Source organism: Salinibacterium sp. SWN139 (assembly GCF_015864625.1).
Lineage (GTDB): Bacteria > Actinomycetota > Actinomycetes > Actinomycetales > Microbacteriaceae > Rhodoglobus.
In genome coordinates this window covers 114,415-171,103 of sequence record NZ_JADYWV010000001.1, presented here as the reverse complement: position 1 = coordinate 171,103, position 56,689 = coordinate 114,415, and the positions used below count along the sequence as shown (strand labels likewise).

Here is a 56,689-nt window from a genome sequence, read left to right as displayed (position 1 = left end):
GATCGGCACCCCGAGGTGCCGCGCGGCATAGAGCGCAGCGACCGTGGGGGTGCGGCTTTGCGCCTGCACGCAGTGGAGCAGCACCGTGTGGCCTTCGGCGCGCAGGGCGGCCACGGCATCCGCTGCATCGGCGAGCACGAAGAGCAGGTTCGGGTTTTCGGAGGGCGTCGACTTGTCGATCAGGCGCACCTCGACGCGGTGGCGGATGCGGGCAGGCACCTGCTTCGAGCCGATGCGGCAGAGCGAGACCACGGCATCCACTTCGGGGGGAAGCGCGTCGAGCGCGCCGACAGCGCCGAGCCAGACGCCGGCGTCGTGCGGATGCCGCACGAGCGTCGACACGTCGCCTAACTCGCTGTAGTCGATGCGTTCGGGCACCGGCTCACCCCGCACGACCTCGGTGGAGAGACGGACCAGGTCGAGGCTCGTGAGGTTCGGCCAGCCGTGCACGATGCGCTGCCAGGCGGCGGGAATCGCGGAGAGTCCCCAGCGGGCACCCACGAGACTACCCGCGATGGCCGCAACGGTGTCGGCGTCGCGGCCGCCGCGCACGGCACGCTCGAGGGTGTCGACGAGGCTCTCGCCGTTCGCGATCGCCGACCACGCGGCCTGCAGTGCTTCGACAACCCAGCCGTTCTTGGTGAAGTCGCGGGGCTGTCGGGTCTCGGCGTCCGCGATGAATGCGGCCCAGCGGGCGGCGCGGTCGGGGGCGAGGGCTGAAAGCCCGACCCGAACATCCGCCTCGCCGGTGAGGATTGCGTGACGGATGGCGAGGCTCCAGAGCACGCAGGCGTCGCCGGCATCCTCGTCGAAGTGGGTGAGGTCGCTGATCGCGCGGGCCGCCTCGGCGAGAGCGTGCGCGTCGCCGAGGTAGGCGAGCGCGACCGGGGCGGTGCGCATGAGCGAGCCGTTTCCGCCGCTGCGACCGCGAGCATCGTGCACGCGGCGGGCGGATGCTCGGGCGGCGCTCGCGGTAGGTTCGATGCCGCGCAGCACGCCGCTGGTCTGCACCCCGACATCCGGAGCCGTCTTGGTCCAGTTGACCCAGGCCGCGACGATCTCGTCGAGCACAGCCTCGTCGCGCAAGTCACGCCCGGAGGCCGCGGCGCGCAGGATGGGCACGGCCATGGAGGTGTCGTCGGTCCATTCGCCGGGCGCCCAGCCGAAGCCACCGCCGCCCTTCATGACGACCTCGCCCTCGAAGGGAGGCCCGAATTCGTAGCCGGCGCCGAGAGCATCGCCGCAGGCCATCGTGAGCATCACGCCGGTGGCGCGATCAGTTTGTGCACTAGAAAGTTTCATGGGGTCTCCGTGGGGTCGGATGCTGCATCTTTACGGGCTGAATAGCTCGGCTGGGGCTCAGCGTGAGCGCTTCACTCGGGCGTCGCCTGCAGCAGCTGCCGGGCATGAAAATACTTGTTCGACAGCCGCACCTGAAGGTCGTAGTCGAGCTTGCGAAAACGCCACTCGGCGAGGTTGTCATCAATGTCTGCAAGCTTCACCGCGAGAGCGATCGGATGGTGACGGATGCCTTCGTAATAGTCGGCGTCGGCGACATCCTCTCGCCTGGTCAGCAGCACGACGGCCTCCACGATCTCGGGCAGCATGCCGGCCTTCAGCAGGTCAGTGGCGGTGATGTCGGTGTCTTCGATCACATCGTGCAGCCACGCGGCGCAGTGCTCGACCGGCTGGTTCAGCCAATGGAAGCTCTCGGCCACGCGGGCAGGGTGATCGATGTAGTCGTACCCGAGCTTGTCGGTCTGCCCACGGTGGGCGATCGACGCAATGCCGACGGCGATGCCGTGCTGCACCATGGCATCCACTTCGGTCATGAGCATGTCGTCTTCTTCATCCATGGGGTCTTCCTCTTCGTCGTTGGTGTCTGGTTCGTCGTCAGAGTCGCTGGCGGCATCGAGGGCGTCGGCAGCAGCGGCGTCAGCATCAGCAGCGTCGTCGTCGGCGGTATCGGCGACCGCGACATCCTGAATCTCGCGTTTCGGTCTGATGTCGGTGGCGCCCGGCGCTACCCGCTCGATATCGCTTTCGCGAACGTTGCAGAAGTGGGTATCGTCGTCGTCTCGGTAGTAGAGGAACATGCTCTGCCCAATCTCCTGCCAGTGATCGACGATCCATTGAAAGTAGCGACGCCGGTCGTTCATGGTGATCGCCGTGAAGATGCCGACGGTGTGGAACCCTGTGTCGGTGGCTTGGGTGTAATAGCGCTGCTCATCACCGGACCGTCCCGTGAAGAGCGGGGGTGCTTCCTCCTCATTAGCGTCGGAGATGAACACGTCGAGGTTGAAGTGTGGCGGGATGGCTACAGCGACCCCGTCGTGGTGATCGATGAGGCGGATCTCGGCAATCGCGCGCTTTTGCTCCGAGTTCAAGCCGGGCCATTCCAGTGCGGCGTCCGCTTCGTTTCCGGTTGCGAGCGCTCGCCGCAGAATGGGGTGCTCGCTCATTTCGTGCAGCGGCACGTAGGTGGGCAGCAGTGGTCTGGGCTGCATCAGCCAATCATTGAAGTCGTCATCGTCGTCGTAGTAGGGGTTCGTGCTCATGCGTTCTCCAAGAGGGGGTGCGCGTCGTCAAACGCGGTGAGGTGGATGATGCTGGCTGTTGGCGCACTGGTGTTGGTGTGCGCGTTTGTGTTCACGATTCCGGATGCCCGCAGTCGGCCCTGTTGTGACCGTACTGCGCGGGCGAGCCCCGCGTCTCCGCCGTCTTCGAGGGTCACGCCCTGCAGGTGACGGGTGAAGACGCGGGCGTCGTGGGCGGTGGTGCGTCGCTGCGGGGCGAGCTGGGCGTCCAAGGCGGCGGCCGCGAGGATGCCCTGCCACCGGCTGCGCAGCCCGGCAGTGTTGCCGAAGAGTTCCGCTCCCATCACGCGACCGCCGATGCCGATGATGACTCCGCGCTGCCCGTCGAGTGGGCGGGCTTCGAGAGGCGCGGAACGGTCGAGATGATCGAGCATCGACGAACTGGCAGTAGCGCCGAGGGTGTTCTCGAAGCGGCTGATGCGCTGCCACACCGCTGACTGCTGGCTGCCGCCGCGCTCGCCGTCGCCGTCGCCGCCCCCTGCATTTCCGCGCCGCACGCTGAGCGCGCTGCGGCGGCCGCTGGCCTCGTGGGCGCCTTGGGTCTCCACTGAGCGTGCGCCCCAACGCCCGGCTTCGACGCAGAACACTTCGGCGACGCGCGCCTCGAAGGGTTCGAGCAGAAGGCTGCGGGCGAGCATCCGATCCTGCCAACCGCCCTTGAGGAGGTCGCCTTCGAGGGCGACGGCGGGGCGGGCGGTGCTGTTGTGCAACACGAGTTCGCTGACGACGGGGGAGCCTTCGCGTTCGGCGGTGCGGATACTGCTGGCCTTCCAGTCGAGGCCGGTGACGCGGGGCGAGTCGACCCAGAGGGGGAAGATGCTGAGGGCGCCGTGGTGGCTGCCGTGGCCGACGTGGAGCTGGGGGAGTGGTCTGTTCTGGTGGCGGTGAATCTCTCTGTTCATGATGACTCCGATAGTTAGCGCACTGTTGCGCAAATTCAGAGTATGACACCCCACTGACATTTAGCGCGAATCTGCGATAATCGTCTGTATGGAGATCTACCGCGACTCACACGACCGGGCCCTGACCGACTATCCGCGCCCCTCCGTCGCCGTCGACACCGCGGTGCTCACGGTTCCGCCGGGCGGCGCGCTCAGCGTGCTGCTGGTGCGCGCTGGCACGGGCGCTGGCGTCGGCACCGGCGCTGGTAACGGAGCTGGTACTGGCACCACCTGGCGCCTGCCGGGCACCTTCTTGCACGAGGGCGAGTTGCTGGCGGATGCCGTGCTGCGCTCCCTCCGCACGAAGGCCGGAGTCTCGGGCTTGTCGCCCCACCAGCTCCATGTCTTCGATGACCCCGCCCGCGACAATCGCGGCTGGGTGCTTTCGGTCGCCCACCTCGATGTGGTGCCGTGGACGAGCCTCACGATCGACGAGTCCCTCGCAAAGGTAGTGCCGGTGGCGGATGCTGGCGCCCTCCCGTATGGCCACAACGACATCCTCGACCAGGCGGTCGCCACGCTCCGCGCACGCTACGCGTCAGCCCCCGACCCGGCCGGCCTGCTGGAGCACCCCTTCACCCTGCGCCAACTGCAGCACCTGCACGAAACCGTCGAGGGCGAACCCCTCATGCGAGACAGCTTCCGCCGCGCCATGGAACCGCAGCTCGCGGCGACAGGCGAGCTCGCCGCCGGCACGGTGGGGAAGCCGGCGCGGTTATTTCTGCTGCAGCCAGGGATGACAGGGAAATCTAGCGAAATTATTGAGGAGACCAAACAATGACTTACCCACTAACCCCGAAGGATCTGGCAGCTGAGCTCGGGGTCACCGCGCAACGAATCCGCGTGTACCTGCGAAGCAAATACGGCACTTTGCCGCCGTTCGAAACGCGGTGGCAGCTTTCCGCCGCGCAAGTCTCAGAAGTTCGGGGACACTTCGGCGGGAATGGTCGCAGCTTATAGTTAGGATTTCTCAGGGGGCGATCGGGGGATCAAGCGTGGCATCGAAGTGGACAGCATCTAACTGGCGTGCGCGGGTGGCGCGAACATCGATGTGGAGCGCTGAACTCGTCGGGGATGAGCTTCTCGTCAGCAGCACAGGCGACGTAGATCGCCACTCGCTCGCGCAAATCGACAGCATCACAGCGCGCCACGGTCTGCTGTCATCGAGGATCGAGCTGAGCGGGGTGAGCCCACTGCATCTAAAAAGGCTCTCCCGCCGCGACGCCCGCGACCTGCACGAAACTGTTGAGCGCGAACGCGAACGGGTGCTCGCCGTCATCCGGCTCGCTGAACTGGCGCGCGAATTTGAGGCTCTCTGCCCGCTCGTTGCTGACTGGGCGCGTGGCTTCTTCGCTGCAGCGAAGGCGCATCATCGCGACAACGGGTGGCTGACCGCTGAATTCACGGCAACGTGGGAACAGCACAAACCCGTTGGGCGCTTTGCCGAGCTGCTCGCCGCGCCTGAACTCGAAGCCCACCGCCGGGAACTCGGCGGGGAAGCGCTGCAAGCGATCGAGTTGTGGTCGTCCGACCTTGCCCAGTACGTGGCCCGCTGGAATGACCGCTTTCTCGATAACGAACTCGTTGCGTACAAGTCCTTCTTCGACAACGTCGAGCGGTCGCCACTAACTGACGAACAATCGCGGGCAGTTGTGTGCTTCGACAACCGTGTGCAGCTGGTGGCCGCGGCTGGTTCCGGCAAGACCTCAACGATGATCGCAAAAGCCGGCTACGCGGTGCACCGTGGGCTCGTTGCGCCCGAACAAATTCTGATGCTCGCCTTCAACAGTAAGGCGGCCGCCGAACTTCAGGAACGCGTCACCGAACGTCTCGCCCCACTCGGGTTGGCCGCCGACCGAATCGTCGCGCGCACGTTCCACTCCTTCGGCCTTGCCCTGATCGGCCAAGCCACCGGGCGCAAGCCGCGTCTCGCCCCCTGGATCGAGCAAGGCGGTGATATCGAAAAGCTCGCTCGCATCGTCGACGAACTGCGGGATGCGGATGTGGTCTTCCGCACCAACTGGGATCTGTTCCGGATGGTGTTCGGCCGCGACCTGCCGGAGTTCGGCCAGGAACAAGCAGAGCCGGACGGCTGGGATCCTGTCGCCCGTAGAGAAGGGCATCGCACGCTCGCGGGCGAAGTCGTGAAATCACAAGCGGAACGTCTCATCGCTGACTGGCTGTACTACAACGGCGTCAGCTATCGATACGAGCAGCGCTACGAAGTCGACACGGCGGATGCCGAGCACAGCCAATATCATCCGGACTTTTACTACCCCGATATCAACCTCTATCACGAGCATTTTGCTCTCGATGAGCAGGGCATTCCTCCAGAGGAGTTCGTCGGCTATCTCGACGGAGTGCACTGGAAGCGAGCACTGCACGCCGAGCACGGCACGGCTCTGATTGAGACCACGATGGCTGAACTGTGGAACGGTAAAGCCTTCGCTGCCCTTACCGAGCAGTTGTCTTACCGAGGCTTAGTGCTCGACCCGAATCCTGATCGCCCAGCATTAGGTCAACCGCCGATCGACAACAAGCGGTTGATCGCAACTTTCCGTTCGTTCATGGTGCATGCCAAGAGCAATCGCCTGAGTGTAGAACTGCTGCGCGAGCGCGCGCGCGAAGGAAGCACAGGCAAGTTCCTTTTTCGGCACGAGAAGTTCCTTGAGCTGTATCGCACCATCGAACAGCGGTGGCAAGAAGAACTCACAGCACACGACAGCATCGACTTCGAAGACATGCTGAACCTTGCCGCCGACCATGCCGAAGCCGGTTGGAAGAGTCCCTTCCGGCTAGTGATGGTCGATGAATTGCAAGACGTGAGCGCGGCGCGTGCTCGTCTGGCACGGGCGCTCGTGACGGCACCAGGCCACTACCTGTTTGCAGTGGGCGATGACTGGCAGAGTATCAACCGCTTCACTGGCGCCGACCTCTCGGTGATGACCAAATTCGAAGAGTGGTTCGGTAAAGGCGAGACCCTGCGGCTTGAGCGCACCTTCCGCTGCCCGCAACCGATCTGCGATGTCTCAAGCGGTTTCGTTCTGAAGAACCCGCAACAGATATCGAAGCAAGTGCTGTCGTCGACGCCGGAGCATCCACCTGCCTTCCTCGCTATCGCCGCCAACAATGACGACCACGTGCAGTCGGTAATCCGCAAACACTTGGCAGAGCTGAACGATCGCATCGCCACCGGACTCGCGCCGGGCGGCCGCGGCGGAAAGGCATCCGTGTTCATCCTCGGGCGCTATAGGCATCAGGAGAGCCTTGTTCCGCATGGGGCCACGAAGCAGTGGGCCCACCTTGATGTGCGGTTCTCGACTATTCACGCTTCGAAAGGCCTTGAAGCGGACTATGTAGTCATTCCGGGCCTGACCAAAGACAAATCTTCGTTCCCGAGCAAGATCGCGGATGACCCGGTGCTGCGTTTGGCGATGCCAGCGCGTGAGCCTTTTCCCTATGCCGAAGAGCGACGGTTGTTCTACGTGGCGATCACCCGCGCCCGGCGTTCCGTGACGTTGGTCACCGTACGCAATCGGGTGTCACCGTTTCTTGCAGAGCTGGTGAAGGATCACGGGCTAAAGCTGAGGGATGCAGAGGGTGGGTACGCCGTAGTGATTCCGTGCCCGGCTTGCGGCGAGGGCACCATGGTGCCCCGTGCAGGAAAGTTTGGGCAGTTCTACGGCTGCACCAATTACCCGAAGTGCCGGAACACTATGAAAGAAGCAGAGGCCGCTGGCCACAATGCTGCCCCTATTTAGGACTCCCATCATCTGGGCCCAGCGGTGCCCTACTTTCGTGGCTAGTCTCGCTACTCGTGCTGCGCGAGCAAGCGCTTCTTTCATCAGAAACTTGGTTCATGATCGCCACCTAGGGATTAGTTCTAGTTGCACCCGTTCGCGGATCGAAGCAAACTCCGCAGCTTGAGCATTTAGATGCGTTGTTGTGAGAGGGATGAGTTCTTCTTTTGCTCTTCCTGCTGGGGGGAAAGTAAAGCAGAGAATGTTGGGGCGGATCGCTGGGGTGGATGAGGTGAATGCTGTGGAGGAGTTGGTTGCGCTTTTTAGTGCGTCTTCCGCATCGAGGAGGCACGCAATCTTTCTATTCGAAGAGTCATTCAGAGGGGCTGACTGAAGCTTTAGCGCAGCTTTCTGGATGTAGTCGCCCGCCGGATGATGTCCCACAGGAAGCCCAACCGGTTTGAAACTTTGGACTTGTTCCGCGAGATGCAAGGCCGTTGACTCAAGCTTGATCAGGTTCCAAATAACACGGCCTAGCGCGAGCATCGTTAATTCGTCGATATCTTCTTCGTCCGATTTAGTCATGGCTAACCGTAGCTGCACACAAATGAGTTTTGGATTATCCGAAACCACGATTCCGGACGCAGCTTTTCAATTCGCGGCTCTAAAACGGGCGTTTGTGTAGATGCGAGCCAGAAACATGAAATTGATCGAGCGGTTGGGTTTTCAACAGGCCGATGTATGCGTTCATAAGGACATCAGCGTAGTGGCGGCATAGCCCGGAATTGGTGGCTCAAACCGCCGTGTTTACGCGGGTTCTCGGAGTGTCAGAGGTTATCCATAGGCTGTGGAAAACCCCGCGAAGTTATGCACACCTGTGGAGGACACGCCCACTACATCTAGGGTTGGCGGCGGGTGTTGGCCACGATATATAGTGGTGAAACGCCAGTATCCGCTGGCCGACACGAAGCACTATCGTACTGAGGAGTACACGTATGAATGCACGACGAACGGTGCGCATCAAGCGCACCATCACCATCCGCCCGGTTCCGGTGAAAATCCGCGTCACGCGGCGGCCGTTGTAATGGCGGGCAAGAAGGGTTCTGGTGGCACTGCGAAGAGCGCCATTACCGGACGATATGTCACGCCGGGATACGCCAAGGCGCATCCCAGCACGACGTACGTCAGCAAGAAGAGCAAGTAATCAGATAAACGCTCTCTAGGGAGCAACGGACCCGGGGTCGTGTTAGCGCACGGCTCCGGGTCTTTTTCTTTAGTTGCGTGTAGCTAACCTACGTTCGATTACGGTTTAGTTGCAAACTTCGCTGGCATGTCGGGCGTGTTGAACTTCTTGAGATGGATCGTCTCTTTGTGCGGCTGAGGCAACAGAAGAAGCTTGAACTGTGTCAATTGAGGACAAATCGGCAAGAGCATCGACCCTTAGCCGGGTTACTCCATAACCTTCCAGGTGCCGTCTACCCCGGCTGAGGCCGAGACGGGAACCCAAACACCGTTACGGCCGTAGTAGACCTCGCAGTCTTTCCACTCACCGTCTACGCCGTACTTGGCACCAGACAGCACAAGCGTGTTCACGACACCGCTAGGGGCACCCCACGTTGAAGCGGCAGCGGTAACCGCATTCTTGGCAGCTACACGGAATTAATAGCGCGCACCTGGTGTTAGGCCGGTGATCGTGTGCGGAGAGTCGCCGGTGCCTACAGGCACCGCTTGGGCACCTGTCATCGAGGATGACGTTGAATGTTGGATGACGTACCCGGTGATTGAAGAGTCACCAGTGTTCGAGGGTGCGTTCCAGGTCACTACTGCGGACCCGGCAGCGCCGGATGTCACACTCACACTGGTTGGCGCGGTCGGTCCCTAGGCGTAGCGGATCGCACCTCCCAAGCGTCCAGACCAGCCGTAGCCGGATGGATCGAAAACGCCGTCAGCGCCTGAGGTTGACGACCGCCCAAAGCTCACACTCTGCTTGTTAGGGTCTGCTGTCGGTTTGGTTGACTTCAACGCTGTGAGGTTTTTGGTTCTCGGGCGGTACAGCAGGGCGTAATTCTTGCTGAGGTGGGCAATGGTGGTTCAACGCCAACGGTCTATATTCCGCTTCCGGCTTTCACTGCGAACATGACTCCGGCGGCTAAGTTCGTCCCGGGTGACATGGACCATTAGACATTCCAAAGCGGCGGGTGTGTCGGCAACCGCCGCTAACGTTTGCTCATGGAAGTCCTAACGAAGCTTACGGAAGTGTTCATTCAGCTGCTGCCACTGGTGGGTGTGTTGGTGGGCGCACTCGCGGTTGCGATCTTCACCAAATCGCGGGAGCACAGCGCGTGGCTGCGAAATCATAGGCTAGATGCTCTTGCAAAATTTTTGGGCGTGTCATTCGAGTTCGCATCATTCGTCTCAACGGCAGTAGATCGCGAGCAGGTCGACAGATTTAGCGAGATGTCGAAGCAGAGCGAGCTACTCATGGTGATTGGCCCGAAGCCGCTATCCGATGCGGTGCATGAGTATATGTCGACAATCATAGAGAACTATTCCAGTGATGGTTCAGCGGGCAAGGGGTGGGATGAAAAGAAAAAGGCGGCGCTGAACAAAAAGAGGCTAATCATTCGAGAGATAGGTGCGGCAGAACTTGTTAAGAAGCGTTCGCAAAAGTTGTAGTGCACGTACGGGTGCACCGCCCGCTATGCACGCTAAGGTTTTCTCATGAATATTCTTGACGTGATTGCTCGAGTCGCTGTCGGTCTGCTGCCAGCGTTGGCCGTGCTCCTAGGTGTCGTCGTCGGTGCGAAACTGAGTAAGTCGCAAGAGCGTGAGGCTTGGCTGCGAGAACGGAGGATGATGCTGATCATCAGCTTTGTTCGATTTGGGACGGAGGGCTGTGAGAGCTATGCCGTGACGAATTCGAATGCTGTCAGCCTCATGCGGCAATTTTTTGAGGCGAGAGAGACCGCGCGTACGCTCGGGCCTCCCAAATTCGCGAGCCAAGCCGAGTCGTTGTACAGCCTGTTCGAAGTAGCGTTTCAGGAGCCGAACCACAAAGAGCCGGTTCCGAGCGTTGACACCCAGCATCAGCGCGAAAAGCTGGAAAAGGCTTTCGAATCGGGAATCGAAAAGCTGCGCTCAACGGCCAAAATATAGGGGAAGTCTGGCTGGCTGCATTATGTTCGCGCCTTAGGTGCGCGCCTGCACTGTACTTCTAGACTCTCGTCACCAGGACGCGTCCGAAACCGCGCCCCTCGTGGACTACGACGCGCAAGGAACGGACAAGCTCTCTTCGCGTATCCAGAGGTAACGCTGCCCACTTCGCCTTCCACCACAACGTCAAATCATTTACGTCCTGTATTCCTTTAACACTCCGTACTGCTTCAATCTCAATTTTGAGGTCTGCGATGAGGGCGACTGTTATATCTGCTGTTTTTAGAGCCACAACCTCCTCGTCCAAAAGTTCCATCTCTTTCGCGAGAGCGGCAAGGCTCTTCCGGATCACATTGAGGTCCGCGTAAGGGGTGAGGAGCAGTTCCGTCAATTCCTTGCGGCGCGCGAACTTCGCAGACCTATCCGTCAGCAGCTTTGAAAGTTCGCCCTGACCGGCGTTCTCGTTCGGCAGCAAGATCAGGTCCCAGACCTCCCACATCAACGCATCATCGAGTAGGTCCTTCTTTATACAGGGATGCGAGAGGTCAGCGGTACAGAGATAATTCTGGGACCTGGAGTGCATTGGCCCTTCGCAAACACCGCATCGAGCGAGTCCGGACGCTAGGTAGGCAACTTGTCCACCGGGGGAGAGCTTCCGCGAGTCATCGTTGAGGATGATCTGGACTTCATCAAACAGTTCCTGCGTGACTAAACGGTCAACAGAGGAATCCACTGGATACCATTCACCATCGTGACGAACCCAACCGCAGTAGGCGCGGTTGGTCAGCATTCCTCTGACGGTGACTGTGCTTTTCCCTAGTTCCTTTGCAAGTTTGAAGATGGGTTGGCTGTCCTTGATCCGTTGGAAAAGGTCCGCCACGATTGGACCCTCCACAGGGTGTGCCCTCCGGTTGCCGATTTCATACCCAAACCGGGTTTTTCCGATTGTGGGCAAGCCCTTTGCGACGCGGTCCTTGTTGGCTCGGATTTGGCGTTCGCCTTTCCTTCTTACTTCGAACCGCGCGATGCTGGCCAGTATCGTGGCACGGAACTCTCCGTCAGCAGCGGAAAGGTCAATCTCTCCATCAACGGTTACGACTCTGATTCCAGAGTCGATGAGCGTGATGAGGTCCCGCTGACTTCGTAGGAGTCGGTCAAGGTCCACTGCAACAACTACTTCTGCTTTCGAAGCGAGGAGTTCTAGCCAAGCACCTTTTCGAACCTTGTTGGCGGAGACCGCGTTGTCCTTGAATTCCGCAATGACATCCCAGCCTCGGTCTTGAGCTAACTTGCGGCAGCGGGTTATCTGGCGTTCGATTCCTTCATCGTTCTCCATCGATTGCCGGGCGTAGATTGCTGCTTTGACTAACATGAAAGAAAGTTGACACACCAGAATCATCAGATCGTCGCGGCCCTCGGTGAGTGCCAGCGACTCTTCGCCGAGCACGTCGTAGGGCAGACTAACTATCTACTCAGAACTCGCGAGCAACGGCGCCGAGAGCATCGCCGCAGGCCATCGCGAGCATCACGCCGGTGGCGCGGTCAGTTTGGGCACTAGAAAGTTTCATGGAGTCTCCGTGGCTGTGCCGATGGGGAGGAACGCAACCTTGCGGCGGCTGGCCTCACTCCGTTTCTACAGCGCTGGCCGGGATGAACTTCTGCAGGTAGTCGCGGAGGTCGGGATCGCAGACATAGACGTACGTGCCGCGAATTCCACGGGTGAGGAGCACCGCATAAACATTGCTGATTAGCTGCAGCAGATCGGCATCGGTGTAGACCTTATCGAGCGTTGGATTGTTCTCCTTGCCCTTCTTGTCGAAGTAGGAGTCACGGTCGATGAATAGCGAGTCAGTTTCGGGGTCGTATCTCAGGTCATTCCCGATGATAACGCCGGCATAGTTGAGGTCGTATCCCTGAACGGTGTGAATCGAGCCGACTTCGTCAACTGAATTTGGGGAAGCGATCCAATCCACCGCCTTGCTGTTCCAGCGAAGCTGACAGCCGTCGATTTCAATGTCGTAGGCGGCGGGTTGCTTCTTTGACTTCCACTCCCACGCGTAGCCAGCGGTAAGCCTAGACAAGCCGAACTCGGCGTCCTTCTCGCGAATTTCGTCGTGCATCTGCACGACACTGTCGAACAGGCGGAAGTCGTAGCCCGCAAATTCTTCAGGTATCAGTGGAGCAGTTTTCGCTTCGATCGATGCGGCACCGATTAGGCGGCGGACGTAGCCAACGTAATCCGACTCGGCCCGCACTCGCATCTGCGATGCGAGTCTGTAGTGATTGCTGGCAGTCTTCGCGTCTTGAACCAAAGCGCGTGTCACAGACAGCGGGAGGTCGGCGGGGCGAACGCTCTGAGCTTCATCGATGAGCAAGATCTGATGGCGGCTCTTGGCGCGCAGCCAATCTAACTGTGTCTTAGTCTTATCGTCAGTTCCAAAGAGAGCTTCAGTAATTTCTTTGAACTTGGTGTTCTGGGGCCCAGAGGCTTGGTTAGCTCGCTGGTTCAGGCGGTGCGCTTCGTCGACGATCAAAATGTCGAAGTCTTCGGTGGACTCTCCGACTTCGAACGGAGTCATCACCATGCCCCTAGTCAATCCGGGTGTCTTCGCGAAGACGTTCTGAATGGACTTTCGCAGCGACTGTTGCGGTACAACGATTCCGAGCCGTAATCCGTCGAGGATTTGAGGGTAACCGGATGCGAAAAACTCGGAGAACATCGAATCCTGGTCGATGTCATTGCCCGGTTCGGATTGCGCGATGTCGACGAGTAGCTTCATGAGGTAGATAGCAATTACCGTCTTCCCCGTGCCCGGGTCGCCCTGAATCACAATTGTGCTGAGTTTGCTCTTCTCGAGGTTCTCGAACAAACCCTCGACGATGTCTTCAACGGCGATTGCTTGATCAGGGCTGAGCGACTTGAACGGGGACAGCTTGAAGAGGTCGCTGTTCTCGATCTCCGGGATTGTGCGCGTGAAAACGCCGTCGGACCGTAGTTCCTCGAAGACTTCCCGGAACGATGCCTGATAACGCTCACGATCGTAATAATCGGAATCGGTGATCCCGTCGTTCCGGTTCAACACACGATAAGTTCCGTCCCCGGCAAGCAGACGAATGAGGTAGGACTCTAGATCTAGACAGGCTGACTTATTGAATGTGCTGTCGATCACCACACGTACCGTCTTAAGGTGACTCTTGCTGCTCGAGTCGATGTGCTGCAACATCCTGCCGGCTGCATTGCGCGACTCGCCCACATAGACGTCGCTGAGACGCGACCTCTTGCCTGCCACGGTTTTCTCTGCGTCGTCCAGAACATAGACCACCGGCCAATTGGTATTCCGCGCGCTTAGTTGAGCCCAGACTCCGATGTCTTGCTTCTTGAACGCGACCCGCTCAATCTCAAAGTCGGTCATATTTAGTGCTCGTACCTTGGGCTTTCTCGACGGGGTATTTTTCCCGTGAAACGGCAAGTTTGTCTCTAACGATCTGATCGGGAGTTACTCCTATTCGATCAGCAAGCATGAAGCAGTAGGTCAAGACGTCGGCGAGTTCTTCTTGAACTCGCACTGGATCGGCCTGTGCGTTCCACTGAAAACACTCGAGAAGCTCGCCCGCTTCGATTGAGATGCTCTTCGCCAGGTTTTCGGGTGCGTGAAATTGTGCCCAAGCACGCTCCGCCACGAAGGCCCTGATCTCGTCTCGGAGCGAAGGTTCATCCATATCGCCAACCTAGCAGCGTTCCCCGCTCAGACGGCCGGAGCGTCGACTTCGGAGAGCATGGACCCCTCAACCAACGAGATAAAACGACTCAACGTCGCCACACCCTCCGCGGTCTGCGGCAGCGAGTCGAGCAGCGCGGGCGAGTAGACGAGGTACGCCGCCCACTGGGCGCGCGAGATGGAGACGTTGAGGCGGTTGCGGGAGAGCAGGAAGTCGAGGCCGCGGGGCACATCGTCGGCGCTCGAGGCGGCGAGGCTCACGATTGAGATGACTGCTTCTCGGCCCTGGAACTTGTCGACCGTGCCGACGACGACGCGCGAATAGCCCGCAACATCGAGACGGCCACGGATGAGTTCGACCTGCGCGTTGTAGGGCGTCACCACGATGATGCCGTCCTCATCGAGCGGCTTCGGGGTGCCGCCGGCCTGCGATGTCCAGAGGGCTCCGAGGTGCTCGCGCACCAGCTCCACCACGCGGTCGGCTTCTTCGCTCGCGAACGTCGAGTTGTCGACATGCGCGGTCGGTACCGAGTGCAGGCCAGGGACGACGCCGGCGAGCATCCGCCCCTCTGTTGACGCGTGCGAACGCAGTAGGCCGTCATACGAAAGTTGCGAGACGGGGCGCGTGACGGCCTCATCCATGCGGCGGCTCTCCTCCAGGAAGTAACCGAAGTCATCCGGAAGCACCGCCAGCTCGCCGATCACATGACCCAGCGCCGAACCATCGACCGGGGCCGGATGGATGCCCTGGCTCACCTGCGGAAGCTGCTGCGGATCGCCGAGCAGCAAGATTCGTTTCGCGCTCGCCGCCACCCCGATCGTGTTCGCCAGCGAAAACTGTCCCGCCTCATCGATCACGAGAAGGTCGAGCTGGTCGGCCTGCACGCGCTTGCGGTTCGTCAGATCCCACGCCGTGCCGCCGATGACATAGCCCGAATTCTCGTGCTCAAGGGCGAAACCCGCGTGACCGTTGTAGGGCAGTTCGCTGAACGGACCGTCGGCGTAATAGCCCGGCCCGAACTCGCCCGGCACCGCCTTCGCCACCAGCTCCGGGTTGAGGCTCGCGTCGAGCACCACCGCATCGAGAACGTTCTCGACCACCTTGTGCGACTGCGCAGTGATGCCCACCTTCCAGTGATGTCTCTCGACAAGTTCGTGGATGACATGGGCGGCGAGATACGTCTTGCCCGTGCCGGGAGGGCCCTGCACGGCGAGATAGCCGCTCGGCCGCGAGACCAGCGAGGCGATGACGGCGCGCACACCGTCATCCGCACTTTTCATCGGTTCGAGGGCGCTCACCGTGGCGGGCGCTTTGTGCAGCAGAAGATCAGACATCGCGTCGTCGGGCCACTCGGGAGCAGCCGCAACGACCGTCTCACCCCAGGCCTCGATCGCTGCGACGATGCTGTCGGCGCGCGGGGGCGGGCCGGGCGTGATGTGAGTGGGCATTTCGTCCCAGGCCGGAATCTCGTCGGGGCGGGTCTCGATCACGAAGATGCCGTCGGCATCCTCGGCGGGGTCAGAGAAACGCACGGCGCGGGCAATACGTTGCCCGGCCCGATGGCCCGGCGGAACGTACGGAAGCGGGTTGCCGTAGACGAGAAACACGTCGCCGCCCGGCCGCGGCGCACTACTGCCCGGCGCCCACTGGCCGCGCAAATACAGGTGCCGACGCTCGGTGCGTTGGCGTCCTTCCTTATGCCAATCCTGAGTGAGCATCGCGCTGTCGACCACGAAGATTCCGCGAGTGTCTTCCCACAGTTCGGAGGGCTGCTCGAGGCGGTCGTAGTGCTCCCACCAAAAACTCTTGACCTCGCGCCGGTGATAATCGATGGCGGCAGCGGCCATTCGATAGGCGCTCGCGGCAGTGTCATCGCCACGTTCCTCGGCGTCGTCGCCGAGGGCCTGCAGCTGCAGGTCGAGCGCGCTGGGCTCAAAAGCCTTCACGTCGAGCTCGGTCTCATCGACGTCGACGGTCACGCCCTGCACCTCGGGCAGCGCCCGCAGCCAATCGCGCAGCTTGAGCGTCGACACGCAGTCGTACTCGTTGTAGCGGGCGATCGCATCCCGAATTTCGGTCGCTCGTTCCATGTTGCCGTTGGCTGCCGCCACGCTCGACTCGACGTACTCGCCAATCGAATCGGCCGCGTTCGTCACCCCGGCGCGCTCCTCGTCGCCCATATAGAGCGGCTCGAGTTTCTTGATCGAATACGACGGCGTTCCGATGCGCAGCGCGCCCCGCACGATCGGATACAGGTCAACGAGCACACCCTCGCGCAGCAGCTGGTCGACAACATCCTCACCCTCCCCATGCCGCGCGGCAATGCTCAGCAGATGCGTCTTCTCATAGGCGGCGTAGTGATAAATGTGGAGGCCCGGATGCTGCTGCCGCCGCTCCGTCACGAACTTCAGGAATGACCGCAGCGCGGTTCGTTCCTCATCAAGGGAGTGCGCCCAGAGGCAGTCGAAGTCGCCCGCGGCATCCACCCAGCCGAAGAGGTAGTCGAGGCCCCAGCGCGGCGTTCCGCCGATACCGGGCTCCGAATACATCGGGTCGCCCTCGAAGTCGAAGAAGAGGTCGCCGGGGTTGGGCGCGGGCAGGCTCGCAATCGGCAGGGGATCGACAACCACGACGGGCGGTTTCGCGTGGTTGTCAGCCGGGTCGACCGTGTGCTGCAGCTTGGCCTGAAGATGAAGCTTCGCGAAGCTCGCCTTCGGGATCGCGAGGTCGTCGGGACGTTCCGCGGTTTCCGCTAAGTCAGTGAGGGTGTGGATGCCCGCCGCCAAGAACTTCGTGCGCTGCCCGGCCCGCAATCCCGCGACGGTAAACAGGTCATCGGCAGCCTGCGATGGTTCCTTGCAGAACTTGCAGCGGCCATCCCGCGCATAGCGTTCGTCATGCCAGTCGACGGGCGTACCTTCGGCGCGATGTTCGGCAATGATCGCGTGCATACGGGCGCGACGGCGCCGGAACACGGGGGCGATGTCGGCCACGGCGGCGAGCTCGGAGGTGTCGTTGCCGAGAATCAACTCGACGGTGCCGTCGGCGGGAACACCAAGCTTCAGAAGTTGCTCGTGATACGCCGCCAGTTGAAGCAGCGCGGTGACGCGCACGTGGCGCGAGAGCTTCGAGTCGACTACCCGATAGCTCCCGTCGGGCTGCTTGACGAGAAAGTCGGCGTACCCAATGAACGGCGACTCCGGGTCGGATTCGTCAAAGAAGACGCCTTGGAAAATGACGGGGGCACCGGCCACAAGCGCGTCGCGCGTACGTGCGGCGTAGTCGCGCAGCACTGCGGCATCCCGCCCCGGAGGCTTATCGAACTCGACCATCGCATCACCGAACTCGTCGCGATAGCGATCCCGCAGGCGGGCCTCGTGAGCGTTGCCGAGCTCGGCCGCCCGCATGAGCATCGCATCGTCGTCGGGCAGCGGATCAGTCGAGAACCCCAACCGCTTGTCGAGCACGCGCAGAAAGCCGAACTCGCAGTTCGAGGCTTGGGTCAGATCGCTGGCGCTCGTGACGAGAGCGGTATCGGTGAGAAGGTACATGTCTCAATCAGAATATGGTCGGGGAGCGACATCGTCGTTGGCCCGTGCCGCAACCGCGCAGATCGACAAGTCGTTGCGGCGAGGCATTTCACGCGCCCGACCCCACCGAAACACCACACCACGCCTTAGGCTGGAACTATGACGGGAATCACCACCCCACGGTCGAAGCACTTTTCTGCGCTCGCCCCGGAGCGTGAGCCCCAATTGGCGTTCCCGCCCCGCGGTAGCTCGATGATTGGCCCCGTCGACGCCCCCGGTTTGCATGTGATGACCTACAACATCCGTCGTCGCGGCCCAGAACTTTTGCCACGCAGCCCTGACCTGTGGAGACGCCGCAAGCCGTTGATGGCACGTCTCCTCGCTGCCGAACAACCAGCGCTGGTCGGCGTGCAAGAGGCACTATTCACTCAGGCGCGGTTTGTTGGCCAATCGTTGGGGGAGCACTATCGTTCGCTCGGCCACGGTCGCGAAAGGAACACGGGTGGCGAAGGCTGCCCCATCTTTTACGATTCCACTCGTCTGCAGGTGGTCGAGTGGCGGCAGTCCGCGCTCTCCGATACTCCGAATGTTCCGGGATCGGTCTCGTGGGGCAATCGCACCCCGCGCGTCGTGGTGGAAGCGATCTTCCGTGACCTCGCCACCGGCATCCACTTTCAGGCCGTGAATACGCATCTCGATCACCGTTCCCGCACGTCGCGCCTTCACTCTGCTGACGCGTTGAGAAACATCGTGCAGGCGACTCCGTATCCGACCATCATGACCGGCGATTTCAATACGGATGCTGACACTCACCCTTATGACCAGCTGACCGGTAACGGGCTGCTGGTCGACACGTGGAACACCGCCGAGGAGCGTCTCACCCAGGTGTGGGGAACGTTCCCCAATTACGGCCCGCCGAAGCACAATCGCAAACGAATTGACTGGGTGCTTGCAACGCCCGACGTGACCGTCCTGCAGACAGGCATCAACGTCACGCGGTATTCGGGCGGCTGGCCGTCGGATCATGCGCCAGTGCAGGCCGTTGTGCGTTTTGTTGGGGCGAAATAGCTCCACGCGCTAGAGCATCCCCACAAACGATTTACGGACTCGATCACGATTCACCTAATCTGGGCGAGTGAACCTGATCTTCCGCACCATCCTTCATCGCTTCCTCAGCACACGTCGTTCGCCGCTCGGCATCACTGATGTCGGCAGCATGACGATGCGGGTGCTGCCCACGGATGTCGACTTGCTGCGCCACATGAACAATGGCCGCTACTTCTCGATCATGGACATCGGCCGCATGGATCTCCTTATCCGCGCCGGCGGCTGGCAGAAGCTGCGGGCTAAAGGCTTTTACCCCGTCATGGCCAACGAGACCATCAGCTTTCGCAAGTCGCTCGATCTGTGGAAAGAATTTCAGCTTGAGAGCCGCGTCGTGGGCTACGACGAGAAAGCCGTCTTCGTGGAACAACGCTTCGTTGTCGATGGTCAGATTTATGCCCAGGCCATGACCCGCGCGCGTTTTCTCAAGAGCTCCGGCGGCACCGTACCCGTAGCCGAACTGCTCGAAACCATCGGATGGGATGCCCCTGCCCCGGCCATGCCTGAGTGGGTTCAAGAGTGGGCTGATCACGTCGCGCTACCCGTCAGTCGCGTCGAAGCCCCCAGCGTCTGGGAGTAAGCGCCTCCAGTTTTCTTCGCCAACCCCTGCACCTCGCCGCATAACGGGCCGGGGCGCGGGGGTTGTGCTGGTTTCCGGGCCGTCCCGCACCGCAAGCGTTTGCAGTCATTTGTGTGACTTTCGCGGATGTGAGAGCGCTCTCTTGACATTCGAGAGAGCGCTCTCATAAGATCAGTCTGCAATCGTGAGAGCGCTCTCATTCCTGATGGGGGTCTCTTTCGGACACCAATAACCCTCATTCACAAGGAAGTGACCGTGAAATCTCAACGACGCACCAAGATGGTTGCAGCCGTCGCCGGCGCAGCATCTCTCGCTCTTCTCGCCACCGGTTGTTCAGCAACTGACGGTGGAGACAGCGATGGCCCCATCACCCTCACCGTGACCACCTTCGGCACGATGGGACTCGACGGATTGTACGCAGCGTACGAAGCCGAGAACCCCAACATCACCATCAAGGCAACCAACATCGACACCGGTGGAAACGCGTTGACCGACTGGAAGACCAAGCAGGCAGCAGGCGCCGGTCTCGCCGACGTTCAGGCCGTTGAAGAAGGATGGCTCGGCCAGGTCATGCAGGTCTCCGACACGTTCGTTGACCTCAGCGAATATGGCGCAGACGACATCAAGGACCGCTGGGTCGACTGGAAGCTCGCTCAGGGCACCGACGCCGACGGCCGCATCATCGGTTACGGAACCGACATCGGCCCTGAGGGCCTCTGCTACAACGGAGACCTCCTCGAAGCCGCCGGAATGCCCGGCGACCGCGACGCCGTAGCCGAACTCTTCGGTGGCGACAGCGCGACGTGGGAAGACTTCTTCCAGGTTGGCAAGGACTACAACGCAGCAACCGGCGCAGCCTTCTACGACCACTCCGGCTTCGTCTGGAACGCCATGGTCAACCAGCTTGACGAGGGCTACTACACCGCAGACGGTGAGATCGACATCGAAGGCAACGCCGACCTCAAGTCGCAGTGGGACCTCCTCGCCGACGGTGCAGCATCCGGTCTCTCGGCTGAGCAGAGCGCGTGGGACTGGGGCGGGGGAAAGGCCTTCGTTGATGGCTCATTCGCCACGTTCATGTGCCCCGGCTGGATGCTCGGTGTCGTCAAGGGACAGGTCGAAGCAGCAGGCGGAGACGCCACAAGCGGCTGGGACTTCGCAGACGTCTTCCCCGGTGGAGCAGCAAACTGGGGCGGCGCCTTCCTGACCGTTCCGACCCAGTCGGAGCACCCTGCTGAGGCAGCAAAGCTCGCCGCTTACCTGACCTCGGCTGAGTCCGAAGTTGCCGCCTTCCAAGCTGCAGGAACCTTCCCCAGCGTGATCGAAGCTCAGACGGATGACGGAGTAACCGGCACCAGCGAGCTCAGCACCTTCTTCAACGATGCTCCCATCGGCACGATCCTCGGATCGCGTGCAGAAGGCGTGACCTCGCAGTACAAGGGCCCGAACGATTCAGTTATTCAGGAGCAGGTCTTTGGCCCCGCTACCAAGGAACTCGACTCGGGTGTTGACGGTGACACCGCGTGGAACAACGCGCTTGAGGTTCTAAAGAACCTCGACCTCAACTAGTCCACAGCAGCAATTGAGGCCCCCGGTCATCCCCTGGCCGGGGGCCTCACTTCTTGAAAGCGATATCTCATGACGACGATGACGAGCCCGCCGCGACCTGATTCAGGTGAGGCGAAGAAGCGCTCCGAGCGCAATGCGACACGGCTCACCCGGCGGCAGCGTCTGAGTCGCCTCGACGTGAAAGCGTCCCCCTACCTCTATATCGCCCCCTTCTTTGTGCTCTTCGCACTCATCGGGCTCTTCCCCCTCGTCTACACGTTTGTTGTCTCGCTCAACGACTGGGACATCCTGAGCGGTGCCGGTGAATGGATCGGCTTCGACAACTATGTCGCCGAGCTCAACGACCCCTACTTCTGGAACTCGCTCTTCAACACGATGAGCATCTTCCTGCTCAGCGCGATTCCGCAGCTGGTCGCCGCCGTCTTTATCGCAGCCCTGCTCGACCAAAACCTTCGCGCCAAAACCTTCTGGCGCATGAGCATTCTGATCCCGTACATCGTGACCCCGGTCGCGGTCGCCATCATCTTCTCGAGTGCGTTCGGCGAAAAGTACGGGCTCATCAACAACATCCTGACCTCCTTCAACATTGACCCTGTGTTGTGGAAGAGCGAAGTCTTCCCCAGCCACTTCGCCATCGCCACGATGGTCAACTGGCGCTGGACCGGCTACAACGCGCTCATTCTTCTCGCCGCGATGCAGGCTGTTCCCCGCGACATTTACGAATCGGCAGCCCTGGATGGAGCGGGAGCCGTGCGTCGGTTCTTCTCGATGACGCTGCCGAGCATCCGCCCGACCATGATCTTCGTCATCATCACCGCCACGATCGGTGGCCTGCAGATCTTCACCGAACCGAAGCTCTTTAACCCCACCAGCGCGAACCTCGGCGGTGCTCATCGCGAGTACCAAACCACCGTGCTGTACCTGTGGGACATGGCGTTCAACCGCGGTGACTTCGGCAAGGCCTCCGCCATCGCGTGGCTGCTGTTCATCATCATCGTCGGCATCGGAATGCTGAATTTCTGGATTTCGCGCAAGATCGCCTCGACCGAAGTGAAGGTCATTTCGAAGCGCCGAGCCAAGAAACTTGCGCGCTACCGCGCCACCACCGCGGCCAACCCCACCGGCGTGCCAGCGGCATCCGTCGTAGACGAGGAGAAGAGCTCATGAGCACCACGAGCCCCACACGAACCCCCGATCGCGCCGCCGACAAGCAGGCCCTAGCCGACGAGAAGCGCCGTGGTCGCGGCCGCGCCCGTGGACTCGCCGAACGCCCCGGCTTCTTGATCTACGGTCTGCTGATGGCCCTGTTCCTCGGCGGTTCGTACCCGCTGTGGTGGTCGTACGTTGTTGGCTCGAGCGACAACACGGCCATCACCGCCACCTGGCCACCGTTGCTGCCCGGCGGTCGCTTCTGGATCAACGTTGGCGAAGTGCTCTCCACCGTTCCGTTCTGGCAGTCGCTGCTGAACAGCATCATCGTCTCGACGATCATCACGACCTCGGTGATCTTCTTCTCGACTCTGGCCGGCTATGCGTTCGCGAAGCTGCGCTTCAAAGGCCGCGAAGGACTCATGATCTTCGTGATCGCCACGCTTGCGGTGCCAACCCAACTCGGCATCATCCCGCAGTTCATGCTCATGAAAGAGCTCGGCTGGACGGGCACCCTCGGCGCTGTTGTCGTGCCAACGCTCGTGACAGCATTCGGGGTGTTCTTCATGCGCCAATATTTGGTGGATGTCATTCCCGACGAACTCATCGAAGCGGCCCGTGTCGACGGGGCCAATATGTTCCGCACCTTCTGGAACGTCGGAATCCCCGCGGCCCGCCCCGCGATGGCGATTCTCGGACTCTTCACCTTCATGACCGCGTGGACCGATTACTTGTGGCCGCTGTTGGTTGCACCACAAAATCCGACCCTGCAGGTTGCGCTGAGCCAGCTGCAGAGCGCAAAATACGTGGACTACTCGGTCGTGCTTTCGGGAGCGGTGCTCGCCACCTTGCCGCTGCTCATCATCTTCATTCTCGCCGGACGGCAACTCGTCTCGGGCATCATGGCAGGAGCAGTAAAAGGCTAATGAACACTCTCACCACCACCTGGCCGAAAGGCTTCCTCTGGGGATCCGCCACCGCCGCTGCCCAGATCGAGGGAGCAGCTCACGAAGGCGGCAAAGAGGATTCCATTTGGGATCACTATGCCCGCCAGCCGCTCGCCGTCGCTAACGGAGACACCCCCGAAATTGCGGTCGACCACTACTACCGCATGAACGATGACGTGCAGTTGATGAAGAAGCTGGGGCTCGATTCCTACCGCTTCTCCACCAGCTGGGCCCGTGTTGTTCCCGGCGACCGCGAGCCCAACGCCGAGGGCCTCGACTTCTACAGTCGACTTGTTGACTCGCTGCTGGAGGCCGGCATCCTGCCGTGGCTCACTCTCTATCACTGGGACCTGCCGCAGGCGCTTCAGGAGAAGGGCGGATGGGCGAACCGCGAAACCGCGTACCGGTTCGCCGATTATGCCGAGGCTGTGTACAACGCTCTCGGCGATCGCGTCAGCCACTGGACTACCTTCAACGAGCCGCTCTGCTCGTCGCTGATTGGCTACATTGCCGGCGAGCACGCTCCCGGTCTCACCGACCCGAACCAGGGTCTGGCTGCGCTGCATCACCAGCACCTCGCGCACGGTCTCGCCGCCGAACGACTGCGCAAGCTCGCTGCAGCCCAGGGCCGCGAGATTGAGCTCGGCATCACGCTCAACCTCACCAACGCCGTGCCGAACGACCCGAACGATCCCGTCGACCTCGACGCCGCACGCCGCATCGACGGCATTTGGAACCGCATGTTTCTCGAGCCCCTCGTGCTGGGCGCCTACCCGGCCGACGTCATTGAAGACATGCGCGAGTACGACTTCGAGCAGTATGTGCAGGAGGGCGACCTTGCGATCATCTCCGCCCCCATCGACTTCTTGGGAGTGAACCACTACCACGACGACAACGTGAGTGGGCATCCCGCTCCCGCCGATGCAGCACCCGGACTTCGCCCCACCACTAAGCCCGGTCGCTCCATGTTTGTTGGCAGCGAGTTTGTGACGATGCCCCCTCGCGATCTTCCGCGCACGGCCATGGACTGGGAGGTCAACCCGAGCGGGCTGCGCACTCTTCTCGTGCGGCTCGGCAAGGAATATCCCACTCTGCCGCCGCTGTATGTCACCGAAAATGGCGCATCGTACGACGACACCCGCGTCGGCGACACCATCGATGACCCGAAGCGTGCCAGCTACATCGCCCAGCACATTCAGGCGGTCGCGGATGCCATTGCCGACGGCGCTGACGTGCGCGGCTACTTCGTGTGGTCGCTCCTCGACAACTTCGAATGGGCGTGGGGCTATAACAAGCGTTTCGGGATTGTTTACGTCGATTACGACACCCAGGAGCGCATCCCGAAGCGCAGCGCCACGGAATATGCAGCCCACATCGCTGCCACGAAGAAGGCCTCCTGATCGTTAGGGTTAGGCAGGACCTTCTAGGAGAGAGCGAGCTCGTGGCGGAGAAACTGCGCAGCGGGGCCATGCCAACACTCGAAATGGTGGCGGCACAGGCAGGCGTTTCGCGCGCCACCGTGTCTCGCGTTGTGAACGGTTCTCCTAAGGTGAGCGCGGATGTTGCCACTGTCGTTCAGGCCGCCATCGACGAGCTCAATTACGTGCCCAATCGCGCTGCCCGTTCGCTCGTGAGCCGCAAGACGCAAGCCATCGCGATGGTGGTTCCGGAATCGGCAGCCAAGGTCTTCGATGACCCCTTCTTCGCAGCGGTCGTGCAGGGCGTTGCGCTTTACCTCGAAGACACCGATTACACGCTCAACATGATCATCGAGTCAGGGGCCGCATCACACAAGACGCGGCGCTATCTCCTCGGCGGCAACGTCGATGGCGCTCTCGTGGTCTCGCACCACACGGGCGACCACTCCTACTCTGAGCTCAGCCGCACCCTGCCTGTCGTGTTCGGTGGGCGCCCGCTCAGCGACGTGGGCGGCGATAACTACTACGTGGATGTCGACAACTTTGCTGGTGCCTGCACTGCCGTTGAGCATTTGATCGCTTCCGGTCGCACCAAGCTGGCCACGATCGCTGGCCCGCAAGATATGCCCCCGGGCGTAGACCGCCTTTCTGCCTTTCACGCCACTCTTGAAAAGCACGGCCTCACGAGCGACCTCGTGGAAGTCGGCGACTTCTCCCCACCCTCGGGCGCAGACGCAATGCGTCGGCTGCTGGCCCGCGGTGAGCCCATCGACGGCATCTTCGCCGCCAACGACCAGATGGCTATCGGCGCCTATTCGGCCATCCGCGAAGCCGGGCTCTCCGTGCCCGACGATATCGCCGTGGTCGGTTTCGACGACGACAACTACGGGAGCACCGCGACTCCACCACTGACGACAGTGCGCCAACCCTCCGTCGAGATGGGCCGCCGCATGGCCGAAATGATTGTCGGCCTGATTGAAAACCGACCAGTCGACACCGTGACGACCCTCGATACTGAGCTCGTCATCCGCGATTCTGCGTAGTCAGGTTTCGCCACTGAAGCCGTCGCGGCTACTCCGGCGCGAGCGCGAGCACGACCCGCTCAAGCACTTCTCGGCACGCCACAATCGATGGCCGGCTGACGCTCGAGTCGCGCACTGAGGTGAAGACGGTGCGGCGGGGGAGGCCCGGCATGGGCCTCAGGGCGACGGTCGGCGTGCGGCTGCCCCAGACGAGCCCCGGCAAGATTGCGGTTGCGTGGCCTGATTCAACGAGACGGATGTGGGCCTGAAGGTCGGCGGTTTCGTAGCGAACGTCGGGCTCTATCCCTGCGCGGCGGCACTGCTGTTCTGCCCAGTGGCGGGATGCGGTGCCTCGGGGTTCCATCACCCAGGCACTCTGGGTGGTGTCGGCGAGACTCATGATTCCACTCTCGTGAGGAACAGCGAGCGAGAGCTCGTCGGCATAGAGGGGGAGCATGTCGAGATCGGGATGCCGGGGTGCGGCATGGCCGGGATACTGTTCGGCGATCACGAGGTCGAATTCGCGCGTCCAGGTTTCGAAGAGTGCACTTTCGGGTTCGCGCTGGGTCATCTCGATGCGCAGTTGGGGGTGTTCTTCGGCAATGATGCTGAGCGCTTGGGGGATGATGCCGAGCGCTGCCGATTGGAATACGGCGAGACGTACTTTTCCGCGCACTTCAGTGAGCGAGGAGTGGATCTCCGCTTCCATGAGTTCGAGGCGTTCGAGGAGGGCGACAGTGTGCTCGACGAGGAGCTCGGCTTCGGGGGTGAGCTGCACGCGGCGACCCGCTTTAACGAGCAGTGGAACCCGCGCTTCTTCTTCGAGAAGAGCGAGCTGTTGGGAGACTGCAGACGGCGTGTAACTGAGGGCGTTCGCCACCGCGGCAATGGTTCCGCGAAGCTTGAGTTCTCGCAAAAGTCGTAGCCGTCTAACATCGAGCATTTCTCCGCCAATCGTTAACTAATTCTAACTGAAACCATGCGATTTCCGTCGCTTTTGCTAAAGGCACTCCCGGGCGCACACTGAGAGTTCCAGCCACAATCCCGTTCGGAGGCCTATTCTCGTGAGCATGTCAACTTCTACCGACAACCTCGATGCTTCACACCAGCAGATTGCCGACCAAACGGTAGCCACCGTTCGCCGGTGGCTGGCCGAAAGTGAAGAGTTTCCCACCGACGCGAGTGCCACGCGCCTTGCCGGTGTGCTGAAAGACCCGAACGGACTCGAGTTCACTCTTGGCTTCATTGACACCGTTGTGCGTCCCGAAGATTTGCGTGTCGCCGGCCGCAACCTCGAGCGCCTCACGCACATCATCCCGGCCTTCCTGCCGTGGTACCTCCGCTTCGCGATCATGGTCGGTGGCGGCTTCGCACCTCTGCTCCCGTGGATCATCGTCCCGATCGCTCGTCGCGTTCTCCGCGGCATGGTCGGCCACCTCATCATCGATGCCACTCCCGCCAAGCTCGACAAGGCCCTCGTGCACTTGCGTCGTGAAGGCGTCAACCTCAACCTCAACCTGCTCGGCGAAGCCGTTCTTGGTGACGACGAGGCAGACAAGCGCCTCGCCGGAACGCGCGCGCTTCTGAACCGGGATGACGTTGACTACGTCTCCATCAAGGTGTCGTCGGTCGTGTCCCAACTTTCCATGTGGGCCTTCGACGAGACCGTCGACCGTGTTGTCGACCGCCTCACCCCGCTCTACCTGCTTGCGCTGCGCTCGCCGCAGAAGAAGTTCATCAACCTCGACATGGAAGAGTTCAAAGACCTCGACCTCACGATCGCGGTCTTCGAGAAGCTTCTCGACCAGCCAGAACTACTCGAACTTGAAGCGGGTATCGTGCTTCAGGCGTACCTGCCGGATGCCCTCACCGCGCTGCAGGAACTCACCCGCTGGTCGATGGAACGTCGCGCTCGCGGCGGTGCCGGCATCAAGGTGCGCGTTGTTAAGGGCGCCAACCTCGCGATGGAACACGTTGACGCGGTAACTCACCACTGGCCCATGGCTACCTGGGGCACCAAGCAAGACACCGACACTCACTACAAGCGCGTGCTCGACTGGGCATTCACCCCTGAGCACGTGGATGCCGTGCGCATCGGTGTTGCTGGCCACAACCTCTTCGACATTGCATTCGCCTGGCACCTCGCTCAAGAGCGAGGCGTAACGCACGGCATTGAGTTCGAAATGCTCCTCGGAATGGCTACTGGCCAGGCCGAAGCGGTCCGAAAGGATGTCGGCAGCCTGCTGCTGTACACGCCCGTTGTTCAGCCGACCGAGTTCGACTCGGCCATTAGCTACCTCGTGCGTCGCCTCGAAGAGAACGCCAGCACCGAGAACTTCATGTCGGGGTTGTTCGAACTCTCCAGCAACGAACACATCTTCGTGCGCGAGCAAGACCGTTTCTTGGCTTCGCTCGCGAACCTCGACGTGCCGGCTCAGACCACCAACCGCATTCAGGACCGCTCCACACCTGCTGCGATCATCGGCGACCGTCCCTTCGATAACGTTGCCGACACTGATCCCGCCATTGGCGATAACCGCACGTGGGGTCGCGCGATCTTGGCACGCAGTGGAGAGTCGCAGCTCGGTGTCGACACCGTCACGGCTGGGGCAGTCAGCACCGCCGAACAGATGAAGAGCATCCTCGAGTCGACAACGGCTGCAGGACGCCGCTGGGGTGCGATGCCCGCCGCTGAGCGCGCCGCAATCTTGCACCGTGCCGGTGACGCCATCGAGAACTCCCGTGCCCGCCTCATCGAGGTCATGGCCAACGAAGCAGGCAAGACCATTGCTGAAGGCGACGTTGAAGTAAGTGAAGCGATCGACTTCGCGCACTACTACGCAGAGCGCTCGCTCGACCTTGAAAAGATCGAAGACGCCACCTTTGTTCCGTCGGGGCTTATCGTCGTTACCCCGCCGTGGAACTTCCCGGTCGCCATTCCGGCAGGGAGCGTCCTTTCGGCTCTCGCCTCCGGCAGCGGCGTCATCATCAAGCCCGCGAAGCTCTCGCAGCGCAGCGCCGCAGTGATGGTCGAAGCTCTCTGGGAAGCCGGAGTGCCGCGCGACGTGCTCACGTTTGTTGATTTGAAGGATCGTGAACTCGGTCGCGTCATGATTGCCGACCCTGCCGTTGACCGCGTCATCCTGACCGGTGCGTGGGAGACCGCAGCAATGTTCCGTTCCTGGCGCAATGACCTGCCGATTCTCGCGGAGACCAGTGGAAAGAACGCGATCATCGTGACGCCGAGCGCAGATCTCGACCTCGCCGTCGCCGACGTCACCAAGAGCGCCTTCGGACACGCCGGGCAAAAGTGCTCAGCGGCCTCTCTCGTGATCTTGGTCGGTTCGGTCGGGAGGAGCGAACGGTTCGAGCGCCAGCTTGTTGACTCGGTACGCACCCTGCGCGTTGGCCTCCCTCAGGACCCTCTCACCATGATGGGCCCGATCGTTGAGCCTGCTCAGGGCAAGTTGCTCAACGCCCTCACCACCCTCGCTCCCGGCGAGAGCTGGCTCGTGAAGCCACGTCAGCTTGATGACGAAGGCAAGCAGTGGACTCCCGGAGTTCGCACCGGGGTCGCGTCGGGCAGCGAATTCCACATGACCGAATACTTCGGTCCCGTTCTCGGCGTGATGCGTGCCAAGAACCTCACCGAAGCGATCGAGATGCAGAACGCCGTGGACTACGGACTGACTGCGGGCATCCACTCGCTCGATCCCACCGAGGTTGCTCGCTGGCTCGATGAGGTTCAGGCCGGAAACGCCTACGTCAACCGTGGAATCACCGGCGCCATTGTTCGCCGCCAGCCCTTTGGCGGTTGGAAGCGTTCAGCCGTCGGCTGTCACGCCAAGGCTGGCGGACCCAACTACCTGATGACACTCGGGCAGTGGAAGGCTGTAGAGCAGCCCGCCGCTCGCGACATTCAGGTGCGCGGTCTCAGCGACCAGGTCTCTTCGGTTATCAAGAAGGCACAGTCGGGCATGGAGTTCGACGAGTTCGACCGTGTTCGTCGTGCCGCCGAAAGCGACCAGCGCGCGTGGGAGACAGAGTTCGGTGTTAGCCGCGACGTGTCAGGACTCGGCGTCGAACGCAACGTCTTCCGTTATCGCCCGGTGCCCGTCACCATTCGCCTGTCGGACGGTCAACCGCTTGGCAGCCTGGTGCGCATGATCGCCGGTGCTGCTCGTATTGGCGCGACCATTCACATCAGCTCGGCTATTCCATTGCCGTCGCTGCTCACCGAATCATTCGAGTCGGGAAATGCCGGAGTCTCGGTCGCTCAGGTTCGGGTCGAGTCGGATGCTCGCTGGAACGAGCGTGCGGCTAAGGGCGAGTTGAAGACGAGCCGGGTGCGCCTCATCGGTGGTTCCTCTGTCGATCTCGCAGAAGCCGTTGGCGGAAACCCTGACGTCGCTGTGTGGTCGGGAGAGGTCACGACATCCGGTCGCGTTGAACTGCTGATCTTCGTGCAAGAGCAGTCACTGTCGATTACAGCACACCGCTTCGGAAACCCTGATCTGGCCATGGCCGCACTCGAGGTCTAAAGAACTCACAGGGTGTGCGGGGATTCGCTACAGCGAGTCCTCGCACACTGTCCTGAGCGTCGTTTAGCCTAAGAGGATGATCCCCTCGATTCCTCTCAACGACGGCCACAGCATCCCCCAGCTTGGTCTTGGCACGTGGCCGCTCAGCGATGCCGAAGTCGCTGTTGTTGTTCCAACCGCCATCGAACTCGGGTATCGCCACATCGATACGGCGGTGCGCTACGGCAACGAAGCGGGCGTCGGCGAGGGCATCCGGCGCAGCGGCATTGATCGCGACGAACTCTTCGTCACGACCAAACTCGATGGTGACTTTCAAGGCGACGACCTCGCGATTGAGGGGCTGCGCGACAGCCTCGAACGCCTCGACCTCGAGTATGTTGACCTACTGCTGATCCACTGGCCTCGACCAGAACTCGACAAGTTCCTCTCCACGTGGCGTACCTTCGAGAAGCTCAAAGCAGATGGCTTTGTGCGCTCGATCGGGGTCTCAAATTTCAAGCCGGCCCACCTTGAAGTGCTGGCGGATGCGGGCGCTACCGTTCCGGCCGTGAACCAGGTTGACCTCTCGCCGACCAACGCTCGCCTCGCCGACCGGGCGTATCACGACTCCCGCGGAATCGTCACGGAATCGTGGAGCCCCATCAAGGGCGTGCTCGACCAGCCGGTGTTGCTCGAGATCGCGGCCAAGCACGAGCGCTCAGCGGCTCAGATCGCGCTGCGCTGGCACCTGCAGAATGGCCTCGTCGCAATCCCGAAGTCGGCCAACCCCGACAGGCTGGCCGACAACATTGCGGTCTTCGACTTCGAACTCGACTCGCGCGACCTCGATGCCATTGCGGCGATCGACGTGCCGGGGTCCGGTGCTGACTCCGACCAGATCGGTCACTAGGCGCCACGGCGCAACCGCGGGCGGTTCTCGCTAGCTCGCGAGGGGCTCGTTCGTTACGACGACCTTGCCGAGCGTGCGACCGGTCTCGACGCTGGCGTGCGCGAGGCGCAGCTGCTCGGCGTTCAGCGGGCTGAAGGCCGAGGTCATGGTGCTGCGGATGGTGCCGGCGTCGATCATTTCGCCGACCGTGGTGAGAAGCTCGTGCTGCACCACCATGTCGGCCGTGGTGAAGACCGACCGCGTGAACATGAGTTCGGAGTGCCACGAGAGGCTCTTGCCGCCGAACAGGCCGAGGTCGACCAGGCCGGGGTTGTCGGTGGCGACGATCTCACCGAAGGGGTTCAAGATCTCGACGAAGGCCTCGATCTGGCCCACGGTGTTGGTGCTGTAGATGTAGTCGATTCCCTCGGGGGCGACGCGCTTCACGTCTTCGGTGAGGTGTTCGCCGTGACGGACTACCTCATCCGCTCCGAGCGAGCGAACCCACTCTTGGCTGGCTTCGCGACCGGCGGAGGCGATGATGCGGATGCCGGGGGTGCGTGCCTTGAGAAGCTGGATGATCATCGAGCCCACGCCGCCAGCGCCGCCGACGACGAGCAGGGTTCCCGTGCTCTCGGCGGTGAGCTTGAGCTTGTCGAACAGGCCCTCCCACGCGGTGAGAGTGGTGAGGGGGAGTGCAGCGGCTTCGGCGAAGGTGGCCGACTTCGGCTTGGTGCCGACGATGCGCTCGTCAACGGCCTGAAGTTCAGCGTTGGAGCCGGAACGGCCCATCGCTCCCGCGTAGTACACCTCGTCGCCGACGGCATACAGGGTGACGTCGCTGCCCACGGCCGCGACGGTTCCAGCGGCGTCGAAACCGAGGACGGTCGGGACCCCACCCGGATCCATGTCGGAGCGAACCTTCACGTCGGCGGGGTTCACAGAAACGGCGACGACCTTCACGAGGAGGTCGTGCGGCCCCACGGCAGGAACCGGAAGAGTCACATCTTCCAGGCTCGTGGGGTCGTCGATGGGCAAAGCATGCGAGTACGCTACGGCGTTCATGGTGTCGGTCATGGCCATAATGCTCCTGCATGACCCCTAGTTACCCGCAAGGGAGTGAGGTTACCCGACGGTAACCGGCACCTCGCTGCGCACCGACTCGAGCGCGCCATCCACCATGTTCATGACCGCGTGCATACGGGGGAGATGAACAAGATCGTGGGTGACGAGCAGCGTTGAGGTGTTGCGTTCGTCGGTGAGACGCAGGATGAGTTCGATGATGCTCGCGCCGCGCTCCTGGTCGAGGGCACTGGTCGGTTCATCGACGAGGAGCACTTTCGGGTCGTTCATGAGCGCCCGCGCGATGTTGACGCGCTGACGCTGACCGCCCGAAAGCTGATGCGGACGCTTGTGAGCCTGATCGGCCAGGCCAACGGCATCCAGCAGCTCGCGAGCGTGGGCGGTAACCGCGGCACGCTTGCCACGGCTGTGCGGGGCTCCGAGCTCGTTCATGACGGCGAGTTGTTCCAGTGCCGTCAGCGAGGGCAGCAGGTTCGACTGCTGAAAGACGATACCGATGCTGTCGCGGCGCAGCACGGTGGCTTCGGCGGCCGACAGCTGGGCGGCATCCACGTCATCGATCATGACGCGACCGGAGTCGGGGCGGATGAGCGTGGCGGCGACAGCCAGCAGGCTCGACTTGCCCGAACCGCTCGGGCCGGTGATGCCCGTGACAGTGCCGGGGCGCGCACTGAGCGTGACATGGTCGACGGCCGTGACGCGGCCTTCGCCGTCGGGGAAGGTGAGAGTGACGTTATTGAGGTGGATCATCGGGTGCTCCCCAGGGCAGTGAGTGGATCGGCGGTAGTAACGGAACGCAGGGCGAAAGCAGCACCGGCAAGGCCGAGCACAATCATGATGACGCCCGGCAGCAGGGTGGTGAAGGGGCTCAGGATGAACGGCAGCGCGCTGCCCATCAGTACCCCAAGGAGAGCCGTGATGCCGATACCGATGCCGACACCGATCAGCAGCACGATGAGGGCCTGACCGAGGGCGTCGCGGATGAGTGACGAGGTGGATGCTCCGAGCGCTTTCAACATGGCGATGTCGGCCTTGCGCTGCATCGTCCACACCGTGAAGAACGCGCCGATCACGAGGGCGGAGATGCCGAACAGCATCGCGACCATCAGTAGCAGAGAACCGATCTCTGAGCGGAACGAACTCACGGCGGTCAGCGACAGGAGAACCGAGTTGCTGAGGGTGTCAGCGTCGGCATTGATGGCATCCCAGTCGGCGTCGCCGTTGACTGCAATGGCGGTGGCGTAGGCATCCGGGTTTCCGGTCGTGGCGGAGTAACCCTGCCAGTCTTCGAGCGTCATCTGAACGACGGGCGTGTGGTTGTACCACCAGTTGCCGCTGACCTTCTCGACCGTGTAGTCGGTGCCGGCAACCGTGATGGTGTCGCCGGTGGAGACGTCGAGGGCGGTGGCGGCATCCTCCGAGAGGCCGACCTTGCCGTCGCCGCTGGGGGCCGTCTCGTCGAAGCCGGCAACGACTCCGAAGATGGCGATGGAAGTGCTCGATTCGGGGGACTCAGCCTTGGTCTGTGAGACGCCGATGGGGTTGGCCGACTCGACACCGTCAGCGTCAGCCCAGATGTTTGCCTGCTTCTCAGTGACGTTCGAGTCGGAGAAGCTGGCTTCATCCGCTCCCTTGCTGCTCGGGGTGGCGAACACGAGCTGGTCAGCCGGCAACGACAGAACACCAGAAATGTTCTGGGCAGCGAGCCCACCGGTGAGGCCACTCAGAAAGCCGACGAGCAACGTGATGAGGGCGACGACGGTGCCAATGAGCACGAATCGTCCGCGGGCGAAGCGCAGATCGCGCCAGGCAACAAACATGGGGAGTCCTTTCGGCGTCGACGAATGGCGACAGTAACCAGCATCCTCGTGTGGGCGCGGTAGGGCATCGGCCGGGAGGGTACCTTTCGTGGCGCATAGTGCGGAGGGCACAATCATCCTTTCGATGGATAGAAGCACTCGTGCGCGGCAGTAGGGTCGAATTATGAGCCACACTGCGTTGACCCCCGTTTTTGTGGGGTTGCGCACCAGTTTGCACATCCTCTTTGTCGCTTTGACTGTGCTCGTGGTGGTGCGTGCGCTTGTCGATGGCAACCCGAACATGGTGGCGGTGATTGCGCTCGCCGCACTGTTGCTCATCACTTACGGTTTCGGCGGTTATTTGGCGAGACATGCGATGAGTTCGGGGGCGAGCGCGCAGTCGGTGACGGCCTACCTGTGGGCGCTGGTCTTGTCGGCAGAATGGCTCGTGCTGGTGTGGTTGAGCCCGGATGCCGCCTACCTGGTGTTCCCCCTGTTCTTTCTTTATCTGCACCTGTTGCCGCGCGGCTGGCGCACCCTCGCCGTGCTGGGATCGACGTTGCTCGCCATCGCCGCTCTCGGTCTTCACAGCGAATGGACTGTGGGTGGCGTGGTGGGGCCACTCGTCGGAGCGGGCGTTGCGATCGTGATTGGTCTTGGCTACAAATCACTCGCGGCTGAGGCTGCAGACCGCGAACTGTTGGTGAAGCAACTCCTCGAGACGCGGGATCAGCTGGCTCAGACCGAACGCGAATCCGGGGTGCTGGCAGAGCGAGCGAGACTCGCCCGCGAGATTCATGACACCGTCGCGCAGGGGTTGTCGAGCATCCAGATGCTGCTGCATGCTGCTGAACGTGCTGACCCGGATGCTGCGGGCCTCGAACACGTGCGCCTTGCCCGTGAGACAGCGGCCGCCAATCTCGCCGACACTCGTAACTTCATTCGCGAGCTTGCCCCGGCGGCACTCGTGGCGCAGGGGATGGGCGCGGCTTTGCGTCGTCTCGCTGAAACCCAGTGGCAGACCCCCGAGCGTGAGATCCGGGTGCGGGTGGCGGATGCTCTTGACCTGCCGATGCCCGTACAGACCGCGCTATTGCGCATCGCTCAGGGGGCGATGGCGAACGTCGTGCAGCACTCGGAGGCAACGCAGGCCACGATCTCCATCGAGCGCAATGATTCGGATGTGCGGCTCATGATTGCTGACAACGGTCGAGGGTTCGATCCCGAACGTGCGGAGGCAGCATCGGCTCGAGGGTTCACTGATTCCTTCGGACTAACGGCAACCCGCGAACGTGTCGAACAGCTGGGTGGAACGTTGACGGTGGAGTCGAGCCCCGGCGCTGGCACCACGGTGACGGTTGATCTGATGCTGAGCCCATCGGCGGGGGAGACGGCATGATCCGGGTGGCGATTGCCGACGATCATCCGGTCGTCCGCGCTGGTTTGCGTGCCTTGCTCGAACACGAAACTGACCTCACCGTCGTGGGGGAAGCGGCCACGCCGGATGAAGCTTTTGCGCTCGTGCAGTCGGCGAACCCGAGCGTGATTTTGATGGACCTGCAGTTCGGGGAGCTGGAGTCGGGGGCGGAGGTCACGCGCCGGATCCGCGCGCTCGATGCGGCCCCGTACGTGTTGGTTCTCACCAACTACGACACCGATGGCGACATCCTGGGTGCCGTAGAAGCCGGTGCCAGTGGCTATCTGTTGAAGGACGCCCCACCGCATGAGTTGATTGCGGCCGTTCGTGCTGCGGCTGCGGGCGAGAGCGCTTTGGCTCCCGTGATCGCTGGCCGGTTGCTGGACCGGATGCGGGCTCCGCAAGTGAGTCTGAGCAAGCGCGAAATCGAGGTGCTGGAGCGGGTCGCGGCCGGGATGTCGAACGCGGCGATCGCGGGAGAAATCTTTGTCTCGCAAACGACGGTGAAGTCTCACCTAGTGCACATTTTTTCGAAGCTGAATGTGTCGTCGCGTACCGCTGCAGTGTCGAAGGCGCGCGAACTGGGAGTGCTGCGGTAGTTCAGGCTGCAGCGCTCGTTCGGCCCGCTGCTGTTGTTCTGGTCGGCTAACCCTTGAGGGCGATCGCGACGAAACGCTGTGCTTCGTCCGTGCTGATGCCGAGCTCTGCTGCGCGGTTGGCGTAGGCCCGGGCCTCAAGTTGGAGAAGCGCTGCGGCATCGCCAGGCTGAGCCTTGACGACAGTGCCATTGCGGCCGCGCGAGTGCAGAAAACCGTCAGCCTCGAGTTCGCGGTAGGCCCGCGCCACGGTATTGGGGGCGATGCCGAGGTCGGTGGCCAGCTGTCGCACGGTGGCTAGCTTGGTGCCGGCGAGAAGCTCACCGCTCGTGATCTGAGCGATGGCTTGAGCTTTGATCTGCTCAAACGGCGGAGTGGATGCTGCCGTATCGATCTCGAAAGTGACAGGACTTTCGGTCGGTGTGCGACGCCACGATTCAGCCATGGTTGATTCTCTCACACAGGATTTGGCGGCATCGGAAGCTCTTCACAGCATTGGCTGAGTCTCTTGTGGGCGCCCCTAGAGAGGATGCGGCAATAGTCGTAGAGTTCACACCATAGGCAGTGGTAACTCCGTGAAAAACGTGGGAGGCACGATATGGGCAAGCAGCATGTGATGTGGTTCGAAGACCTTGGCATCGGAGATGTTCCGATTGTGGGGGGAAAGAATGCGTCGCTGGGCGAAATGGTTCGCACTCTTGAGAGCGAGGGCGTGCGGGTGCCGCCAGGGTTCGCGACTACCGCTGATGCCTATCGATCGTTCGTTGATGTGAACGGGATTGCAACAGCCGCACGGGCGCAGCTTGATCGCTTTCATGCCGGGAGTGCGAGCTTGCGCGAAACGGGGGAAGCACTGCGCGAGTTGTTCCTCAGCAGCGAGTTTCCTGAGGGCATTGCGGAAGAGATCCGCGCTTCCTATCGCCAGCTTGCCGCCCGTTCGGGCGAGACAAACCCCGCGGTTGCAGTACGCAGCAGCGCCACGGCCGAAGACCTTCCCGATGCCAGTTTCGCCGGTCAGCAAGAGACCTTCCTGAATGTGCGGGGTGAGCGAGAGCTTCTGGATGCCTGCCGCCGTTGCTACGCCTCGTTGTTCACCGACCGCGCGATCAGCTATCGCGAGGTCAAAGAATTTGATCATCTGGATGCGGCGCTGTCGATTGGCGTGCAGCGCATGGTGCGGTCGGATGTTGGCGGCTCCGGGGTGATGTTCTCTATCGACACGGAGAGCGGTTTTCCCCGTGTCGCGGTAATTAGCGCCGCGTGGGGACTCGGCGAAACTGTTGTTCAGGGAACGGTAAACCCCGACAAGTACCTCGTGTTCAAACCCCTGTTGGAGACGCCGGGGTGTTCGCCGATTGTCGAAAAAACCCTGGGCGCCAAGTCGCGCAAGATGATTTACAGCAAGGGCGGCAGCGCGCGCACGCGCATGGTCGATACCTCGGAGCGGCAACAGCAGTCGTTCGTGCTTGTTGATGCCGAAATTCTGCAGTTAGCGCGGTGGGCAGTGGTCGTCGAGGCGCACTATGGCCGCCCGATGGATATGGAATGGGCCAAGGATGGCGTGACGGGCGAGTTATTCATCGTGCAAGCGCGCCCCGAGACCGTGCAGGCCCGCAAGACGGGTACGCGATTCACCACCCACCATCTCACTCAGGATGGCCCGCTTCTCATCTCTGGCGCCGCCATCGGCGATGCAATTGCCACCGGTTCGGCGTGTGTGATCCGGGACCCCGCCGACATCGAGAACTTTCGTGACGGGGCCATTCTGGTCACTGAAATGACCGACCCGGACTGGGTCCCGATCATGACCCGGGCTTCGGGAATCGTCACTGATCATGGTGGTCCGACAAGCCATGCGGCGATCGTCAGCCGTGAACTCGGTATCCCCGCTGTCGTAGGAACCGGCACCGCTACCGAGGTGCTGAAAGAGGGCCAAGAAATCACCCTGTCCTGTGCGGAAGGCGACCAAGGCCACATCTACGACGGCACCCTCACCTTTGAGACCGAGGAGCTTGACCCCGCGACGCTGTCGGCAACACGCACAGCAGTGATGGTGAATATTGCGAGCCCAGCGGCAGCCTTCCAGTGGTGGCGGTTGCCCGCAGCTGGGGTTGGTCTAGCCCGGATGGAATTCATCATCAATAATCTGATCACGATTCATCCGATGGCCCTGGTGCATCCCGAACTGGTCACTGATCAGAGTGAGCGTCAACAGATCGAGGAGCTCACGCGCGGCTTTGACGACCCCACGGAGTTCTTTGTGGAGACCCTGGCGTTAGGGATTGCCAAACTTGCTACGCCGTATCATCCGCTGCCAGTGATCGTGAGGCTCAGCGACTTCAAAACGAATGAGTACGCGCACCTCATTGGTGGCAGTGTTTTCGAACACTCTGAAGAGAACCCGATGCTCGGCTTCCGGGGAGCGTCGCGCTATTACAGCCCGCGCTATCGCGAAGGCTTTGACCTTGAATGTCGCGCGCTCAAGCGCGTGCGCGAGCAGATTGGATTCGCCAACATCATCATCATGGTGCCGTTCTGTCGCACCGTGGCCGAGGCAGACCGCGTTCTGGCCGTGATGGCAGAGAACGGCTTGGTGCGCGGCGAAAATGGGCTTCAGATTTACATGATGTGCGAGATTCCCGCCAACGTGATTTTGGCCGAAAAGTTCGCGACCCGGTTCGATGGTTTCTCGATCGGCTCTAACGACTTGACGCAATTGGTGCTCGGTGTTGATCGAGACTCAGAAGAGTTGGCAGCGCTTTTTGACGAGCGGGATGAGGCGGTCACGTCCATGATCAGCCAAGCCATCCAGAAAGCGCACGCCGCCGGAATCAAAATCGGGATTTGCGGGCAGGGCCCCAGCAACTACCCCGACTTTGCGGCGTTCCTCGTCAACGAGGGAATCGACTCCATTTCGCTCAACCCCGACAGCTTCATGAAGACTGTTCCCCATATTGCTGACGCTGAGGCTGCCGTCGAGGCGCGCGACCGCTAGGTGGCGGATGCCCCGAAGATGCTCTTGATCGACTCCTCCAGAGTTGCGGCGAACTCGTCGTCGCTCTGCTGAATAGTGAGCCCCTCCGTGAGTGCCCGCGAAAAGCTCGCCACTACGCCGTGCTGACGGGAGAGGCGAGCGTTGGCCTCTGCGCGGCTGTAGCCGCCCGAGAGCGCGAGCACTCGCAGCACGTTCGGGTGGGCCACGAGGTTTGCGTAAAAGTCATCGACTTCGGGAAGCGTCAGCTTGAGCATGACGTACTGGTCTGCGCCGAGGGAGTCGAGCTGTTCGAGGAGCGAGGCCTTGAGCATCCGCTCGGCTTCATGCTTGCTTGGCGAATGGATGTCGATCTCAGGCTCAATGATGGGCACAAGACCGGCCGCCAGAATCTGACGGCTGATCTCGAATTGTTGGTCAACGATTGCCTGCACGCCTGCCGCGTTACCAAGCAGGATCAGCGATCGCATTTTGGTGCCGAAGATGCCGTTATCGAGAGCGCGGGCCAGCACCGCGTCGAGTCCGGGCAGCGGGTTCATCAACTGAGCTCCGTCGACCTCGCGCTGGAGGCCCTTATCTACTTTGAGAAAGGGAACGATGTTCTTGACGTTCCACAAGTAATCGGCGCTGAGGTGGCCCTCGATCTGACGGTCCATTGTCTGCTCGAACAAAATCGCGCCCAGGATGCGGTCACCGTTGAAGCTGGCGTTGGTGACGATGCGTGTGCGCATCGCATGGACGAGATCGAACATCTCCTCGTCGTCAGAGTACGAGTCATCCTGAATGCCATAGAGCTTCAGAGCTTTGGGCGTGCTGCCACCGCTCTGATCGAGAGCCGCAATGAAGCCGTCCGCGTCCTTGATCTTGGTGAACTGCAATTCATTCATGGTTATGCTCCTCTTCGTTTCGCCTAGTAGCGTGTGGCCTCCGGAAGCACTAGTTCGAGAGCTTCTACTTCCTTAAGGGCACACATCTCGGTCGCCGGAGTCGCTGCCGTTGCGCTGCCCGCAGCGACAGCAGAACGGAATGCACGTTCAGGATCTTGCCCCTGTGACAGTCGCCACACAAACGCTCCCAGAAATGCATCACCAGCACCGACAGCACTCTGCACCTGCACCTTGGGCACTGGCAGCCGGATGACGCCGGAGGCGGAGGCGAGCACGGCGCCGGCCTCGCCAAGAGTCAAAGCAACGAGTTGGGCGGAGCCGCGAGCGACAAGCTCGGCGGCGGCATCCACTTGACTCTGTTCGGTGGTGAGCTCTCGGCCCACGAGTTCGCTGAGTTCGCGGAGGCTCGGCTTCACCAGGTAGACACCTTCGGCGAGGGCATCGGTGAGCGCTTCGCCAGAGGTGTCGATGATCGAGCGTGCACCCTTCTGGTGCGCCAATCGTGCCACTTGCGCATAGAAATCTGTCGGTACTCCGGGCGGCAGACTGCCGCTGGCCACAACATAGCCACCGGGAATGATCGCTGCTTCTAGCGTTGCAAGGCAGCGTTGCCACTCGGCTTCGCAAAACTTTGGGCCCTGCAGCACGAACCGAAACTGTTGGCCCGAATCGTTTTCGTCAACGGTGAAGCTCTCCCGAGTTGTGCCGGCAATGGGCACGGCGAGGCTGGGAACGCCTTCTGTCTCGAGCAATTGTTGGTAGGTGGCTCCCGTGAGGCCACCGGCCGCGTAGATGGCAAGGGCGTCCCCGCCGAGTTTGTGGATGGTGCGCGCCACATTCACGCCGCCTCCGCCAGGGTCGATGCGGCTCGGGCCGCAGCGCACCTTGTGATCCTTGACCACCCGCGGGGTCGACGTGCTGATGTCGAGCGCAGGGTTGATCGTCAGAGTCACGATGGGACGCGCGCGGGGTGACAGCGGGGGAGTAACGGATGACATGGTCTCCACTTTAGGTCGTCGTCACTGTCGGTGGGGAGGCGGATAACAGGCAGTGAGGAAACATCCGCGAGTAGACTTGATGGTGGTGAAGGCTCCGGCCGAGATCATCCCGGAGCTGCACTGTTTCGCTCATTCGAACAGAGGCGGGGATTGTGCGCGTGGCCACGGTAGCTTCCAGCATTGCGGTGGTGACCTGCCTTGCTCTCGCGGGATGCACCACTGCCGCTTCCGACGGCGGCGACCCTGTCGTCGTCGCGACCACCACTATCTTGGGCAGCGTGGTGGGAGATATCACCGAGTGTGCCGGCGGAACAACAGAAACTCTGATGCCGGTCGGCGTTGACCCCCATGACTTCTCCGCGTCGTCTGAGCAAGTTGCACACATGGCGACGGCTCAACTGGTGGTGGTGAATGGCCTCGACCTCGAAGGCGGACTAACGGATGCCATCGCCAGCGCCGCGGGCGAAGGGGCTGAAGTGATGGAAGTCGCGCCCCTCATCGACCCGCTGCCCTTCGGGGAGCAGAGCAGCTCAGACTCGGATACCGCCGGTTCGCTGGACCCACACTTCTGGAATGACGTTTCCCGAATGGCGACGGTGGCGACTCTGGTGGGCGACAAGCTTGCCGAAGTGACCGGCGACGACACCTACGCTGATTGCGGCAGTGATGTGCATGACGCTCTTGAGGCGACCGATCAGCAGGTGCGCGACATCCTTTCGGTGATTCCTTCGGAGCAGCGAGTGCTCGTGACCGACCATGAAGCGTTCGGCTATTTCGCGGACGCTTATGACTTTGAGATCGCTGGCGTTATCGTTCCCGGCGGTTCGACGCTAGCGGAAGCGTCCTCGCAAGAACTGGCTGACTTGGTCGAAGTGATCCAAGAGAAAAACGTGCCAGCGATCTTCTCCAACGTTGCCCTTTCCAGCGTTCTCGTCGACACTATCGCGGCGGAAGCCGGCACCTCGATCGACGTGGTGGCACTCTACGTCGGCAGTGTTGGCTCAGCAGGTTCTGGTGCCGAAACGTATCCCGACATGATGACTACCAATGCTCAGCTGATCGCGGATGCACTGGGCTGAGTGATGACCCTCGACTGGTTTATCGATCCCTTTGCGCTAGGTTTCCAGCAGCGTGCCCTGCTGGGCGGGATCATCGCGGGCCTCATGTCGTCCGTTGTCGGAACGTGGCTTGTGCTTCGCGGAATGAGCTTCTTTGGTGACGCTTTCGTTCACGGCATTGTTCCCGGAATCGCAGCGGCCGTGGTGTTCGACTTCAGCCCCGTTCTTGGAGCCGTCATTGCCGCCGTCGTGATGGTCGCGGGAATCGAACTCGTGCACCGCCAGACCGCGCTGCAAGAAGACACCGGAATCGGGTTGCTCTTCGTCGGGATGCTCGGGCTCGGTGTTGTCATCATTTCTAAGAGCGATGCCTACTCGGGCACTCTCACGAGCATCCTGTTCGGCGATGCCTTGGGCGTGGCGTGGAGCGACCTGATCGCTCAAGCGATTCTCGCCGTCGTGGTTGTCGCGTTGTCGGTCGTGCTTTACCGGCCTTTGCTCGCCCTCTCGTTCGATCGCAACAAGGCCGAAAGCCTGGGGATGAACCCCGGGCGCACCCACTCCCTCCTCTTGGCGCTCATCGCAGCTGCGGTGATCGGAAGCTACCAATCCGTGGGCACACTGCTGGTCTTGGGGCTGCTCGTCGGACCACCGGCCACAGCAGCGCTCATCGCCCGCACCGTTCCAATGATGATGGGGTTCGCGGCAGTAATTTCTGTCGTCTCCGTGTGGCTCGGACTGCTCCTGAGCTACCACCTCGGAACCGCCGGATCCGCCACCATGGCGATCGTGCCCGTCGTGTTCTTCTTCCTCACCCTCACCATCACAGTGCTGCGCCGCCGATTCCACCGCAGTGTCCGTGCGGCCACAACTGCAGAGGAGGTAGCACGATGAGCGAAACCTGCGCTGCGCGCGCGAGCGATCTTGTGCTCGCTTACGGTTCCTACACCGCTCTGGCGGCATCCTCGTTCGAGATTCCGGCGGGCAAGGTCACCGCTGTCATCGGCCCCAACGGGTCGGGCAAGAGCACGGTGCTGCACGCGCTCGCCGGATTGATCAAACCCAAGCAGGGTGACATCGAGGTGCTCGGCGATACGCCTCTCGCGGCCCGTCGGCGAGTGAGCTACGTGCTGCAAACGGTCGCGATGCCCACCGGAACGCCCATCACCGTGCGAGAAACCGTGGCCATGGCCCGTTATTCGAATCTCGGGCTGTGGCGCCGATCCACCCCCGCCGATCGAGCCAAAGTCGACTGGGCCATCAACGAACTCGACGTGAACGACCTTCAGCGCCGGCACCTCGGCGAGCTTTCTGGTGGCCAACGGCAACGGGTTTATATGGCGCAGGGCATCGCTCAAGACCACGACCTACTGCTGTTGGATGAGCCCCTCACCGGACTCGATCTGGTCTCTGCCCGCACGATTGATCGCATCATCCATGCCGAACGAGACAACAGCCAGACCGTAGTGCTCACCACCCATGACTTGGACGAAGCTCGCGCTGCCGACCACGTGCTATTAGTCAGTGGTCGTGTTGTTGCTTCCGGCCCGCCGGAAAAGGTGCTGACGCGTCACAACCTAGAGGTCGCTTATGGGCTCGGTGCTCTGCATGAGACGACCCACGGGTTTATCGATGACCCTCATCGGACCACCGATCACCCGAAATGAATCAACTCTCGGTGGAAGGGACATCCATTCCGAGTTCGTTCAGAGGCGAGTTATCGACGGGCTCCGGCAGGTGTTCAACAGGGCAGTCGAGAAGCGTCTCCGGCGTCGAGTGGTCGATGTAATGTTCTGACATTGGCCGCCCACACACGGGACACACGGCGTCCGCAACCTTCGAGACCACGGCGTCGTAGGGGCCCACATCTGGTATGCCCAGAACGGGAAACAGTTTGTGGTTCAGCCAATCGATGAATCTGACGTAGCCGTCCAGACCAGATTCTTCGCCCTCGTCTTTAGTGTGCTCATGTTCGCTCATAACCTCAGCGTAGCCACGGGTCTCGACGAGCGTAAGGGGTAATGCTCCGTGTTTCACACGCGTTCCGCAGCGGCCTCGTTGGCACTGGCGCATTGCCGAACAACTGCTGAGCGGTGAGGCTCACGTTGGCGCGCAGCGACGGGCACGCGCGCTCATGTTGTCGACGACAGCTTTGGCTCCACACCCCGCCGTCAATCCTTGAATTTCGTTCTCGAGTAAATCTTCATTCTGCGGGCTTCGAGATTTAGGCTGACGTCATGCCTTTGGATGCTCGCACGCTTCTGTCGGGACCGCGCGGTCGCCGTCTCTGCCTTGCTGTGGCCGAGCACGATCCGGAGGGGGTAATCCCGGCAGCGGCATCGCTCGGATACGTTCTTGTCTATGCCGCCCATCATCTGGAGAAGGCACGAGGGCAAGGGGGAGCTATCTTCGGCTGGGGCCTCCCTGATCCGCTTCCCGAGCCAAGCGTCGAGGACATTGCCGATGCCCTCGACAGGATCCCGCTGACCTCGATCGGTATTGCCGATGCCCTCGAAGCCTGCGCTGCTTCTGTGGACAGCGCACGCTATTGGCAGGAGCCCGATGGCACAGACCAACTTCTAGCGGACACCCGTCTCGACGGCTCATTGATGCGCGTCGCGGAGCACATCGTGACGTCGCCGACGATCGAGTGGTGGAGTGCCCCCATGGAGCCGCAACAGTGGGTGGTGGGTTTTCGAGATCGCCCCACAGGCCCCACCGCTAATGATTCGGGTGGTTGGTGGTCGCGGCCACCGTTCGGGCTCACCGCGACAACGCGGGCGCTGCCAGGGCTGGGCCCGGTCGGTCTTTGGCTGGTCGAAGATCGCTCTGACGAAGAACCGGCGGATACTCGCTTGCTGACCGACGAAGGCACTCCGCGCGTGTTCGAAATCGTTGCCGCAGAGTCGTGGGCCGAACTCTGCCGGAGGTACCCGCTCGAGATCACCGCTACCCGGCGCCACGATTGGTACCGCGCCACCGGCCGCAGCGGCAAATGGATGATGCCTGACTGGTCGCGGGTCGCCAACGATTTCGACGCGATGCACCTTACTCTCGCCGCCTATCTTTCTGCCGCAGGAGTCGCTATCCCGCTCGACGACGACTTCGCGAGTGTCATTGCCGGGTGGAACCCCGACGAAACCTACTGGTTCACCGATGTCGTGACGCATGCGGGTTCTGATGCGACGTGGATGCGAGACGAACAGACAGGACGGTGGCGGCAGCTCGGTTAACCGCGCTCTGCACAAGCAAAAGGAGTGTGTCCCGCACTGGTGCGGACCACACTCCCTTTACTGCTTGTGCAGTGTTAGCTGCAGACAGTCAGGCTTGCCACTGACGAGGTGAGCACTCCCGTGCCACCGAGCAGTACTACCTTCGGGTTGTCTAGATTGGTGATCGCTGTCAGGACTGACTGCGGCACGCAATTCGATGGAGTGATGAAGAGCGGAGCTTTTTGTGATCCTGCGAGAGCGGCACCGGCGAGAGCATCCGCAAACCCGGAGCCTGTAGCGAGATAGACGGTGCTCGCTGAAGAGAACTCGTTGGCATTGATCGCAACCGCGGTCGCGTAGCGGTCGGAACCACTGTTGCGCTTGACGGTTGAGAAGTTCGTCTTCAGGTTGGTCAGGATGGCGCTAGAGACAACGCCACTGCCGCCGGCGATCTTCACCGAGGTCACTCCCAGAGACTTCAAGAGCGTTACGGTTGCCGCATCAACTTTGCTTGCGTTGCCAGGAATCAGCACGACTGGACCACCAAGGTTGGCGGCAGCAGGGGTTGCTGTGAGCGCATCCGGGAAGTCGCTACCGTTGGCAACATAAGCGGTGGTCACGGTTGAGGCCGGGAACGTTGCTTGTGCCAACAGTCGCGATGTTGCGTAACGGTCAGCGCCGCCAATGCGAGTCACCGACGGGTTGAACGACAGCGACTGAAGGCTCGCCTTCACACTGTTCGAGACGGCGCCGCTTCCTCCGACAATGATGATCTTGCTCGGCTTCAATCGCAGCAGTTCAGCTTTAGCCGCGGCAGACAGTGACTTGGGGTCAGTCAGCAGCAGCGGGGCATCCTTGTAGGCAGCAGCAGAACTCGCGCTGAGAGCGTCCGCGAAACCAGCGCCCGTCGCAATGTAGACAACGGAAGCGCTGTCCCACTCCTGAGCAATCTCAGCGGCAGTCGCGTAGCGGTCGGCACCCGAGAGGCGCGAAACAACGATGCGGTCGTTGACTACTGAGCTCGTTGTCGGCGAAGTCTCGGATGCGCTGGTGTAGCCCGCGAGGGAACCAGTGACAGTGACCGTAATCTTCTTGCCGAGCTCCGCAGCCGCAACGTTGTATGTTGAGCCGGTTGCTCCCGAAATTGCGGTGCCGTTCGCTTTCCACTGGTACGTGAACGTCACGCCGGTGGATGGCATCCACACGCTAGCTTTCGGCTGCGCCGTAAGAGTTTCCCCAACCATCGCGGTTCCAGAGATTGCGGGGGCAGCCGCAATTACTTTGAGACTGAAGCTGTACTCGGTGGTGCCCCACGTCAGGCTCGAGACTTGTGCAGCATGATCGGCCTGAATGCCGAAAGCAGTGCCCAGCGCGTTGCCTTGAGCGTTCAGAGCATCGAGGATGTCGCCGAGCGCGTACTCCGTGTTGGCCACAATTGCGGTGCCGATGTTTTTGCTCGACTTCCACGGGTCACTGAGGTTGAACGTGTGTTCTCCGGCGTCCAGGCTTGCGGAACGGATGGTTCCCCAACCGATAGCTCCGTCGTGTGTGAAAGCAACCTGGTAGGTGATGAGGCCACTATCCACGGTCACCGCAGCGTGGCGGGTGAGTTGCGCGTAGAGGTCACTGCCGTCAACCGGAGTTTCTAGACCTTTGAGAATCTGAGAGTGTGACGGGCTTCCGAACGAAAGCACATCAGCCGCAACGGAGAAGGACTTCGTCGCATTGGCATAGCCCTCATGCCAGGTGGTGTAGTTCGCGGGGGTTTCATTGAGTGCAATCTCGTCGTACGCGACCACAACGTGATCAGTGGTCGCCTCCGCAGCGGTGGGCACGAAGCTGTAGTTCGTGTCGTCGAACACCAAGTCTTGAACGACAGCCGAGCTATCTGCCTGCACGCCGAAGCCCAGAAGGGTGATGTTCCCTTGAGTGCCAAGGAAGGCGACAAGGTCCGCGATGGTGAAGGCGTTCTCCGGAGTGAACGTCGAGCCGTTAGCCAGCTTGAGCGGTCGAGATGTCACCCACTTGTCGGTTACATCAAAGTGATGTTCGTTGCTAGACACCAACGAAGTTGAGCGAACTGTCGTGAAGTTCGCGGCGGTGCCATACGTAATGGGAATCTGGAAGGTCACCTTGCCCTCAAGAACATTGATGCTTGCACTCGTGATAAGTGCTTCGAGCTCCGTGGCGGTAACAGGCCCGGGGGTTCCCAGCATCACCTGCGACGGGGTGCCGTCACCCAGGTGCAGTCCATCAGCCTCAGTCGAGTACGCCCGCACAGTGTTGCTGTTGTAGCCCTCATGCCAGGTCTCGTAGTTGTAGCTGGCGGAGGCGGGATCGGAATCCTCGAACGGTGCAATCTCGGAGTCGTCAACGGCGACGGTGGTGGAGGCCGAATACGCGTTATCGACGCTGAAGCCGTAGCTCACACAACCTACTTCGATGGACTCGATAACGGCATCACCCAGAACGCCTGAGCCGAGGCTGTAGCCGATCTGGAGTACGCGAGCATCCGGGAATTCCACGAGCCACTCATCGAGTGTGCCGTGGTAGGCGCTCCCGTGACCGCCCGAAGTGTCGGGGGCGTTGTCTTTAACGAAAGCTGCCGCGCTGTTCGGCACCCAGAAATCGCTGCCGTAAAACGATGGTTCGCCGACCAAGATTCCATCAGCAGTGCCATCGTTGTCGAAGTCCGTGATGAGTTGGAGGCTAGGAACGCCACCAGAGTTCGACACAAAGTTAACCACCGGCACTCCGGCATCCTTGAGCGCAAGATCGACTGACTTGTACGCGGCTGCTTTGTCAGCGGAGGTCGCGCCTTCGGTCCACACGTGAAGTCCCGCGGCTGTGAAGTCATTGTGACCCTGAGCGCGTGTGTCGGTGAAGGTCCAACCCTGAGAAGTTTGGTTAGTAGCGATAGGGCCGTTAGTCACTGCGGCGCATGCCTCGGTGGTGGGCACTGCTGCTGCGGTGGCGGGAAGCGCACCAGTTACAGAGACTCCGATCGCTAGCAGCGCGGTGGATGCAACAGCGAGGAGCTTCTTCGCGCTCGCTCTCGTGAGGGCTGGCCGATTTTGGGCAGGCGGACGTTTATGGGTCAACAACATGAAACTCTCCAGATTCGGGTTCGGAGGGTGAAGGGGTAAATCAGGTCGTGCAGGTAAGCCGGGTAAGGCTGGTAAATCGGGTAAAACGAATCGACGCACAGAGATCAGCCATGCACGGTACGCCGAAACCCTATCGCCGGGGTTCTCGGGGCAACAGAGGAACACAAAGTGGTATCGAGGGAAACTCCGGAAAATCAGGGGCATTTGCAAAGTGGTATTTTCTCAGGCGATTCATAGCCGAGCCAAAGTGGTCTACGGGCTGCCTCCAATCGGTGTGAGCTGAAGCACCACGGGGTTCGATGTTGGCTCCAGTTCAGGGCAGTTCGGGCGATTTCTCAGCGAGACCGAAAAGTAGAACACTTTTAGCGGTGGACAAACTGGTCTACCCGGTCGTGCTCACTCGTAAAGCGAGGGGTAGACAAAGCGGTCGGATGAGGAGTAGGAGCCGCGTCCGACATCTGTCGCGGCGGCACTTACTCCTCACCGATCAGCGTCCCGCTAGGGTTGGCGCATGTCAGCCGCCGCATCCAGCCTCACCGCCGCCCTCGCCAGTATCTCTGAGCATTGGCAGCCACACCGTGTTGCACGCGTCAATGACCACGACGTGAAAATCGTGAAGTTGCAGGGCGAGTTCGTGTGGCACTCCCACCCCGAAACAGATGAGCTGTTTTTGGTGGTGGAGGGGGAGCTCACCATCCAACTGCGGGACCGCGACATTGTGCTCGGCCCGAACGAACTGTTCGTGATCCCGCGCGGCGTTGAACATTGCCCGAAGGCGGAGCACGAGGTATCCGCCGTCATCATTGAACTCGGCGGGACAGTGAACACCGGCGACGCTGGCGGCGACCGCACTTCTGCGCTCCGCGAGCTGGGCTAGCTGATCCGTACGCTCGCGTCGAGCAATTCGGTTGTTCTGTCCATCATGTTCTCCGCTTCGTAGGGTTGCTCCTACTCAGTACATGTCCGACTGCACTATCGCTGTCCACGTTTGCGGCGATTAATTGTCGCTTGCCCATTAGTCGCTCGACATTTTCTCGACTTTTGGCCTAGCCTACGGGCGGGGAAGGGGCTTACGAACGATCGCGAGGATTTTCTCATGTCACAGGACTCGATGACCGAGGTGGCGGAGTCGGCCGACCTGTCGCAGGCCAAGGTGATTGTGGCGCGTACCCAACAACTTATTGTCACGGCGGCGCTCGCGACGGTCGGCTACGGCGCATTTCTTCTCGTGGGCAAGGGAATTTGTGCGGCCGCGCTCAATGGCGAAGGCGGCTTGGTCGACGCGGACCGCAACGTCGTCGTCAGCGTGCCGCAGTGCGTCTCTCTGGCTCAGGCGCCCAGCGGCGTCATCTACTTCGCGATCGCTGTCACCACAATTTTTGCGATCCGCACAGTGAAGCGCCGTGCCAGCACGGTTGCGGACGCGATGCGCTATCTCGACCGTGCCGCCGCCGGCATTGTCATTCTGACGATCGCATCCTTGATCATCAGTTATGCCTGGTTCTCGCTGCTTCCGAGCGCTGACTGGGATGGCGGCGGCACGTTCCTCTTCCCGTGACCCTCGGCGCGGTAGACGTCGACATTTCGCCAATGCCGCTGCCGTAATCAGCGGGGGTGGGTTGCTGAGAGAATTAGCCCCATGACCGCCACTGCCACTCCGGCTCGCCTTCGCGCCGCCACGATTGCGACCTTCGTCGTCTTTGGAATTAACGGGTTGGTGTTTGCCAGCTGGGCGGCCCGTATTCCGGCCGTCACCGAGACGCTGGGCCTCACGCCGGGCCAGATGGGCGGACTACTGCTGTGCCTCGCGGTGGGTTCTCTTGTCGCCCTCCCGACGGCGGGCTACATCACCGAGCGGATCGGCGCCGCCAACACGGTGCGCGCCGGGGGATTGTTTGCCGCCCTCGCCGGGGCAGGCATTGCGCTCTCGCTTTCTGCTGAGACCACCGTCGGCACCGCGATCTCCCTCTTCGTCTTCGGTATCGGAATTGGGCTCTGGGATGTCGCCATCAACATCGAGGGTGCCGACGTGGAACACAGGCTGGGGCGCACCATCATGCCGCAGTTGCACGCCGCTTTCAGCGGGGGAGCATTCCTCGGCGCCATCATCGGCGCGGGCCTCGCCAACCTCGGCGTGGGGCTGCCGGCGCATCTCTTTGTCATCGCCGTAGTCGTAGCGGTGGCGACGCAATGGCTGCCGCGCTACTTTGCGCCGCGCATCCCGGAGCCAGCTCAGCCCGAGAACGACGTTGCTTCGCCGAAAGTGCGCAGCGCCTGGAGCGACCGCCGCACCCTGCTGATCGGAGTAGTCGTGCTTGGCGCGACCCTCACGGAGGGTGCCGGAAACGACTGGATCGCCAAGGCCGCCGTCGACGGACTCGAGGTCACCGAAGCGAACGGTGCCTTCATGTTCGCGACATTCGTGCTCGCGATGACGGCTATGCGCTTCTTCGGTGGCCGGGCGATCGATGCTTTCGGTCGGGTTCCTGTCTTGCGGGGCAGTATGGCTGCCGCCGCCATCGGTCTCACCATCTTCGTGCTCGCGCCCACCCTCTGGCTCGCGCTGATCGGGGTCGCCCTCTGGGGGGTCGGGGCCGCGCTCGCCTTCCCGATGGGGATGTCGGCAGCAGCCGACGACCCCAAGCACGCTGCGGCCAGAGTGTCTGTCGTTGCCACTATCGGCTACGTGGCATTCCTTGCCGGGCCGCCACTGCTGGGCTTCCTCGGTGACGCCGTCGGAATCAGGGGCGCTTTGCTCGCGATCGGAGTGCCGATTGTGGTGGCACTCGTGCTTGCCGGCGCAGCGAAACCACTACCGACGAAGTAGTTCAGTGCCCGCGCGAACGCCGCCGGGGAGTCAGCTCAGGACTTAACGGCTTCGTCGACGATGCCGACGAAGCGACTGCCAATGCCGTCGACCTCGGAGCGGAACACGCCCTCAGCGGGAGCGGGAAGCTCATCCGCGTCATGCCAATCGCACGTGAGATACGTGAACGCTGGCCACCACTTCTTGGGGCGAGCCGCCTCCGTGAAGCCGCAGACCGTGCAGGTGAGCTGCATCCAGACGGGGCGCTTGCCGGTGCGGTTGGCAAGCGACTGAACCAGCCAGGCTGGCGGGTTGGCTTGTAGCTCTTCGAACTCGGCATCCGACATGCGATTCGGGAGGTCATGCCGTCTCGCCATCTCCAAAGGAATGTCGAGGCGGAGTGCAACTTCCCGGCGTGTGATCATGCTCCTACGGTACGCGACGCAGCCGTGCTCGGCGGCGCACGCGAGCTAGCTGATGTAGATCTTGCGCAGGGTTTCGGTGATCGTCCAGGTGGTCTGCATGCCGTCGGTGAGCCGCACAACATCGCCGGGGCCCACAGCGATGGTTCGATCATCCGCAGCGAAGTGGATGCTGGCGCGCCCGCTAATGACAACAAAGACCTCATCGACCTCGGTGTCTGTTGCGGTGCCCACGGTCATTTCCCAGACGCCGATCTCATTGTCGCCGAGGGCGTCGAGCACGGCGTAGCCCGCGGTCGGAGTGCCCTCCACCACTTCGTCGGCCCCGAGGGCTTCGTGGGCGATGGGAACGGCGCTCGCCGCAAGGGGCGTGCCGGGGCTGAGGAGTGCTGCGGGTTCGGTCATGGGCTCAGCCTATGAGACTGGGCTGCAGATCGCGCAGGGTGCGGCGGTGGGTCATGCGTGTCACTCCGATGGCTGAAAGGATGAGCGCGCCACCGAGCCAGGCGCCGAGCACGAGAGCGTCGGTGCCGACTCTGGCAAGGTCGCCGCCGTACATGAACTGGCGCATGGCATCCACGACGTAGCCCATCGGTAGAACGTGGTGCAGGGCAGCTAACGGTGCAGGCAGCGTTTGCCACGGGAAGGTGCCGCCGGCGGTCACGAGTTGCAGCACCATGAGCACGAGCCCCAAGAATTGACCGACGGAGCCGAACCAGATGTTGAGTGCCAGAATGATGGCCGCGTAGGTGAAGCTTGCCGCGATCATCACCCCGAGGGTGCCGAGGGGATGCGTGAAGTTGAAGCCGAGAGCGATGGCGAGAATGCCGAACAGTGCCACCATCTGCAGCGCGCCGAGCACGGCGGGTGTGAGCCAGCCGGCCAGGGTCACACGAATTGGTGATCGCAGGGCGGTGACGGCGCGCTTGGAGACGGGCTTCACGATGAGGAAGAGGGCGTAGATGCCGATCCAGCCCGCCAGAGCCGTGAAGAACGGGGCAAGGCCGGCACCATAATTGCCGGCGGTCGTCACAGCGCTGGTCTCGACCGCGACCGGGTCAGCGATCGTTTCGGCCTGAAGAGCTCGCAGTGCTTCGCTCGAATCGGGCAGTTCCTGGACGCCGCTTTCGAGCCCGTCGCGCAGTTCGGCGGTGCCGTCAGCGAGAGTGCCGAGCCCGTCTTTGAGGGTGCTCACTCCATCGCTAAGTGTTGATGCTCCGGATGTCGCAGAGCCGGTCGCTGTGGCAATCTGCTGCGCCCCCGAGGCGAGCTCAGCTGCGCTACTCGCGAGCGTGTTCGCGCCGGCGGCAAGTTCATCGACCTGCGACACCGCGGACTGCACGGTACCGTTGCCCGCCGCAATGCGATCACTGAGCGGGTCGAGTGCCGTGAGTACGTCGTCAATCTCGGTCGCGTCGAGCCCCTGCTCGGTGAGCGCGGTGATGAGGTCGGCGCGAGCGGTGGGCAGGGCATCTGCGATGTCCTGGGCAGCCGTGCCCGCGCGATCGGCGTACCCGGCAAGCTCGGTGTTGCCGGCGGCGACCTGGGCTGCTCCGGCGGAGAGCTGGTCGGCTCCGCTCGCGAGGGTGTCGGTGGCGGTGCTGAGCTCGGTCAGTCCCGAAGTCAGAGTGCTCGCGCCATCCGAGAGTTCACCAGCACCAGAGACGGCGTCGTGCGAGCCGTCGAGAAGTTGGGAGGCGCCATCGGCGGCATCCGACAGCTCCGACCGGATGTCAGAGATCGCCGTCAGCAGAGTGCCGGCCGCTTCTTCTCCCACGAGTTCCGCTACCGACCGCCGGATCTGTTCGACGGCCTGTTTGCCGATCGTGGACGCCAAGTAGTTGTTGGCATCGTTGGTTTCGAGGTCGATCTCAGCCTGATGCGGATCAGTGTCCGCGATGGAGGTGAGGGCATCCGAGAAATCGTGCGGAATGGTCACCGTGAAGTCGACATCGCCGTCGGCCAGCGCCGTCTCAGCGTCGCCGGGGGAAAGCACGTGCCATTCGAAGTCATTGCCCTCGAGCAGATCGTCGGCGACTTGCTGGCCGTAGTTCACAGCCTCGTCATCGCCGTCTGCGGGCACGCCATCGTCGTTGACGACCAACCCGACCGGCACTTCAGCAAAGCTGCCGTAGGGGTCTTGGTTGGCCCACAGGTACACGCCGCCATAGAGCACAGGCACCAGCATGAGCGCGAGCAAAGCGAGCATCGCCATGCGTGACGAAGTGAGTCGTCGCAGTTCAGCGGCGATCATTGCGGGAACCTTCATGCGTTGTCTACTCCTACGCCGCCGCCACTTTGGGCCCAGGCGGCGCTACGTTCGTCAAAAGCGCCCAGGCTGTTGCGCAGGGATGCTTCGGCAGATTCGGCACGCTCGATCACATCGGCGTGGGTAATGGCCCATTCGGAGGCGCGACCGGCGACCGCGAGAACGGCGAGGCCGCGATCAGCAAATTCGCCGAAGAGGGTCCACCAGTCGAGGGGCTGGCCGCCATGGCGGTCGGGCGCGGTCACGACGAGGGCTTCGACGTGGGGGCGCAGAACGGCTAGCTCGCACAGCACCCGCAGTCTCGTGATCGGCTCAATATCGGCTATCGCGGTCGAGGCAAGCGAACGAAAGCCTGCCGCGTCGAGCCAGCGCCGAGCCGAGATGGGGTCGGCGCGACGGCCAGCGAACATCAGCTCTTCGGCGACGACACCGACGAGCGGCACTCCAGCATCCGGATCAGAAACTCCGGGCGCGTCAACGAGAGCGACGCTGCGGCGGAGAGCACGGGCATCCGCTCGACCATCGATCGTGACGGTGCCCGAGTCTGGCCGCATGCGACCAGAGGCAATAAGGCCGAGCACGGTCGGGCGCTGTTCGGTTTCGGCTACCGCTAGCGTCACTTTTCCGCTTTCGAAAGTGATGGATGTCGCGGGCAAGTCTTCGGCGTCGTGACCCTTCGTCACTCCGCTCAACTCGACGCGCATCAGCGTTTGGTCCCAGCAGTCGCAGTGTCGGCGGTTGCGGGAGTGGCGTCAGCAGTCGCAACATCGCCAGCCGCCGGAGCGCCGAGAATATCGGGATGCGCCTCAAGCAGCGCTACCGTCTCGCGCCACGAGAGCCCGGCCATGCTGAGCGTGGTGCGCACGGCGAGGGAACGGGCTTCGGGCAGTGTCGCATCGACGCGAGTGATCGCGGCGCGCGCAGCCTCTTCGACAAGGCGGGCGAGGGTGGTGACATCCACATCGGTGCGGAGCGTGCCGTCGTTCTGGCCGCGCTGGAGGATGGCGGCAACAGCATGCCTTAGCGGCGCGAGCGCTTTTCCGGTGGCTTCAAGGTGAGCGTCATCGAGGGCGATGGAGGCGGCAACCTGCACGTGGGCGGCCTGTTGCCAGAGCAGTGACGTGAGGCGGGCAAGCGCGACTTGAGCATCGGTGTCGGTGACGTCGCTGGCGATGCGGTTGAAACGTTCGGCGCCTGCATCGATGATTTCGGCGAGAAGTGCGTTGCGGTCGGCGAAGTGGCCGTATAAAGCGCGGCGAGAGAGCCCGGCACTGCGGGCGATGGTGTTGATCGACGCCTGGGGGTCGTGGGCAATAGCGGCGGTGGCGGCACTGAGAATGCCGGCGCGGTTATCGACTGCGTCCTGTCGCGGGCGACGGGGAGCGGAAGTGGTCATGCAGCCACTGTAATAACTTGCACAGTCATGTGCAAGTTATTACAGGTGACTGACAGGTGTGGTCGCGCGAGGCGTGTTGTTGCGCGACCGGAGCCGCGAAAGCGCCGGTCGCGCGAACACCTCGCTAGGAGTCGAAACCGAGCCCCAGAGCATCCAGCGTCTTCAGAATCACATTGCGGCGACCCTGATTATGGTCGGCCTGATTGAGCGACCAGCGCGTGGCCTGAACGCCCATTGACGCGATCGGCTCGGGCGGGAACGGCAACGGCATTTTCTTCACCATCTCGAGCTCGGTGCGCTCAGTCGTGAGACCGTCGAGCTTGTCGAGCATGACCTGAGCCGCGAAGCGAGTTGCGCCAACACCCAGTCCGGTGAAGCCGGCCGAATACGCAACGCGGCCCTTGCGGGCCAGTCCGAAGAACGCACTGAACTGAGTCGACGCGTCAATGGCCCCCGCCCAGCGGTGGCTGAACTTGAGGCCTTCAAGCTGCGGGAACGTCGTGAAGAAGTGGCTCGCGAGTTTCTCGAAGCTCTCGGGACGGTTCTCATACTCATCACGGACTTTGCGGCCGTAGTGGTAAATCGCGTCATAGCCACCGAACAAAATGCGGTTGTCGGCGCTGAGGCGGTAGTAGTGAAACTGGTTGGCCATATCGGCGAGACCCTGGCGGTTCGACCAGCCGATCGAGGCGAGTTGCTCCGGGCTCAAGGGCTCCGTCATGAGCACATAGTCATACACGGGAACCGTCTGCAGGCGCGCACGCTTCAGCAACGACGGGAAGGCATTAGTCGCGAGCGCAACCTTGGCGGCGTGAACGCGACCATGCTTGCTGTGCACGACTGCGGCATCCGTCGGGCCACCGGATGTCGCGACTTCACGAACGGGCGAGTTCTCAAAGATCTCAACTCCGAGTTCGATCGCGACCCGCGCCAACTCATGAACGAGCTTGGCGGGGTGAATGATCGCGTTGATGCGCTTGTTCCAGATGCCAGCGAGATACGTGGGCGAGTTCACTTCGGCGCGGATCGCGGCCTCGTCGAGAAAGACGGTGTCGGTGTCGGTCGTGGTCTCTTTGAGCCACGCGATCTCGTGTTCTTCGATGGCGAGGTCAAGTGAACCCGTGCGCTCGAAGTCGACATCGAGTTTGAGGGTCTTCACGGTCTCCTCGATCTCATCGAGGTTCTGCAGGCCGAGGCGTTCGAGCTGGTCGTACTCTTTTGGCCACCGGCTCAGACCGTTCTCTTCACCGTGGGTGAGGCTAGCTTCGCAGAAACCGCCATTGCGGCCCGAGGCAGCCCAGCCGAGTTCGCGGGCTTCGAGCAGCACAACGCGAGCGTCGGGGTTGCGCTGCTTCGCGAGCACCGCGGTCCAGAGGCCGAGATATCCTCCTCCCACAATGGCGAGGTCAGCGGTGACGTCTGACTTCAGCGCGCTAAAGGTGGGGGCGCCGGTGACGTCATCGATCCAGAACGGCTTCTGCAGCGAGCCCTCAAGGGCGTGGCTGATGACGGATGCCGCTGGCACATTTCTTTCGAACACTATCTTGCCCATGGGGCACTTTCCTCTCTCGCCTGATGGCGAGTTTTATGGTTGGGCGGGCGCGCGGTACACGCGCTCGCCTTCGACGAACGTCTGCTCGGTGCGGGTGCGGCCGATGTCGGCTTTGGCACCCGCGAAGGGATTCCGATCGAGCACGACCAGATCGGCGAGTTTGCCGACCTCAATCGTTCCCGTCTCATCCAAGTGATTAGTGAACGCGCTGCCTGC

General features: G+C 61.8%; 49 protein-coding genes (2 of these 49 running past the window's edge). 23 read left to right on the top strand and 26 right to left on the bottom strand.

Going from position 1 to position 56,689, the window contains the following annotated elements:
* The 3 genes from I6E74_RS00795 to I6E74_RS00785 form a co-directional block, all read right to left on the bottom strand.
* On the bottom strand, positions 1-1,302 hold the 5' portion of the coding sequence (locus I6E74_RS00795; protein WP_197122123.1) for an ADP-ribosylglycohydrolase family protein. It extends 114 nt beyond the left edge of the window; only the first 1,302 of its 1,416 coding nucleotides appear in the window; its start codon is at positions 1,300-1,302; the stop codon falls past the left edge of the window.
* Positions 1,303-1,373: 71 nt separating this feature from the next.
* Positions 1,374-2,558, bottom strand: a complete 1,185-nt coding sequence (locus I6E74_RS00790) for a hypothetical protein (protein ID WP_197122120.1) — start codon at positions 2,556-2,558, stop codon at positions 1,374-1,376.
* On the bottom strand, positions 2,555-3,499 hold the full coding sequence (locus tag I6E74_RS00785) for an ARPP-1 family domain-containing protein (RefSeq protein ID WP_197122117.1): 945 nt from the start codon (positions 3,497-3,499) through the stop codon (positions 2,555-2,557). The genes I6E74_RS00790 and I6E74_RS00785 overlap by 4 nt, the downstream gene beginning before the upstream one ends.
* Before the next feature lie 88 nt (positions 3,500-3,587).
* Here I6E74_RS00785 and I6E74_RS00780 point away from each other — a divergent pair, with 88 nt between their 5' ends.
* Both I6E74_RS00780 and I6E74_RS00775 read left to right on the top strand, forming a co-directional pair.
* Positions 3,588-4,319, top strand: coding sequence for an NUDIX hydrolase (locus I6E74_RS00780; protein WP_197122114.1), 732 nt, complete (start codon positions 3,588-3,590; stop codon positions 4,317-4,319).
* 214 nt (positions 4,320-4,533) lie between these two features.
* The gene (locus I6E74_RS00775) at positions 4,534-7,299 is read left to right on the top strand and encodes a UvrD-helicase domain-containing protein (RefSeq protein ID WP_197122111.1); all 2,766 of its coding nucleotides are present in this window, start codon (positions 4,534-4,536) and stop codon (positions 7,297-7,299) included.
* 96 nt (positions 7,300-7,395) lie between these two features.
* Here I6E74_RS00775 and I6E74_RS00770 read toward each other — a convergent pair whose 3' ends face one another.
* The 3 genes from I6E74_RS00770 to I6E74_RS14805 form a co-directional block, all read right to left on the bottom strand.
* A complete protein-coding gene (locus tag I6E74_RS00770) occupies positions 7,396-7,863 on the bottom strand; it encodes a hypothetical protein (protein ID WP_197122108.1) in 468 nt (155 codons plus the stop codon).
* Positions 7,864-8,727: 864 nt separating this feature from the next.
* On the bottom strand, positions 8,728-8,871 hold the full coding sequence (locus I6E74_RS00765) for a hypothetical protein (protein ID WP_197122105.1): 144 nt from the start codon (positions 8,869-8,871) through the stop codon (positions 8,728-8,730).
* 66 nt (positions 8,872-8,937) lie between these two features.
* Positions 8,938-9,099 carry a fibronectin type III domain-containing protein gene (locus tag I6E74_RS14805; protein WP_374221046.1) on the bottom strand — a complete coding sequence of 54 codons (162 nt, stop codon included), beginning with the start codon at positions 9,097-9,099 and terminating at the stop codon, positions 8,938-8,940.
* Between the two features lie 408 nt (positions 9,100-9,507).
* On the opposite strand from I6E74_RS14805, the gene I6E74_RS00755 reads away from it, so the two are divergent.
* Together I6E74_RS00755 and I6E74_RS00750 are read left to right on the top strand one after the other, a co-directional pair.
* Positions 9,508-9,954, top strand: a complete 447-nt coding sequence (locus tag I6E74_RS00755; RefSeq protein WP_197122099.1) for a hypothetical protein — start codon at positions 9,508-9,510, stop codon at positions 9,952-9,954.
* A 177-nt stretch (positions 9,955-10,131) separates the two neighbouring features.
* Complete coding sequence (locus tag I6E74_RS00750; protein ID WP_197122096.1) at positions 10,132-10,434, top strand: hypothetical protein; 303 nt, start codon at positions 10,132-10,134, stop codon at positions 10,432-10,434.
* A gap of 58 nt (positions 10,435-10,492) precedes the next feature.
* Here I6E74_RS00750 and I6E74_RS00745 read toward each other — a convergent pair whose 3' ends face one another.
* From I6E74_RS00745 to I6E74_RS00730, 4 genes are all read right to left on the bottom strand, one after another.
* Positions 10,493-11,878: a recombinase family protein gene (locus I6E74_RS00745; protein ID WP_197122093.1), complete on the bottom strand. Its 1,386-nt coding sequence runs from the start codon at positions 11,876-11,878 to the stop codon at positions 10,493-10,495.
* A 175-nt stretch (positions 11,879-12,053) separates the two neighbouring features.
* Positions 12,054-13,844 carry a DUF2075 domain-containing protein gene (locus I6E74_RS00740; protein ID WP_197122090.1) on the bottom strand — a complete coding sequence of 597 codons (1,791 nt, stop codon included), beginning with the start codon at positions 13,842-13,844 and terminating at the stop codon, positions 12,054-12,056.
* Positions 13,831-14,151 carry a nucleotide pyrophosphohydrolase gene (locus I6E74_RS00735; protein WP_197122085.1) on the bottom strand — a complete coding sequence of 107 codons (321 nt, stop codon included), beginning with the start codon at positions 14,149-14,151 and terminating at the stop codon, positions 13,831-13,833. The genes I6E74_RS00740 and I6E74_RS00735 overlap by 14 nt, the downstream gene beginning before the upstream one ends.
* A gap of 26 nt (positions 14,152-14,177) precedes the next feature.
* Complete coding sequence (locus I6E74_RS00730) at positions 14,178-17,702, bottom strand: TM0106 family RecB-like putative nuclease (RefSeq protein ID WP_197122082.1); 3,525 nt, start codon at positions 17,700-17,702, stop codon at positions 14,178-14,180.
* 138 nt (positions 17,703-17,840) lie between these two features.
* Between I6E74_RS00730 and I6E74_RS00725 the strand changes: the two genes are divergently transcribed.
* The 7 genes from I6E74_RS00725 to I6E74_RS00695 all read left to right on the top strand — a co-directional run bounded on the left by I6E74_RS00725 (position 17,841) and on the right by I6E74_RS00695 (position 25,491).
* Entirely contained in the window at positions 17,841-18,749 is a 909-nt protein-coding gene (locus tag I6E74_RS00725; protein ID WP_197122079.1) for an endonuclease/exonuclease/phosphatase family protein, read from the top strand.
* A 67-nt stretch (positions 18,750-18,816) separates the two neighbouring features.
* A complete protein-coding gene (locus I6E74_RS00720) occupies positions 18,817-19,365 on the top strand; it encodes a thioesterase family protein (RefSeq protein ID WP_197122076.1) in 549 nt (182 codons plus the stop codon).
* Between the two features lie 255 nt (positions 19,366-19,620).
* The gene (locus tag I6E74_RS00715) at positions 19,621-20,934 is read left to right on the top strand and encodes an extracellular solute-binding protein (RefSeq protein ID WP_197122073.1); all 1,314 of its coding nucleotides are present in this window, start codon (positions 19,621-19,623) and stop codon (positions 20,932-20,934) included.
* Positions 20,935-21,003: 69 nt separating this feature from the next.
* Positions 21,004-22,101, top strand: coding sequence for a carbohydrate ABC transporter permease (locus I6E74_RS00710; RefSeq protein ID WP_197122070.1), 1,098 nt, complete (start codon positions 21,004-21,006; stop codon positions 22,099-22,101).
* Positions 22,098-23,009, top strand: a complete 912-nt coding sequence (locus I6E74_RS00705; RefSeq protein WP_197122067.1) for a carbohydrate ABC transporter permease — start codon at positions 22,098-22,100, stop codon at positions 23,007-23,009. Before I6E74_RS00710 ends, I6E74_RS00705 begins: the two co-directional genes overlap by 4 nt.
* Positions 23,009-24,430: a GH1 family beta-glucosidase gene (locus I6E74_RS00700; protein ID WP_197122064.1), complete on the top strand. Its 1,422-nt coding sequence runs from the start codon at positions 23,009-23,011 to the stop codon at positions 24,428-24,430. The genes I6E74_RS00705 and I6E74_RS00700 overlap by 1 nt, the downstream gene beginning before the upstream one ends.
* A gap of 68 nt (positions 24,431-24,498) precedes the next feature.
* Positions 24,499-25,491 carry a LacI family DNA-binding transcriptional regulator gene (locus I6E74_RS00695; protein ID WP_197122061.1) on the top strand — a complete coding sequence of 331 codons (993 nt, stop codon included), beginning with the start codon at positions 24,499-24,501 and terminating at the stop codon, positions 25,489-25,491.
* A 28-nt stretch (positions 25,492-25,519) separates the two neighbouring features.
* Here the strand turns inward: I6E74_RS00695 and I6E74_RS00690 are convergent, their stop codons facing one another.
* A complete protein-coding gene (locus I6E74_RS00690) occupies positions 25,520-26,413 on the bottom strand; it encodes a LysR family transcriptional regulator (protein ID WP_197122059.1) in 894 nt (297 codons plus the stop codon).
* A 127-nt stretch (positions 26,414-26,540) separates the two neighbouring features.
* Between I6E74_RS00690 and I6E74_RS00685 the strand changes: the two genes are divergently transcribed.
* Together I6E74_RS00685 and I6E74_RS00680 are read left to right on the top strand one after the other, a co-directional pair.
* Positions 26,541-30,011: a bifunctional proline dehydrogenase/L-glutamate gamma-semialdehyde dehydrogenase gene (locus tag I6E74_RS00685; RefSeq protein ID WP_197122056.1), complete on the top strand. Its 3,471-nt coding sequence runs from the start codon at positions 26,541-26,543 to the stop codon at positions 30,009-30,011.
* A gap of 76 nt (positions 30,012-30,087) precedes the next feature.
* Positions 30,088-30,900, top strand: coding sequence for an aldo/keto reductase (locus tag I6E74_RS00680; protein WP_197122053.1), 813 nt, complete (start codon positions 30,088-30,090; stop codon positions 30,898-30,900).
* 30 nt (positions 30,901-30,930) lie between these two features.
* Here the strand turns inward: I6E74_RS00680 and I6E74_RS00675 are convergent, their stop codons facing one another.
* Genes I6E74_RS00675 through I6E74_RS00665 form a run of 3 tightly spaced genes read right to left on the bottom strand, consistent with a single transcriptional unit; the run spans position 30,931 to position 33,782 of the window.
* Entirely contained in the window at positions 30,931-31,956 is a 1,026-nt protein-coding gene (locus I6E74_RS00675) for a zinc-binding alcohol dehydrogenase family protein (protein ID WP_231601082.1), read from the bottom strand.
* A gap of 48 nt (positions 31,957-32,004) precedes the next feature.
* The gene (locus I6E74_RS00670) at positions 32,005-32,712 is read right to left on the bottom strand and encodes an ABC transporter ATP-binding protein (protein ID WP_197122047.1); all 708 of its coding nucleotides are present in this window, start codon (positions 32,710-32,712) and stop codon (positions 32,005-32,007) included.
* The gene (locus I6E74_RS00665) at positions 32,709-33,782 is read right to left on the bottom strand and encodes an ABC transporter permease (RefSeq protein ID WP_197122044.1); all 1,074 of its coding nucleotides are present in this window, start codon (positions 33,780-33,782) and stop codon (positions 32,709-32,711) included. The genes I6E74_RS00670 and I6E74_RS00665 overlap by 4 nt, the downstream gene beginning before the upstream one ends.
* Positions 33,783-33,945: 163 nt before the next feature.
* Here I6E74_RS00665 and I6E74_RS00660 point away from each other — a divergent pair, with 163 nt between their 5' ends.
* Both I6E74_RS00660 and I6E74_RS00655 read left to right on the top strand, forming a co-directional pair.
* The gene (locus I6E74_RS00660; protein ID WP_197122041.1) at positions 33,946-35,160 is read left to right on the top strand and encodes a sensor histidine kinase; all 1,215 of its coding nucleotides are present in this window, start codon (positions 33,946-33,948) and stop codon (positions 35,158-35,160) included.
* Complete coding sequence (locus I6E74_RS00655; RefSeq protein WP_197122038.1) at positions 35,157-35,777, top strand: response regulator transcription factor; 621 nt, start codon at positions 35,157-35,159, stop codon at positions 35,775-35,777. The genes I6E74_RS00660 and I6E74_RS00655 overlap by 4 nt, the downstream gene beginning before the upstream one ends.
* Positions 35,778-35,823: 46 nt before the next feature.
* On the opposite strand, the gene I6E74_RS00650 is transcribed toward I6E74_RS00655, so the two are convergent.
* Positions 35,824-36,219 carry a GntR family transcriptional regulator gene (locus tag I6E74_RS00650; RefSeq protein ID WP_197122035.1) on the bottom strand — a complete coding sequence of 132 codons (396 nt, stop codon included), beginning with the start codon at positions 36,217-36,219 and terminating at the stop codon, positions 35,824-35,826.
* A gap of 153 nt (positions 36,220-36,372) precedes the next feature.
* On the opposite strand from I6E74_RS00650, the gene ppsA reads away from it, so the two are divergent.
* Complete coding sequence (ppsA, locus tag I6E74_RS00645; RefSeq protein WP_197122032.1) at positions 36,373-38,769, top strand: phosphoenolpyruvate synthase; 2,397 nt, start codon at positions 36,373-36,375, stop codon at positions 38,767-38,769.
* Here ppsA and I6E74_RS00640 read toward each other — a convergent pair.
* On the bottom strand, positions 38,766-39,653 hold the full coding sequence (locus tag I6E74_RS00640) for a fructose bisphosphate aldolase (protein ID WP_197122029.1): 888 nt from the start codon (positions 39,651-39,653) through the stop codon (positions 38,766-38,768). The two genes, ppsA and I6E74_RS00640, sit on opposite strands and share 4 nt — an antisense overlap.
* Before the next feature lie 23 nt (positions 39,654-39,676).
* Positions 39,677-40,651, bottom strand: coding sequence for a 1-phosphofructokinase family hexose kinase (locus tag I6E74_RS00635; RefSeq protein WP_197122027.1), 975 nt, complete (start codon positions 40,649-40,651; stop codon positions 39,677-39,679).
* Between the two features lie 158 nt (positions 40,652-40,809).
* On the opposite strand from I6E74_RS00635, the gene I6E74_RS00630 reads away from it, so the two are divergent.
* The 3 genes from I6E74_RS00630 to I6E74_RS00620 are packed head-to-tail and all read left to right on the top strand — an operon-like array spanning position 40,810 to position 43,376.
* Positions 40,810-41,730, top strand: coding sequence for a metal ABC transporter substrate-binding protein (locus tag I6E74_RS00630; RefSeq protein ID WP_307784341.1), 921 nt, complete (start codon positions 40,810-40,812; stop codon positions 41,728-41,730).
* A 3-nt stretch (positions 41,731-41,733) separates the two neighbouring features.
* A complete protein-coding gene (locus I6E74_RS00625; RefSeq protein ID WP_197122024.1) occupies positions 41,734-42,603 on the top strand; it encodes a metal ABC transporter permease in 870 nt (289 codons plus the stop codon).
* On the top strand, positions 42,600-43,376 hold the full coding sequence (locus tag I6E74_RS00620; RefSeq protein ID WP_197122021.1) for a metal ABC transporter ATP-binding protein: 777 nt from the start codon (positions 42,600-42,602) through the stop codon (positions 43,374-43,376). Before I6E74_RS00625 ends, I6E74_RS00620 begins: the two co-directional genes overlap by 4 nt.
* Before the next feature lies 1 nt (position 43,377).
* Here I6E74_RS00620 and I6E74_RS00615 read toward each other — a convergent pair whose 3' ends face one another.
* Entirely contained in the window at positions 43,378-43,689 is a 312-nt protein-coding gene (locus I6E74_RS00615; RefSeq protein WP_197178340.1) for a hypothetical protein, read from the bottom strand.
* Positions 43,690-43,946: 257 nt separating this feature from the next.
* On the opposite strand from I6E74_RS00615, the gene I6E74_RS00610 reads away from it, so the two are divergent.
* Positions 43,947-44,942 (top strand): hypothetical protein, encoded by a 996-nt coding sequence (locus I6E74_RS00610; RefSeq protein ID WP_197122015.1) that lies wholly within the window; start codon positions 43,947-43,949, stop codon positions 44,940-44,942.
* A 74-nt stretch (positions 44,943-45,016) separates the two neighbouring features.
* Here I6E74_RS00610 and I6E74_RS00605 read toward each other — a convergent pair whose 3' ends face one another.
* The gene (locus I6E74_RS00605; protein ID WP_197122012.1) at positions 45,017-48,028 is read right to left on the bottom strand and encodes a cell wall-binding repeat-containing protein; all 3,012 of its coding nucleotides are present in this window, start codon (positions 48,026-48,028) and stop codon (positions 45,017-45,019) included.
* Between the two features lie 511 nt (positions 48,029-48,539).
* Between I6E74_RS00605 and I6E74_RS00600 the strand changes: the two genes are divergently transcribed.
* From I6E74_RS00600 to I6E74_RS00590, 3 genes are all read left to right on the top strand, one after another.
* Positions 48,540-48,905 (top strand): cupin domain-containing protein, encoded by a 366-nt coding sequence (locus tag I6E74_RS00600; RefSeq protein ID WP_197122009.1) that lies wholly within the window; start codon positions 48,540-48,542, stop codon positions 48,903-48,905.
* Between the two features lie 219 nt (positions 48,906-49,124).
* Positions 49,125-49,586: a hypothetical protein gene (locus I6E74_RS00595; protein ID WP_197122006.1), complete on the top strand. Its 462-nt coding sequence runs from the start codon at positions 49,125-49,127 to the stop codon at positions 49,584-49,586.
* Positions 49,587-49,667: 81 nt separating this feature from the next.
* Positions 49,668-50,855, top strand: coding sequence for an MFS transporter (locus tag I6E74_RS00590; protein WP_197122003.1), 1,188 nt, complete (start codon positions 49,668-49,670; stop codon positions 50,853-50,855).
* Between the two features lie 35 nt (positions 50,856-50,890).
* Here the strand turns inward: I6E74_RS00590 and I6E74_RS00585 are convergent, their stop codons facing one another.
* The 7 genes from I6E74_RS00585 to I6E74_RS00555 form a co-directional block, all read right to left on the bottom strand.
* Positions 50,891-51,259: a hypothetical protein gene (locus I6E74_RS00585; RefSeq protein WP_197122001.1), complete on the bottom strand. Its 369-nt coding sequence runs from the start codon at positions 51,257-51,259 to the stop codon at positions 50,891-50,893.
* A 45-nt stretch (positions 51,260-51,304) separates the two neighbouring features.
* A complete protein-coding gene (locus tag I6E74_RS00580) occupies positions 51,305-51,661 on the bottom strand; it encodes a cupin domain-containing protein (protein ID WP_197121999.1) in 357 nt (118 codons plus the stop codon).
* A gap of 4 nt (positions 51,662-51,665) precedes the next feature.
* Positions 51,666-53,525, bottom strand: a complete 1,860-nt coding sequence (locus I6E74_RS00575; protein WP_197121997.1) for a YhgE/Pip domain-containing protein — start codon at positions 53,523-53,525, stop codon at positions 51,666-51,668.
* The gene (locus I6E74_RS00570) at positions 53,522-54,229 is read right to left on the bottom strand and encodes a hypothetical protein (RefSeq protein WP_197121995.1); all 708 of its coding nucleotides are present in this window, start codon (positions 54,227-54,229) and stop codon (positions 53,522-53,524) included. Before I6E74_RS00570 ends, I6E74_RS00575 begins: the two co-directional genes overlap by 4 nt.
* Positions 54,229-54,921, bottom strand: a complete 693-nt coding sequence (locus I6E74_RS00565) for a TetR/AcrR family transcriptional regulator (RefSeq protein ID WP_197121993.1) — start codon at positions 54,919-54,921, stop codon at positions 54,229-54,231. Before I6E74_RS00565 ends, I6E74_RS00570 begins: the two co-directional genes overlap by 1 nt.
* A 124-nt stretch (positions 54,922-55,045) precedes the next feature.
* Positions 55,046-56,473, bottom strand: coding sequence for an FAD-binding oxidoreductase (locus I6E74_RS00560; protein ID WP_197121991.1), 1,428 nt, complete (start codon positions 56,471-56,473; stop codon positions 55,046-55,048).
* 33 nt (positions 56,474-56,506) lie between these two features.
* Positions 56,507-56,689, bottom strand: the 3' portion of a protein-coding gene (locus tag I6E74_RS00555) for an amidohydrolase (protein ID WP_197121989.1). Its footprint extends 1,479 nt past the window's final position; only the last 183 of its 1,662 coding nucleotides appear in the window; its start codon lies beyond the right edge, outside the window; its stop codon occupies positions 56,507-56,509.

What these genes read in the sequence shown, in the direction of transcription:
- I6E74_RS00680 (WP_197122053.1), top strand. Translation starts at nt 30,088, where the DNA reads ATGATCCCCTCGATTCCTCTCAACGACGGCCACAGCATCCCCCAGCTT.
- I6E74_RS00585 (WP_197122001.1), bottom strand. Translation starts at nt 51,259, where the DNA reads ATGATCACACGCCGGGAAGTTGCACTCCGCCTCGACATTCCTTTGGAG.
- I6E74_RS00590 (WP_197122003.1), top strand. Translation starts at nt 49,668, where the DNA reads ATGACCGCCACTGCCACTCCGGCTCGCCTTCGCGCCGCCACGATTGCG.
- I6E74_RS00740 (WP_197122090.1), bottom strand. Translation starts at nt 13,844, where the DNA reads ATGACCGACTTTGAGATTGAGCGGGTCGCGTTCAAGAAGCAAGACATC.
- I6E74_RS00655 (WP_197122038.1), top strand. Translation starts at nt 35,157, where the DNA reads ATGATCCGGGTGGCGATTGCCGACGATCATCCGGTCGTCCGCGCTGGT.
- I6E74_RS00670 (WP_197122047.1), bottom strand. Translation starts at nt 32,712, where the DNA reads ATGATCCACCTCAATAACGTCACTCTCACCTTCCCCGACGGCGAAGGC.
- I6E74_RS00710 (WP_197122070.1), top strand. Translation starts at nt 21,004, where the DNA reads ATGACGACGATGACGAGCCCGCCGCGACCTGATTCAGGTGAGGCGAAG.
- I6E74_RS00595 (WP_197122006.1), top strand. Translation starts at nt 49,125, where the DNA reads ATGTCACAGGACTCGATGACCGAGGTGGCGGAGTCGGCCGACCTGTCG.
- I6E74_RS00665 (WP_197122044.1), bottom strand. Translation starts at nt 33,782, where the DNA reads ATGTTTGTTGCCTGGCGCGATCTGCGCTTCGCCCGCGGACGATTCGTG.
- I6E74_RS00560 (WP_197121991.1), bottom strand. Translation starts at nt 56,473, where the DNA reads ATGGGCAAGATAGTGTTCGAAAGAAATGTGCCAGCGGCATCCGTCATC.
- I6E74_RS00735 (WP_197122085.1), bottom strand. Translation starts at nt 14,151, where the DNA reads ATGGATGAACCTTCGCTCCGAGACGAGATCAGGGCCTTCGTGGCGGAG.
- I6E74_RS00660 (WP_197122041.1), top strand. Translation starts at nt 33,946, where the DNA reads ATGAGCCACACTGCGTTGACCCCCGTTTTTGTGGGGTTGCGCACCAGT.
- I6E74_RS00785 (WP_197122117.1), bottom strand. Translation starts at nt 3,499, where the DNA reads ATGAACAGAGAGATTCACCGCCACCAGAACAGACCACTCCCCCAGCTC.
- I6E74_RS00610 (WP_197122015.1), top strand. Translation starts at nt 43,947, where the DNA reads ATGCCTTTGGATGCTCGCACGCTTCTGTCGGGACCGCGCGGTCGCCGT.
- I6E74_RS00570 (WP_197121995.1), bottom strand. Translation starts at nt 54,229, where the DNA reads ATGCGCGTCGAGTTGAGCGGAGTGACGAAGGGTCACGACGCCGAAGAC.
- I6E74_RS00780 (WP_197122114.1), top strand. Translation starts at nt 3,588, where the DNA reads ATGGAGATCTACCGCGACTCACACGACCGGGCCCTGACCGACTATCCG.
- I6E74_RS00625 (WP_197122024.1), top strand. Translation starts at nt 41,734, where the DNA reads ATGACCCTCGACTGGTTTATCGATCCCTTTGCGCTAGGTTTCCAGCAG.
- I6E74_RS00790 (WP_197122120.1), bottom strand. Translation starts at nt 2,558, where the DNA reads ATGAGCACGAACCCCTACTACGACGACGATGACGACTTCAATGATTGG.
- I6E74_RS00650 (WP_197122035.1), bottom strand. Translation starts at nt 36,219, where the DNA reads ATGGCTGAATCGTGGCGTCGCACACCGACCGAAAGTCCTGTCACTTTC.
- I6E74_RS00605 (WP_197122012.1), bottom strand. Translation starts at nt 48,028, where the DNA reads ATGTTGTTGACCCATAAACGTCCGCCTGCCCAAAATCGGCCAGCCCTC.
- ppsA (WP_197122032.1), top strand. Translation starts at nt 36,373, where the DNA reads ATGGGCAAGCAGCATGTGATGTGGTTCGAAGACCTTGGCATCGGAGAT.
- I6E74_RS00600 (WP_197122009.1), top strand. Translation starts at nt 48,540, where the DNA reads ATGTCAGCCGCCGCATCCAGCCTCACCGCCGCCCTCGCCAGTATCTCT.
- I6E74_RS00575 (WP_197121997.1), bottom strand. Translation starts at nt 53,525, where the DNA reads ATGAAGGTTCCCGCAATGATCGCCGCTGAACTGCGACGACTCACTTCG.
- I6E74_RS00755 (WP_197122099.1), top strand. Translation starts at nt 9,508, where the DNA reads ATGGAAGTCCTAACGAAGCTTACGGAAGTGTTCATTCAGCTGCTGCCA.
- I6E74_RS00705 (WP_197122067.1), top strand. Translation starts at nt 22,098, where the DNA reads ATGAGCACCACGAGCCCCACACGAACCCCCGATCGCGCCGCCGACAAG.
- I6E74_RS00565 (WP_197121993.1), bottom strand. Translation starts at nt 54,921, where the DNA reads ATGACCACTTCCGCTCCCCGTCGCCCGCGACAGGACGCAGTCGATAAC.
- I6E74_RS00675 (WP_231601082.1), bottom strand. Translation starts at nt 31,956, where the DNA reads ATGACCGACACCATGAACGCCGTAGCGTACTCGCATGCTTTGCCCATC.
- I6E74_RS00685 (WP_197122056.1), top strand. Translation starts at nt 26,541, where the DNA reads ATGTCAACTTCTACCGACAACCTCGATGCTTCACACCAGCAGATTGCC.
- I6E74_RS00615 (WP_197178340.1), bottom strand. Translation starts at nt 43,689, where the DNA reads ATGAGCGAACATGAGCACACTAAAGACGAGGGCGAAGAATCTGGTCTG.
- I6E74_RS00620 (WP_197122021.1), top strand. Translation starts at nt 42,600, where the DNA reads ATGAGCGAAACCTGCGCTGCGCGCGCGAGCGATCTTGTGCTCGCTTAC.
- I6E74_RS00690 (WP_197122059.1), bottom strand. Translation starts at nt 26,413, where the DNA reads ATGCTCGATGTTAGACGGCTACGACTTTTGCGAGAACTCAAGCTTCGC.
- I6E74_RS00695 (WP_197122061.1), top strand. Translation starts at nt 24,499, where the DNA reads ATGCCAACACTCGAAATGGTGGCGGCACAGGCAGGCGTTTCGCGCGCC.
- I6E74_RS00750 (WP_197122096.1), top strand. Translation starts at nt 10,132, where the DNA reads ATGATGCTGATCATCAGCTTTGTTCGATTTGGGACGGAGGGCTGTGAG.
- I6E74_RS00580 (WP_197121999.1), bottom strand. Translation starts at nt 51,661, where the DNA reads ATGACCGAACCCGCAGCACTCCTCAGCCCCGGCACGCCCCTTGCGGCG.
- I6E74_RS00730 (WP_197122082.1), bottom strand. Translation starts at nt 17,702, where the DNA reads ATGTACCTTCTCACCGATACCGCTCTCGTCACGAGCGCCAGCGATCTG.
- I6E74_RS00700 (WP_197122064.1), top strand. Translation starts at nt 23,009, where the DNA reads ATGAACACTCTCACCACCACCTGGCCGAAAGGCTTCCTCTGGGGATCC.
- I6E74_RS00640 (WP_197122029.1), bottom strand. Translation starts at nt 39,653, where the DNA reads ATGAATGAATTGCAGTTCACCAAGATCAAGGACGCGGACGGCTTCATT.
- I6E74_RS00635 (WP_197122027.1), bottom strand. Translation starts at nt 40,651, where the DNA reads ATGTCATCCGTTACTCCCCCGCTGTCACCCCGCGCGCGTCCCATCGTG.
- I6E74_RS00725 (WP_197122079.1), top strand. Translation starts at nt 17,841, where the DNA reads ATGACGGGAATCACCACCCCACGGTCGAAGCACTTTTCTGCGCTCGCC.
- I6E74_RS00770 (WP_197122108.1), bottom strand. Translation starts at nt 7,863, where the DNA reads ATGACTAAATCGGACGAAGAAGATATCGACGAATTAACGATGCTCGCG.